Annotated in this window: 50 protein-coding genes, 3 pseudogenes and 1 riboswitch (1 of these 54 only partly in view); of the genes and pseudogenes, 26 read left to right on the top strand and 27 right to left on the bottom strand. The window is 71.0% G+C overall.

What is annotated here, in order from left to right; genetic code table 11:
* Positions 1 to 2,823: the 5' portion of a methionine synthase gene (gene metH / locus AB0M83_RS30055; RefSeq protein ID WP_364521817.1), read on the bottom strand. 810 nt of this gene lie to the left of the window's left edge; only the first 2,823 of its 3,633 coding nucleotides appear in the window; it begins with the start codon at positions 2,821 to 2,823; its stop codon lies beyond the left edge, outside the window.
* Positions 2,824 to 2,837: 14 nt separating this feature from the next.
* Positions 2,838 to 2,916, bottom strand: a riboswitch (S-adenosyl-L-homocysteine riboswitch).
* Between the two features lie 154 nt (positions 2,917 to 3,070).
* Between metH and AB0M83_RS30050 the strand changes: the two genes are divergently transcribed.
* The gene (locus AB0M83_RS30050; protein WP_364521815.1) at positions 3,071 to 3,931 is read left to right on the top strand and encodes a TIGR03619 family F420-dependent LLM class oxidoreductase; all 861 of its coding nucleotides are present in this window, start codon (positions 3,071 to 3,073) and stop codon (positions 3,929 to 3,931) included.
* A gap of 19 nt (positions 3,932 to 3,950) precedes the next feature.
* On the opposite strand, the gene AB0M83_RS30045 is transcribed toward AB0M83_RS30050, so the two are convergent.
* From AB0M83_RS30045 to AB0M83_RS30030, 4 genes and pseudogenes are all read right to left on the bottom strand, one after another.
* On the bottom strand, positions 3,951 to 4,292 hold the full coding sequence (locus AB0M83_RS30045) for a hypothetical protein (protein WP_364521813.1): 342 nt from the start codon (positions 4,290 to 4,292) through the stop codon (positions 3,951 to 3,953).
* A gap of 105 nt (positions 4,293 to 4,397) precedes the next feature.
* A pseudogene (locus tag AB0M83_RS30040) lies at positions 4,398 to 4,982 on the bottom strand (sterol carrier protein domain-containing protein); the annotation flags it as partial.
* A 48-nt stretch (positions 4,983 to 5,030) separates the two neighbouring features.
* The gene (locus AB0M83_RS30035) at positions 5,031 to 5,606 is read right to left on the bottom strand and encodes a GNAT family N-acetyltransferase (RefSeq protein WP_364521811.1); all 576 of its coding nucleotides are present in this window, start codon (positions 5,604 to 5,606) and stop codon (positions 5,031 to 5,033) included.
* Positions 5,607 to 5,736: 130 nt separating this feature from the next.
* Positions 5,737 to 7,122 carry a sugar porter family MFS transporter gene (locus AB0M83_RS30030; RefSeq protein ID WP_364521809.1) on the bottom strand — a complete coding sequence of 462 codons (1,386 nt, stop codon included), beginning with the start codon at positions 7,120 to 7,122 and terminating at the stop codon, positions 5,737 to 5,739.
* A gap of 364 nt (positions 7,123 to 7,486) precedes the next feature.
* Here AB0M83_RS30030 and AB0M83_RS30025 point away from each other — a divergent pair, with 364 nt between their 5' ends.
* A complete protein-coding gene (locus tag AB0M83_RS30025; RefSeq protein WP_364521807.1) occupies positions 7,487 to 10,195 on the top strand; it encodes a cellulose binding domain-containing protein in 2,709 nt (902 codons plus the stop codon).
* A gap of 478 nt (positions 10,196 to 10,673) precedes the next feature.
* Positions 10,674 to 11,825, top strand: coding sequence for a cellulose-binding domain-containing protein (locus AB0M83_RS30020; protein WP_364521805.1), 1,152 nt, complete (start codon positions 10,674 to 10,676; stop codon positions 11,823 to 11,825).
* Here the strand turns inward: AB0M83_RS30020 and mgrA are convergent.
* Both mgrA and AB0M83_RS30010 read right to left on the bottom strand, forming a co-directional pair.
* Positions 11,822 to 12,817 carry an L-glyceraldehyde 3-phosphate reductase gene (mgrA, locus tag AB0M83_RS30015; RefSeq protein ID WP_364521803.1) on the bottom strand — a complete coding sequence of 332 codons (996 nt, stop codon included), beginning with the start codon at positions 12,815 to 12,817 and terminating at the stop codon, positions 11,822 to 11,824. The two genes, AB0M83_RS30020 and mgrA, sit on opposite strands and share 4 nt — an antisense overlap.
* A 31-nt stretch (positions 12,818 to 12,848) precedes the next feature.
* Positions 12,849 to 14,042, bottom strand: coding sequence for an AGE family epimerase/isomerase (locus AB0M83_RS30010; RefSeq protein ID WP_364521801.1), 1,194 nt, complete (start codon positions 14,040 to 14,042; stop codon positions 12,849 to 12,851).
* Between the two features lie 166 nt (positions 14,043 to 14,208).
* On the opposite strand from AB0M83_RS30010, the gene AB0M83_RS30005 reads away from it, so the two are divergent.
* Positions 14,209 to 15,270: a lytic polysaccharide monooxygenase gene (locus AB0M83_RS30005; protein WP_364521799.1), complete on the top strand. Its 1,062-nt coding sequence runs from the start codon at positions 14,209 to 14,211 to the stop codon at positions 15,268 to 15,270.
* Positions 15,271 to 15,293: 23 nt separating this feature from the next.
* On the opposite strand, the gene AB0M83_RS30000 is transcribed toward AB0M83_RS30005, so the two are convergent.
* On the bottom strand, positions 15,294 to 16,499 hold the full coding sequence (locus AB0M83_RS30000) for a LacI family DNA-binding transcriptional regulator (protein WP_364521797.1): 1,206 nt from the start codon (positions 16,497 to 16,499) through the stop codon (positions 15,294 to 15,296).
* Between the two features lie 152 nt (positions 16,500 to 16,651).
* On the opposite strand from AB0M83_RS30000, the gene AB0M83_RS29995 reads away from it, so the two are divergent.
* Positions 16,652 to 17,923, top strand: coding sequence for an ABC transporter substrate-binding protein (locus AB0M83_RS29995; protein WP_364521795.1), 1,272 nt, complete (start codon positions 16,652 to 16,654; stop codon positions 17,921 to 17,923).
* A 130-nt stretch (positions 17,924 to 18,053) separates the two neighbouring features.
* Positions 18,054 to 18,578 carry a GNAT family N-acetyltransferase gene (locus AB0M83_RS29990; RefSeq protein ID WP_364521793.1) on the top strand — a complete coding sequence of 175 codons (525 nt, stop codon included), beginning with the start codon at positions 18,054 to 18,056 and terminating at the stop codon, positions 18,576 to 18,578.
* On the opposite strand, the gene AB0M83_RS29985 is transcribed toward AB0M83_RS29990, so the two are convergent.
* The 5 genes from AB0M83_RS29985 to AB0M83_RS29965 form a co-directional block, all read right to left on the bottom strand.
* Positions 18,575 to 19,336: a glycoside hydrolase gene (locus AB0M83_RS29985; protein ID WP_364521791.1), complete on the bottom strand. Its 762-nt coding sequence runs from the start codon at positions 19,334 to 19,336 to the stop codon at positions 18,575 to 18,577. The two genes, AB0M83_RS29990 and AB0M83_RS29985, sit on opposite strands and share 4 nt — an antisense overlap.
* Before the next feature lie 83 nt (positions 19,337 to 19,419).
* Positions 19,420 to 21,225: a glycoside hydrolase family 6 protein gene (locus AB0M83_RS29980; protein WP_364521789.1), complete on the bottom strand. Its 1,806-nt coding sequence runs from the start codon at positions 21,223 to 21,225 to the stop codon at positions 19,420 to 19,422.
* A gap of 30 nt (positions 21,226 to 21,255) precedes the next feature.
* Positions 21,256 to 22,803, bottom strand: a complete 1,548-nt coding sequence (locus AB0M83_RS29975; RefSeq protein WP_364521787.1) for a cellulase family glycosylhydrolase — start codon at positions 22,801 to 22,803, stop codon at positions 21,256 to 21,258.
* Positions 22,804 to 22,813: 10 nt separating this feature from the next.
* Positions 22,814 to 25,759: a glycoside hydrolase family 48 protein gene (locus AB0M83_RS29970; protein ID WP_364521785.1), complete on the bottom strand. Its 2,946-nt coding sequence runs from the start codon at positions 25,757 to 25,759 to the stop codon at positions 22,814 to 22,816.
* 448 nt (positions 25,760 to 26,207) lie between these two features.
* Positions 26,208 to 27,203, bottom strand: a complete 996-nt coding sequence (locus tag AB0M83_RS29965) for a LacI family DNA-binding transcriptional regulator (protein ID WP_364521840.1) — start codon at positions 27,201 to 27,203, stop codon at positions 26,208 to 26,210.
* A gap of 249 nt (positions 27,204 to 27,452) precedes the next feature.
* Here AB0M83_RS29965 and AB0M83_RS29960 point away from each other — a divergent pair, with 249 nt between their 5' ends.
* The 6 genes from AB0M83_RS29960 (at position 27,453) to AB0M83_RS29935 (ending at position 34,327) form a co-directional block, all read left to right on the top strand.
* The gene (locus tag AB0M83_RS29960) at positions 27,453 to 28,754 is read left to right on the top strand and encodes an extracellular solute-binding protein (RefSeq protein WP_364521783.1); all 1,302 of its coding nucleotides are present in this window, start codon (positions 27,453 to 27,455) and stop codon (positions 28,752 to 28,754) included.
* 4 nt (positions 28,755 to 28,758) lie between these two features.
* Positions 28,759 to 29,748 (top strand): sugar ABC transporter permease, encoded by a 990-nt coding sequence (locus tag AB0M83_RS29955; RefSeq protein WP_364521781.1) that lies wholly within the window; start codon positions 28,759 to 28,761, stop codon positions 29,746 to 29,748.
* On the top strand, positions 29,745 to 30,629 hold the full coding sequence (locus tag AB0M83_RS29950; protein ID WP_364521779.1) for a carbohydrate ABC transporter permease: 885 nt from the start codon (positions 29,745 to 29,747) through the stop codon (positions 30,627 to 30,629). Before AB0M83_RS29955 ends, AB0M83_RS29950 begins: the two co-directional genes overlap by 4 nt.
* Positions 30,630 to 30,631: 2 nt before the next feature.
* Positions 30,632 to 32,053, top strand: a complete 1,422-nt coding sequence (locus AB0M83_RS29945; RefSeq protein WP_364521777.1) for a GH1 family beta-glucosidase — start codon at positions 30,632 to 30,634, stop codon at positions 32,051 to 32,053.
* A gap of 123 nt (positions 32,054 to 32,176) precedes the next feature.
* A complete protein-coding gene (locus AB0M83_RS29940) occupies positions 32,177 to 33,943 on the top strand; it encodes an IlvD/Edd family dehydratase (RefSeq protein WP_364521775.1) in 1,767 nt (588 codons plus the stop codon).
* A gap of 75 nt (positions 33,944 to 34,018) precedes the next feature.
* Complete coding sequence (locus AB0M83_RS29935; RefSeq protein ID WP_364521773.1) at positions 34,019 to 34,327, top strand: DUF3040 domain-containing protein; 309 nt, start codon at positions 34,019 to 34,021, stop codon at positions 34,325 to 34,327.
* 19 nt (positions 34,328 to 34,346) lie between these two features.
* On the opposite strand, the pseudogene AB0M83_RS29930 reads toward AB0M83_RS29935, so the two are convergent.
* Positions 34,347 to 35,312: pseudogene (locus AB0M83_RS29930) on the bottom strand (malic enzyme-like NAD(P)-binding protein); the annotation flags it as partial.
* A 55-nt stretch (positions 35,313 to 35,367) separates the two neighbouring features.
* Here AB0M83_RS29930 and AB0M83_RS29925 point away from each other — a divergent pair.
* Positions 35,368 to 36,000 (top strand): UdgX family uracil-DNA binding protein, encoded by a 633-nt coding sequence (locus AB0M83_RS29925; RefSeq protein ID WP_364521772.1) that lies wholly within the window; start codon positions 35,368 to 35,370, stop codon positions 35,998 to 36,000.
* On the opposite strand, the gene ligD (AB0M83_RS29920) is transcribed toward AB0M83_RS29925, so the two are convergent.
* From ligD (AB0M83_RS29920) to AB0M83_RS29905, 4 genes are all read right to left on the bottom strand, one after another.
* Complete coding sequence (gene ligD / locus AB0M83_RS29920; protein WP_364521770.1) at positions 35,993 to 36,862, bottom strand: non-homologous end-joining DNA ligase; 870 nt, start codon at positions 36,860 to 36,862, stop codon at positions 35,993 to 35,995. The genes AB0M83_RS29925 and ligD (AB0M83_RS29920) overlap by 8 nt on opposite strands.
* Complete coding sequence (ligD, locus tag AB0M83_RS29915; RefSeq protein WP_364521838.1) at positions 36,859 to 37,803, bottom strand: non-homologous end-joining DNA ligase; 945 nt, start codon at positions 37,801 to 37,803, stop codon at positions 36,859 to 36,861. Before ligD (AB0M83_RS29915) ends, ligD (AB0M83_RS29920) begins: the two co-directional genes overlap by 4 nt.
* Positions 37,804 to 37,808: 5 nt before the next feature.
* Positions 37,809 to 38,750, bottom strand: coding sequence for a Ku protein (locus AB0M83_RS29910; RefSeq protein WP_364521768.1), 942 nt, complete (start codon positions 38,748 to 38,750; stop codon positions 37,809 to 37,811).
* Between the two features lie 126 nt (positions 38,751 to 38,876).
* Positions 38,877 to 39,074 (bottom strand): hypothetical protein, encoded by a 198-nt coding sequence (locus tag AB0M83_RS29905; protein WP_364521766.1) that lies wholly within the window; start codon positions 39,072 to 39,074, stop codon positions 38,877 to 38,879.
* Positions 39,075 to 39,265: 191 nt separating this feature from the next.
* On the opposite strand from AB0M83_RS29905, the gene AB0M83_RS29900 reads away from it, so the two are divergent.
* A complete protein-coding gene (locus tag AB0M83_RS29900; protein ID WP_364521764.1) occupies positions 39,266 to 39,475 on the top strand; it encodes a hypothetical protein in 210 nt (69 codons plus the stop codon).
* Between the two features lie 92 nt (positions 39,476 to 39,567).
* On the opposite strand, the gene AB0M83_RS29895 is transcribed toward AB0M83_RS29900, so the two are convergent.
* Positions 39,568 to 40,299 (bottom strand): GAF and ANTAR domain-containing protein, encoded by a 732-nt coding sequence (locus AB0M83_RS29895; protein ID WP_364521762.1) that lies wholly within the window; start codon positions 40,297 to 40,299, stop codon positions 39,568 to 39,570.
* Positions 40,300 to 40,600: 301 nt separating this feature from the next.
* On the opposite strand from AB0M83_RS29895, the pseudogene AB0M83_RS29890 reads away from it, so the two are divergent.
* Positions 40,601 to 40,918, top strand: a pseudogene (locus AB0M83_RS29890) (STAS domain-containing protein); the annotation flags it as partial.
* 65 nt (positions 40,919 to 40,983) lie between these two features.
* Here the strand turns inward: AB0M83_RS29890 and ctaD are convergent.
* Together ctaD and AB0M83_RS29880 are read right to left on the bottom strand one after the other, a co-directional pair.
* Entirely contained in the window at positions 40,984 to 42,756 is a 1,773-nt protein-coding gene (ctaD, locus tag AB0M83_RS29885) for a cytochrome c oxidase subunit I (protein WP_364521760.1), read from the bottom strand.
* Between the two features lie 84 nt (positions 42,757 to 42,840).
* Complete coding sequence (locus AB0M83_RS29880) at positions 42,841 to 43,803, bottom strand: TIGR03557 family F420-dependent LLM class oxidoreductase (RefSeq protein WP_364521758.1); 963 nt, start codon at positions 43,801 to 43,803, stop codon at positions 42,841 to 42,843.
* Positions 43,804 to 43,946: 143 nt separating this feature from the next.
* Between AB0M83_RS29880 and AB0M83_RS29875 the strand changes: the two genes are divergently transcribed.
* The 3 genes from AB0M83_RS29875 to AB0M83_RS29865 all read left to right on the top strand — a co-directional run bounded on the left by AB0M83_RS29875 (position 43,947) and on the right by AB0M83_RS29865 (position 45,576).
* On the top strand, positions 43,947 to 44,276 hold the full coding sequence (locus tag AB0M83_RS29875) for a plasmid stabilization protein (RefSeq protein WP_364521756.1): 330 nt from the start codon (positions 43,947 to 43,949) through the stop codon (positions 44,274 to 44,276).
* A 62-nt stretch (positions 44,277 to 44,338) separates the two neighbouring features.
* Entirely contained in the window at positions 44,339 to 44,788 is a 450-nt protein-coding gene (locus AB0M83_RS29870; protein ID WP_364521754.1) for an ATP-binding protein, read from the top strand.
* The gene (locus tag AB0M83_RS29865) at positions 44,785 to 45,576 is read left to right on the top strand and encodes a SigB/SigF/SigG family RNA polymerase sigma factor (RefSeq protein ID WP_364521752.1); all 792 of its coding nucleotides are present in this window, start codon (positions 44,785 to 44,787) and stop codon (positions 45,574 to 45,576) included. Before AB0M83_RS29870 ends, AB0M83_RS29865 begins: the two co-directional genes overlap by 4 nt.
* Positions 45,577 to 45,685: 109 nt before the next feature.
* Here AB0M83_RS29865 and AB0M83_RS29860 read toward each other — a convergent pair whose 3' ends face one another.
* Positions 45,686 to 47,203, bottom strand: coding sequence for a CYTH and CHAD domain-containing protein (locus tag AB0M83_RS29860; RefSeq protein WP_364521750.1), 1,518 nt, complete (start codon positions 47,201 to 47,203; stop codon positions 45,686 to 45,688).
* A 125-nt stretch (positions 47,204 to 47,328) separates the two neighbouring features.
* Here AB0M83_RS29860 and AB0M83_RS29855 point away from each other — a divergent pair, with 125 nt between their 5' ends.
* Both AB0M83_RS29855 and AB0M83_RS29850 read left to right on the top strand, forming a co-directional pair.
* On the top strand, positions 47,329 to 47,874 hold the full coding sequence (locus tag AB0M83_RS29855) for a hemerythrin domain-containing protein (RefSeq protein WP_364521748.1): 546 nt from the start codon (positions 47,329 to 47,331) through the stop codon (positions 47,872 to 47,874).
* Positions 47,875 to 47,906: 32 nt separating this feature from the next.
* Positions 47,907 to 48,704: a GAF and ANTAR domain-containing protein gene (locus AB0M83_RS29850; RefSeq protein WP_364521746.1), complete on the top strand. Its 798-nt coding sequence runs from the start codon at positions 47,907 to 47,909 to the stop codon at positions 48,702 to 48,704.
* 64 nt (positions 48,705 to 48,768) lie between these two features.
* On the opposite strand, the gene AB0M83_RS29845 is transcribed toward AB0M83_RS29850, so the two are convergent.
* The 3 genes from AB0M83_RS29845 to AB0M83_RS29835 form a co-directional block, all read right to left on the bottom strand.
* Positions 48,769 to 49,236, bottom strand: coding sequence for a hypothetical protein (locus AB0M83_RS29845; protein WP_364521744.1), 468 nt, complete (start codon positions 49,234 to 49,236; stop codon positions 48,769 to 48,771).
* A 74-nt stretch (positions 49,237 to 49,310) separates the two neighbouring features.
* A complete protein-coding gene (locus AB0M83_RS29840; protein ID WP_364521742.1) occupies positions 49,311 to 50,144 on the bottom strand; it encodes an aldo/keto reductase in 834 nt (277 codons plus the stop codon).
* Positions 50,145 to 50,236: 92 nt separating this feature from the next.
* Positions 50,237 to 50,698 carry an SRPBCC family protein gene (locus AB0M83_RS29835; RefSeq protein ID WP_364521740.1) on the bottom strand — a complete coding sequence of 154 codons (462 nt, stop codon included), beginning with the start codon at positions 50,696 to 50,698 and terminating at the stop codon, positions 50,237 to 50,239.
* 117 nt (positions 50,699 to 50,815) lie between these two features.
* Between AB0M83_RS29835 and AB0M83_RS29830 the strand changes: the two genes are divergently transcribed.
* The 3 genes from AB0M83_RS29830 to AB0M83_RS29820 are packed head-to-tail and all read left to right on the top strand — an operon-like array spanning position 50,816 to position 51,794.
* Positions 50,816 to 51,229: a phage holin family protein gene (locus AB0M83_RS29830; RefSeq protein ID WP_364521738.1), complete on the top strand. Its 414-nt coding sequence runs from the start codon at positions 50,816 to 50,818 to the stop codon at positions 51,227 to 51,229.
* Positions 51,226 to 51,534 (top strand): DUF3618 domain-containing protein, encoded by a 309-nt coding sequence (locus tag AB0M83_RS29825; RefSeq protein WP_364521736.1) that lies wholly within the window; start codon positions 51,226 to 51,228, stop codon positions 51,532 to 51,534. The genes AB0M83_RS29830 and AB0M83_RS29825 overlap by 4 nt, the downstream gene beginning before the upstream one ends.
* Positions 51,531 to 51,794: a DUF4235 domain-containing protein gene (locus tag AB0M83_RS29820; protein ID WP_364521734.1), complete on the top strand. Its 264-nt coding sequence runs from the start codon at positions 51,531 to 51,533 to the stop codon at positions 51,792 to 51,794. Before AB0M83_RS29825 ends, AB0M83_RS29820 begins: the two co-directional genes overlap by 4 nt.
* A 46-nt stretch (positions 51,795 to 51,840) precedes the next feature.
* Here the strand turns inward: AB0M83_RS29820 and AB0M83_RS29815 are convergent, their stop codons facing one another.
* Entirely contained in the window at positions 51,841 to 52,212 is a 372-nt protein-coding gene (locus AB0M83_RS29815) for an STAS domain-containing protein (RefSeq protein ID WP_364521732.1), read from the bottom strand.
* A 169-nt stretch (positions 52,213 to 52,381) separates the two neighbouring features.
* Here AB0M83_RS29815 and AB0M83_RS29810 point away from each other — a divergent pair, with 169 nt between their 5' ends.
* The 3 genes from AB0M83_RS29810 to AB0M83_RS29800 all read left to right on the top strand — a co-directional run bounded on the left by AB0M83_RS29810 (position 52,382) and on the right by AB0M83_RS29800 (position 55,391).
* On the top strand, positions 52,382 to 53,671 hold the full coding sequence (locus AB0M83_RS29810) for an NAD(P)/FAD-dependent oxidoreductase (RefSeq protein ID WP_364521730.1): 1,290 nt from the start codon (positions 52,382 to 52,384) through the stop codon (positions 53,669 to 53,671).
* A gap of 12 nt (positions 53,672 to 53,683) precedes the next feature.
* Positions 53,684 to 54,238 (top strand): hypothetical protein, encoded by a 555-nt coding sequence (locus tag AB0M83_RS29805; protein ID WP_364521728.1) that lies wholly within the window; start codon positions 53,684 to 53,686, stop codon positions 54,236 to 54,238.
* 61 nt (positions 54,239 to 54,299) lie between these two features.
* Entirely contained in the window at positions 54,300 to 55,391 is a 1,092-nt protein-coding gene (locus tag AB0M83_RS29800) for a Vms1/Ankzf1 family peptidyl-tRNA hydrolase (RefSeq protein ID WP_364521726.1), read from the top strand.
* 35 nt (positions 55,392 to 55,426) lie between these two features.
* Here AB0M83_RS29800 and AB0M83_RS29795 read toward each other — a convergent pair whose 3' ends face one another.
* Positions 55,427 to 55,621, bottom strand: coding sequence for a DUF2630 family protein (locus AB0M83_RS29795; protein ID WP_364521724.1), 195 nt, complete (start codon positions 55,619 to 55,621; stop codon positions 55,427 to 55,429).
* Positions 55,622 to 55,734: the final 113 nt, after the last annotated feature.

The raw sequence follows: 55,734 nt of genomic DNA, 5'->3' as shown, positions 1-55,734 counted from the left end.
CATCTCGCGCAGCTCGGTGATGCTCGGCTCGACGACGCGGCGGCCGGTGAACTCCGGGGTCGGCAGCTCGTCGAACGGCACCTTCTCCGGGTTCGCCCGCGCCTGCTCGAGGGTGAGCATCGGCCGGCGCTGCTTGTTCGCGTGCTGCTCGCGCAGCACCTCCTGGTCGGCGCGGTTCTTCTCCGACAGCGCGATCGACCGGTCCGGGTCCAGCAGGTCGGACACCACGCCGACCACCCGCGACGCGTCGAGGACGTGCACCGTCGCGTTGTCGTAGGCGGGCGCGATCTTCACCGCGGTGTGCTGGCGGGACGTCGTGGCGCCGCCGATCAGCAGCGGCATCTTCAGGCCCCGGCGCTGCATCTCGGTGGCGACGTTGACCATCTCGTCGAGCGACGGCGTGATCAGCCCGGACAGCCCGACCGCGTCGGCGCCCTCGGTGACCGCGGTGTCGAGGATCTTCGCCGCCGGCACCATCACGCCGAGGTCGATCACCTCGTAGTTGTTGCAGCCCAGCACCACGCCGACGATGTTCTTGCCGATGTCGTGGACGTCGCCCTTGACCGTGGCGAGCACGACCTTGCCCTGGCCGTTCGACACCGCGGCCCGGCCCGCCAGCCGGGCCTCCTCCTTCTCGGCCTCCATGAACGGCTCGAGGTAGGCCACGGACCGCTTCATCACGCGGGCGCTCTTGACCACCTGCGGCAGGAACATCTTGCCGGCGCCGAACAGGTCGCCGACGATCTTCATGCCGTCCATCAGCGGGCCTTCGATCACCTCGAGGGGCCGGGCCTTGAGCAGGCGCGCCTCTTCGGTGTCGGCTTCGATGTAGTCGACGATGCCGTGCACGAGCGCGTGCGACAGCCGCTCCTCGACCGTGCCTTCGCGCCACGAGAGGTCCACGACGCGCTTGGTGCCGCTGCCCTTGACGTTCTCGGCGAAGCTCACCAGCCGGTCGGTGGCGTCCTCGCGGCGGTCGAAGAGCACGTCCTCGACCAGTTCGAGCAGGTCCTTGGGGATGTCCTCGTAGACGGCCAGCTGGCCGGCGTTGACGATGCCCATGTCCAGCCCGGCCTGCACGGCGTAGAACAGGAACGCCGAGTGCATGGCCTCGCGCACGACGTCGTTGCCGCGGAAGGAGAACGAGAGGTTCGAGATGCCGCCGCTGGTCCGGGCGCCGGGACAGCGCTCCTTGATCCGGGGCAGCGCTTCGATGAACGCCTTCGCGTACCCGTTGTGCTCGGAGATGCCGGTGGCGACGGCCAGGACGTTCGGGTCGAAGATGATGTCCTCGCCCGCGAACCCGGCCTTCTGCGTCAGCAGGTCGTACGCGCGGCCGCAGATCGCCACCTTGCGGTCGGCGGTGTCGGCCTGGCCCTGCTCGTCGAAGGCCATCACGACGACGCCGGCACCGTAGTCGCGGATGGTGCGGGCCTGGGCGAGGAACGGCTCCTCGCCCTCCTTGAGGCTGATCGAGTTGACCACGCCCTTGCCCTGCAGGCAGCGCAGGCCGGCTTCGAGCACGCTCCACTTGGAGCTGTCGACCATCACCGGGATGCGGGCCACCTCGGGCTCGGTGGCGATGAGGTTGAGGAACGTCGTCATCGCCTGCTCGGACTCGAGCAGGTCGGCGTCCATGTTGACGTCGAGCAGGTTGGCCCCGCCGCGGACCTGCTCCAGCGCGACGTCGACGGCGCCCTGGTGGTCGCCGGACTCGATGAGCCGCCGGAACCGCTTGGACCCGGTGACGTTGGTGCGCTCGCCGATCATCACGAACCCGGTGTCGGCGCCGATGCCGAACGGCTCGAGCCCGCTGAACCGGGTGCGGACCGGCGGCGCGGGCACCTCGCGGGGCGTGACGCCCTTCGCGGCGGCGGCGATCTTCGCGATGTGCGCCGGGGTCGTGCCGCAGCAGCCGCCGACCAGGTTGACCAGGCCTTCACGGGCGAACCCGCCGATCAGCCCGGCGGTCTCCTCCGGCGTCTGGTCGTAGCCGCCGAAAGCGTTGGGCAGGCCGGCGTTCGGGTGGCAGGCGACGTAGGTGCCGGCGATCCGCGAGAGCTCCTCGACGTGCGGGCGCATCTCCTCGGCCCCGAGCGAGCAGTTGACCCCGACGACCAGCGGCTCGGCGTGCTCGATCGAGCTCCAGAACGCCTCGACGGTCTGGCCCGAGAGCGTCCGGCCGCTCAGGTCGACGATGGTGACCGAGATCCACAGCGGCAGGTGCGGCGCGACTTCGCGGGCCGCGGCGATGGCCGCCTTGCAGTTGAGCGTGTCGAAGATCGTCTCGATCATCAGCAGGTCGACGCCGCCTTCGGCGAGTCCGGCGATCTGCTCCGCGTACGCGGCCTTGACCTGCTCGAACGTCACCGCGCGGTACGCCGGGTCGTCCACCTTGGGCGAGAGGCTGAGCGTGACGTTCAGCGGGCCGATCGACCCGGCGACGAACTTGCCGCCCAGCTCGTCCGCGGCCTGGCGGGCCAGCTGCGCGCCGCGGACGTTCATCTCGTGGACGTGGGATTGCAGCCCGTAGTCGGCCTGGCCGATGCTGGTGGCGGTGAAGGTGTTCGTCGTGGTGATGTCCGCGCCGGCCGCGAGGTACTGGCGGTGCACGTCGAGGATGACGTCCGGGCGGGTGAGGTTCAGCAGGTCGGGGTCGCCGGTGACGTCGTGGGTGTGCTCGCCGAAGCGGTCGCCGCGGTAGTCGGCCGGGGTCAGCCCGGCGCCCTGCAGCATGGTGCCCCACGCGCCGTCGAGCACCGCCACCCGCTGCCCGAGCAGCTCGCGCAAGCGCCTGGTGGTGTCGGACTCGCTGGGGTTCATCGGCAGCCTCCCTCATCCGGGAGGCGCCCTTGGTTCGGTGGATCCGGCCGAGCGTGGCGGACCCCGTGGTCCGTTGCAGCGCCTCTCGACCTGTGGTCAAGGGTACTGGAAACCGGACGGCTCACACCATCCCGCCCCACCCGGTTCTCCCACCTGTTGGGACAGTGGACGTCCACAGTGGACTGAATACACGGAGTAACCAGGCATCGGTCTTGAAAACTGAAACACGTTCTAATACGCTCCCCGCGTGGACTACGGAATCGTGCTGTTCACCAGCGACCGAGGCATCACCCCGGCTTCCGCGGCGCGTGCCGCGGAAGCCGCGGGGTTCGCCACCTTCTACGTGCCGGAGCACACCCACATCCCGGTCAAGCGCGAGTCGCCGCACCCGCGCACGGGCGACGCGTCCCTGCCCGACGACCGCTACAGCCGCACCCTCGACCCGTGGGTGGCGCTGGCGACGGCGGCCGCGGTGACGTCGCGGATCCGGCTGTCCACGGCGGTGGCGCTCCCGGTGGAGAGCGACCCGATCACGCTCGCCAAGACGATCGCGAGCCTGGACCACCTCTCCGGCGGCCGCGTGACGCTCGGCGCGGGTTTCGGCTGGAACGTCGACGAGCTGACCGACCACGGCGTCCCGGGCAACCGCCGCCGCACGGCGCTGCGCGAGTACCTCGAAGCGATGAATGCACTGTGGACGTCCGAAGAAGCTTCCTACGACGGCGAGTTCGTCTCGTTCGGCCCGAGCTGGGCGTGGCCGAAGCCGGCCCAGGCCCACATCCCGGTCCTGCTCGGCGCGGGCCCGACGGAGAAGACGTTCCGCTGGATCGCCCGCCACGCGGACGGCTGGATCACGACCCCGGCGGACTCCGACCTCGACGGGCACGTGGCGCTGCTGAAGGAGACCTGGCTCGCCGAGGGCCGTTCAGGCGCGCCGCGGATCTGCGCACTCGGCGAACGGCCCGACCGGGACCGGTTGGCCCACCTGGATTCCCTCGGCGTGACCGAGACGATCTTCGGGTTGCCGGACCGGTCCCCGGAGGAGGTCGAGGCCTGGATCGGCCGGCTGGCCGGGAAGCTCGGGCTGGTCGCCGCCACCGCCCGCTGACGCTGCCCCGGAGCGACCTTCAGAACCAGTGCAGGCAGTGCGGCTCCCGCTCGGCGCGGAACAGCGCGTCGGCAAGCGATGCCGCGCCCGGGTGGTGCGCCCGGACGTGCCCCGCCCGCACCAGCGTGCTCGGGGCGGTGCCGCCGAACCTCCACTCACCCGCAAGCGTGCGGTCACCCTGCCGGACCGGTTGCCAGAGCAGGCCGAGGCTCGGACCGGTGGTCACCCCCGCCTTCCGAACGGGTCGGAACCAGTGCAGGCAGTGCGGCTCCCGCTCGGCGCGGAACAGCGCGTCGGCAAGCGATGCCGCGCCCGGGTGGTGCGCCCGGACCAGCGTGCTCGGGGCCGGTGCCGCGCGCAACGCGACGCACCTCCACTCGCCCGCAGGCGTGCGGTCACCCTGCCGGACCGGTCGCCGGAGCAGGCCGAGGCTCGGACCGGTGGTCACCCCCGCCTCGCGAACGGGTCAGAACCAGTGCAGGCAGTGCGGCTCCCGCTCCGCGCGGAACAGCACGTCGGCAAGCGATGCCGCGCCCGGGTGGTGCGCCCGGACGTGCCCCGCCCGGACCAGCGTGCTCGGGGTGGTTCCCCCCAGGTACAGCGACCCCAGGTCGCTCACGTCCAGGGACAGGTCGGGGTCGCGGTCCGTCGGGCCGCACTCGGCCTTGCCGTCGCGGATCGTCAGCAGGTAGCGGCCTCGCTCGCCGGCGAACGGGTCGGCGACCTCGAGGACCAGCTCGCCGTCGGTCGTCCAGCCGCGTGCGGTCAGCGCTCGCGGGATGTCCAGGATCCGCACCCAGAGCCAGTCCGTTTCGTCGCTCACCTGCGCCGCGCGGACGTCTTCGAGCTGCCAGCGCAGGGGGTGCCCCGGCGGGCACTGCCGGAACACGACCTCGGTGGCCAGGTCGTGGTCGAGCAGGAACCGGGCCAGGGCGGTGGCGACCGCGTCGTCGGCCGCGATCGTCTCGTCGACCGTCATCGCGCCCGCCCCTTCGAGCACGTAGGTCGCGTACCCGTCCGGGACGCCGGCGGCGTCGCGGTGGACGGCGACGTAGCGCCGCGCCGGGGCGACCGGCGGCCGGCCCGCGCCGCGGGCCCATCAGTGGTGCGGCCGGGACAGCGCACCCGGGCGGGTCCGGCGGTAGCGGTCGTAGACGTCTTCCAGGATGTCGGCGCAGTCGGCGCGCCGCAGCACCTCGATCGAACCGGGCACCGGACCGGCCGTCGCCCTCGGGGCGGCGAAAGCAGCTTGATGGCGCGGCACCGTCAGCCGGTGCGTGGTGGTCGCCGGGCCGTAGCCGAACCTGCGGTAGATCACCGCCTCGCTGGCCAGCAGCACGGAGAGGAACTCCCCGCGCGCCCGGGCGTCGGCGAAGTGCTGCCGCACCATCGCGGTGAGCGCGCCCTGGCGCCGGTGCGAGGGCAGGACACCGACGGCCGTCACGCCGGGGACCGGGACGACGGTTTCGCCGGGGAGGGTCAGCTCGAACGAGTACGCCGCGGCGGTGCCGACGGGGCGGCCCTCCGCCGTCACGGCGAACAGGGCGCGGTCCATTTCCAGGGCCGACCAGACCCGTTCCGCTTCGCCCGGAGGCTCCGGGAAGCGTCCGAACGCGGCGAAGAGCGTGTCGACGAAGACCTCGCGGTCCTGCTCGGTCGTGGGACGGATCTCCATCGGCGGTGCTGCTCCCCTGGCTCGTGGTCCGGTCACAGTGCAGCGCCGGACGCGGCGGGGCAAGCGATTTACGCGAAAGTGCGGCGGGGCCCGGACGCATCCGGGCCCCGCCGCCGAGACCCCCCCGGGGTCAGCTCTTGGCCGCGACCCCCTGCCGCGCCCGGAGGTCGAGCTCGATCTGTTCCAGCGAGCGCCCCTTGGTCTCCGGCACGAGCCACTTCGTCAGCACGAAGAGCACCACGTTGATGCCGGCGAACAGGAACATCGAACCGCCGATGCCGAGCGAACCCACGGCGGAGATGAGCGGGAACACCGCGCTCACGATGCCCGTCGCCGCCCAGAGGATGACACTGCTGACGCCCATGCCGGCCGCGCGGTACTTCAGCGGGAACACCTCGGCCATCATCACCCAGACGACCGCGCCCCAGCCGAGTTCGTAGCCGACCAGGTACAGCACCATCATCACCAGCATCAGGATGCCGCGCGTGCCGGTGTCGTGGACGTTCAGCACGACGAGCCCGGCGGCCACCAGCGTGATCACCATGATCACGTTGCCGATGAGCAGCAGGGGCTTGCGGCCCCAGCGGTCGACGACGAACACGACCCACGCGGTGAACAGGAACTTCGTGACACCCAGCAGCACGCCGGACAGCAGCGCGGCCTGCGTGGCGAAGCCGAGGCCGATCAGCATCGTCGGGAAGTAGGCGTTGATCGCGTTGACCCCGCTGAACTGCTGGCCGACCGCGAGCAGGATGGCGACGATCATCATCGGCCGCACGAAGCCGGAGAACAGGTCGCGGAAACGCGGCTTGCCCTCGGTGTCCATCTGGATGACCTCGCGGATGGTCGCGATCTCCTCGTCGAGGTTCACGGTGTTGCCGTGCGCGCTCTCCAGGACCCGCCGGGCTTCCGCTTCCCGGCCGTTCTTGAGCAGCCAGCGCGGCGTCTCCGGCAGGAACGCCAGCCCGGCGAGCAGGATCACGGCGGGCACGATCGCGCCGGCGAACATCCAGCGCCACGCGGAGATCGGGCCGAGCCAGTAGCTGACCAGGAACGCGATCAGGATGCCGAGCACGATGAAGATCTGGTTCAGCGCGCCCATCGCGCCCCGCAACCGGGCGGGAGCCAATTCGGACAAATACGTCGGCACGGTCGACGACGAAACGCCGATGCCGAGGCCGATCACCAGCCGCGAAATCACGAGCAGCGCGAACGTCGGCGAGAAGCTCGCCGCCAGCGTCCCCACGATGACGATCGCCGCGGCGACCATGATGGTGCGCCGCCTGCCGAGCGCTTCGTTGATGCGACTGGAAAGCAGCGCGCCCACGATGGCGCCGACCGACAGGCTGGCGGTGATCACGCCCTTGTCCCAGGCGGTCAGCGACCAGGCTTTCCCGATGAACGGGAGCACCCCGGAGATCACCCCGAGGTCGTAGCCGAACAAAATGCCGCCGAGCGCGCCGAAGAAGTACAAGGTGGTTCGGCCGATATGCCGCGCCGGGGCTGTCTGCGTCATTGCCGGGTCGCCTCTTTCGTAGGTCCAGTCCAGCCAGCGGGCACCACACTCACACGCCGGAAAAAGCCGGGCAAGACAGTCGTTGATAACGATTCAGAAACGTGATCGCCGTTCACATATGTGACACCCGACGGCGCACAACGTTGCTCCATCCACCACACCCTCCTTTCCGGTCGCTCATCGGTACACAATGGACACGCCGGGAACCGGCCGCCGGTTCATTCGATCCACTGTGGACACAGTCGGGCAAGCGAAATCGTCGAAGCCGTTTTCCCTGGTCCAGACCCCGACCGAGGGCCTTTACAACGCTCCGAGCGCCGGTCTACCTTCCCCTGGAAGCGCTCCCAGAATCCTGGAGGCAGACGTGCGCAGCTCATCACCCCGTTCCCTCAGACGACTGCTGGCGGGCACGCTCGCCTTCGTCGTGCCGGCCGCCGTCGCGGTCATCGTCGCCGGCGCGCCGGCGTCCCCCGCCGCCGTCGCGGCCACCACGTGGCGCAACGCGGAGATCGGCGGTGGCGGGTTCGTCCCCGGCATCGTCTTCAACCAGGCCGAACCCGGCCTCGCCTACGCCCGCACCGACATCGGCGGCGCGTACCGCTGGAACGCCGCCACCGGGCGCTGGATCCCGCTGCTGGACTCGGTCGGCTGGGCCGACTGGGGCCACAACGGCGTCGTCAGCCTGGCCACGGACCCGGTGGACCCGAACCGGGTCTACGTCGCGGCCGGGATGTACACCAACAGCTGGGACCCGAACAACGGCGCGGTCCTGCGCTCGGCCGACCGCGGCGCCACCTGGCAAGCGGCGGCGCTGCCGTTCAAGCTCGGCGGCAACATGCCCGGGCGCGGCATGGGCGAGCGGCTCGCGATCGACCCGAACCGCGACAGCGTCCTCTACCTCGGCGCCCCGAGCGGCAACGGGCTCTGGCGCAGCACCGACTCCGGCGTCACGTGGGCGAAGGTGACCGCCTTCCCCAACCCCGGCAACTACGCGCCCGATCCGAGCGACCCGACGGGCTACTCCAGCGACAACGAAGGCGTCACCTGGGTGACGTTCGACCCGTCGACCGGCACCCGCGGCAGCACCACGCAGACGATCTACGTCGGCGTCGCGGACAAGGCGAACACCGTCTACCGCAGCACCGACGGCGGCACGACGTGGGCACGGCTGGCCGGCCAGCCCACCGGGTTCCTGGCGCACAAGGGCGTCCTCGACCCGGTCGGCGGCTACCTCTACCTCGCCACCAGCGACACCGGCGGCCCCTACGACGGCGCGAAGGGCGACGTCTGGAAGTACGCGACGAAGACCGGTGCGTGGACGCGGATCAGCCCGATCGCCTCCGACAGCGCCGACGACTACTTCGGCTACAGCGGCCTGACGATCGACCGGCAGCACCCGGGCACGCTGATGGTCGCGACGCAGGTGTCGTGGTGGCCGGACGTCATCTTCTTCCGCAGCACCGACGGCGGCGCCACCTGGAGCCGGATCTGGGACTTCACGAGCTACCCGGACCGCTCGCTGCGGTACACCCAGGACATCTCGTCGGTGCCGTGGCTGACCTTCGGCGTCCAGGCCGCTCCCCCGGTGCCTTCGCCCAAGCTCGGCTGGATGACCGAGTCGGTGGAGATCGACCCGTTCGACTCCGACCACCTGCTCTACGGCACCGGCGCGACCATCTACGGCACTTCCGACCTGACGAAGTGGGACAGCGGCGGGAAGATCACGCTCAAGCCGGTCGTCGGCGGCCTCGAGGAGACCGCGGTGCTGGACCTGATCAGCCCGCCGTCGGGTGCGCCGCTGCTCTCCGGGCTCGGCGACATCGGCGGGTTCCGGCACGACAGCCTCGACGCCGTCCCGTCGACGATGTTCACCTCCCCGGTCTTCACGACCACGACCAGCCTCGACTACGCCGAGCTGAACCCGGCGACGATCGTCCGCACCGGCACGCTCGACCGGGCCGCCCGGCCGAACGACAACCGCGTCGCCTTCTCCACCGACGGCGGCAAGAACTGGTTCCAGGGCGCCGAACCGGGCGGCGGCGCGAGCGGCGGGACGGTGGCGGCGGCCGCCGACGGCAGCCGTTTCGTGTGGAGCCCGGACGGCACCGGCGTCAGCTATTCCGCGGGCTTCGGTTCGTCGTGGACGGCGTCGGCCGGCATCCCGGCGGGCGCAGTGGTCGAGGCCGACCGCGTGGACCCGAAGCGGTTCTACGGGTTCGCCGCCGGCCGGTTCTACGTCAGCACCGACGGCGGCGCGACGTTCACCGCGACCGCCGCCACCGGGCTGCCCGCCTCTTCGGTGCACTTCAAGGCGATGGCGGGCGTGACCGGCGACGTCTGGCTGGCCGGCGGCTCCGGCACGACGTACGGCCTTTGGCACTCGACCGACTCCGGAGCGTCCTTCACGAAACTGAACGGTGTCACCGAAGCCGACAACATCGGGTTCGGCAAGGCCGCTCCCGGCCGGACGTATGCGGCGTTATACGCCATCGCGAAGATCGGCGGGGTGCGCGGGATCTTCCGGTCGGACGACGCGGGTGGGTCGTGGACGCGGATCAACGACGACCGGCACCAGTACGGCAACATCGGGGCGGCGCTGACCGGGGATCCGCGGGTGTACGGGCGGGTGTACGTGGGCACGAACGGGCGAGGGGTGATCGTGGGCGAGTCCGGCGGTGACCAGCCGCCGCCCACGACGACGACCACCACCACGTCCGCTTCCCCGACGACCACCACGACTCCCGTGCCGTCTTCGTCGTGCACGGCGGCCTACGGCGTGACGAACCAGTGGCAGGGCGGCTTCCAGGCCGCGGTGAAGGTCGGGAACACGGGGACCGCGCCGGTGAGCGGGTGGACGGTCACCTGGTCCTTCGCCGACGGCCAGCGCGTGACGCAGGCGTGGAACGCGCAGGTGACGCAGACGGGGGCGGCGGTGTCGGCGGTCGACGCCGGGTGGAACAAGGCGATCCCGGCGGGCGGCAGCGCCGAGTTCGGCTTCACCGGTACCTCCGGCACCACCAACGGAAAACCCACCTCGATCGCGCTCAACGGCAGCGTCTGCGCGACCAGTTGAAAGCCGTGAAGGCCTCCTTACCGGCCATGAGAGCCGGTAAGGAGGCCTTCACGGCTTTTGGGCAGGGCGACGGGCGGACGGAGGCCGTGAGAGCGCTCCCAGCGGGATGAAGCGCCGGGGAAGCCCGGCGCGGTGGACCCCGTCGTGATCTTCGGCAAGGATTCGCGGAATCCACTCCAACGGCGGCATCCGGGCCCTCCGGCCGGTGGCGTACGGCCACCACAGGATGCTTTACCGCCCAACGGCTTCGTCCGTTCAGGAGCGTTCAGTTCACGCGGAGCCCCTCGGGCACATCCGAAAACGGACCACCGGATCGGCTCGCGTCCGGGTCGCGCTTTACAACGACGACACACGGGGGTTACCTTTCCGGCGGCTGGAAGCGCTCCCATGCCAGGTCGCCTCGTCAGAACGCGGCCACCACCCAGGGGCGCCGTGGCGTGAGCCGCGGCGCCCCTGTCCGCGTCCCTGGGAGGCCCCGATGCACAGGTTCGCCGCCGCCCTCGCCGCGGTCTGCCTCGCCGCCGCCGGCACGACCGCGGTCGTCGCGGCCGGGCCGGCCACGGCCGCGCCGGCCTGCCAGGTCGGCTACCGCGTCAACCAGTGGCAGACCGGGTTCACCGCCGAGATCACCGTGACGAACGGCGCCTCCGCGCTCACGTCCTGGGCGCTCACCTGGCACTACGCCGGGAACCAGTCCGTGACCTCGGGCTGGAACGCCACCGTCCGCCAGTCCGGCACGGCGGTCACCGCGGAGAGCCTGCCCTACAACGCCGCACTGCCCGCCGGCGGCACCGTCTCGTTCGGCGTGCAGGGCACCTACAGCGGGACCAACGCGGAGCCGACGGACTTCGCGCTCAACGGCGTCTCCTGCGGGGACACCACTCCCCCGGTGACCACGACGCCGACCACCCCGACGACCACCACGACACCGACGACCACGACACCGCCCGCCGGATGCGCGGACGCGGCGGTCTGCGACGACTTCGAGCAGCAGACCGGCACCGCCCCGGCCGGCCGGTGGACCGTCGGCGCGGCGAACTGCCAGGGCGCCGGCACGGTCACCGTCGACACCGCGGTCGCGCACTCCGGCAGCCGCTCGGTGAAGGTCGCCAGCCCGGGCGGCTACTGCAACCACGCCTTCTTCGGCGCGAGCGTGCCCGGCTCCGGCGTGCTGTACGGCCGGTTCTGGGTCCGCCACACGACCCCGCTGCCCGCTGCGCACGTCACGTTCATGGCCCTGCGCGACACCGCGGACGGCGGCCGTGACCTGCGGGCCGGTGGGCAGAACCAGGCCCTGCAGTGGAACCGCGAGTCCGACGACGCGACGCTGCCCGCGCAGAGCCCGGCCGGCGTCGCCCAGAGCGTCCCGCTGCCGACCGGCACGTGGTCCTGCTTCGAGTTCGCGATCGACGGCGCGGCCGGGCAGCTGCGGACGTGGCTCGGCGGCTCGGAGGTGCCCGGGCTCGTGGTCGACGGCGTGCCCACCCCCGACGTCGACCAGCAGTGGCTCGGCCGGGCCTGGCACCCGGCGGTGACCGACCTGCGGCTCGGCTGGGAGAGCTACGGCACCGACCCCGACACGCTCTGGTTCGACGACGTGGCCTGGGGCTCCGCGCGCATCGGCTGCTAGGCCGCGACGATCCGGTCGATCTCGGCCAGCTCGTCGTCGGTGAAGTCCAGGTTCGCGGTCGCCGCCACGGTGTTCTCGAGCTGGGCGACGCTGCTGGCCCCGATCAGCGCGGACGTGACGCGGCCGCGGCGCAGCACCCAGGCGATGGCCAGCTGGGCCAGCGTCTGCCCGCGCCTCTTCGCGACGTCGTTCAGCGCGCGGATCGTCGCCAGGGTCTGCTCGGTGAGCCGCTCGCGGGTGAGGAACGGGCTGGCGCCGGCCGCCCGCGAATCGGCGGGGACGCCGTCGAGGTAGCGGTCGGTCAACAGGCCCTGGCTCAGTGGCGAGTACGCGATCGAGCCGACGCCGTGCTCGTCGAGGACGTCCTGGAGGCCGTCTTCCACCCAGCGGTTCAGGATCGAGTACGACGGCTGGTGGATCAGCAGCGGCGTGCCCAGCTCCTTCAGCGCGGCGATCGCGGCTTCGGTCTGCTCCGGCGAGTAGTTGGAAATGCCCGCGTACAGCGCTTTCCCGGACCGGACCGCGGTGTCGAGGGCGCCCATGGTCTCCTCGATCGGCGTCTCCGGGTCCGGGCGGTGGGAGTAGAAGACGTCGAAGTGGTCCAGGCCGGTCCGCGCGAGGCTCTGGTCCAGGCTGGCCAGGAGGTTTTTGCGCGAGCCCCACTCGCCGTACGGGCCGTCCCACATCAGGTAGCCGGCCTTGGACGACACCAGGATCTCGTCGCGGTACGGGCGGAAGTCGGCGGCGTAGTGCCGGCCGAAGTTCGCCTCCGCCGCCCCGGGCGGCGGGCCGTAGTTGTTGGCCAGGTCGAAGTGCGTCACGCCGAGGTCGAACGCCCGGCGCAGCACCGCGCGCTGGACGTCGAGGGGCTTGTCGTCCCCGAAGTTGTGCCACAGGCCCAGCGACACGGCGGGCAGCTTCAGCCCGCTGTGCCCGGCCCGCCGGTACGGCATGCCCGCGTACCGGTCTTCGGCGGCGGCGTAAGGCGACATCGTTCTCCTTGTCAGCGGGGTCCGGCGCAGTCTAGCCGCGGGCGATCAGCGCGCCGGCGAACGACGCGGCGGGCGGCAACGCGGGCAGGAGCGTCGCCTGGTAGGCGTGGTAGACGTCCGGCTTGCCCGCCCAGACCGCCGCCGCGGGGCGGTTCTCCGGGTCCAGCTCGTGGTGCCACGAACCGAGTTCGCGGTCGGCGAAGCACGTGTCGGCGTGCTCGCACCACTCCCGGAACCGGTCGAGGTAGGCCGTTTCGCCGGTCTCCTGGTGCAGCGTCCAGGCCGCGGCGATCGCTTCGGCCACGACCCAGTGCAGGCGCGTGCGCACGACCGGCGTCCCGGCGAAGTCGGTGGTGTAGACGAATCCCGGGCGGCCGTCGACGGCCCAGCCGCGGTGGACCGCGGTCGCGAACAGCGCTTCCGCGTCCGGGACCAGCCAGGCCGGCGCACCCGCGCCGAGGGCGCGCTTGAGGTGCACGGCCAGCCGCGCCCATTCGAAGAGGTGACCGATGGTGGCGCCGAACGGCCGGAAGGGGTGGGCGGGCTCGTCGCGGTTGTGCTCGAGCTCGACGTGCCAGCCCGCGTCGTAGTGCTCCGGCAGCAGCCAGCCGTGCGCCCGGGCTTCGCCGTGCACCAGGTGGTCCACAATGGACAGCGCGCGCCCGGCCCAGACCCGGTCGCCGGTGACGTCGGCCGCGGCCAGGAACGCCTCGACCGTGTGCATGTTGGCGTTGGCCCCGCGGTAGGCCTCGAGCTCCGTCCAGCCGCGGTCCCAGACGTCGGCGACCCGGCCCGGGCCGGGTTCCCAGAACCGGCGTTCGACGACCTCGAGGGCCTCGGCCAGCAGCGGTTCCGCGCCCTCGGCGCCGGCGGCGACCGCGCTCGCGGCGGCCAGGACGACGAAGGCGTGCTCGTAGGCGCGCTTCTCTGACAACGTTGTCGTGGCATACCAGCCACCGTGCTCCGGGTCGCGAAGCAGGCCAGTCAGTGCCGAGACGCCGTGGGCGACCTGCTCACCGGTGTCGGAGCCCTGCAACGACGCCAGCGCGAAGACGTGCGTCATCCGGCAGGTGATCCACGTTTCGACGGGCCGGTCGAGGACCGGACGCCCGGTGTCGTCGAGCCAGGCGAATCCGCCGGCGGGGTGGGCGGCGTGGGCGGCGAAGCCGAGGAGGCGGGCGGGTTCGGCGCGCACCCAGGCCGGAACCGATGACGGACTGTCCACTCTCTGCCCTTCTCCACGGCCGGCCCGGTGATCGGCTCCCCCCGCCAAGGTAGGCCACGGCACCGCCGGTCGTCACCGCGGGATTCCGGAAGCGACCACCACCGCGTATCCTGATCGTGAGAGCGCTCCCAGTCTTCGACGCACGCTACCCGACGAAGGGACAGACGTGACCAGGAGACGAAGTACGATCCTCGCCGCCGTCACCGTGCTGCTGGCGAGCCTGACGGCGATCCTGCTGAACACCGGCACGGCCGAAGCACACGGCGCCATGATGAAACCGGGCAGCCGGACGTTCCTGTGCTGGCAGGACGGGCTCAGCTCGACCGGCCAGATCATCCCGCAGAACCCGGCCTGCGCGGCCGCGGTGACCACCAGCGGCGCCAACTCGCTGTACAACTGGTTCGCCGTGCTGCGGTCCGACGGCGCCGGCCGCACGCGCGGCTTCATCCCGGACGGGAAGCTGTGCTCCGGCGGCAACCCGGGCTACGCCGGGTTCGACCAGGTCGGCGACTGGCCGCTGACCCACCTCACCGCCGGCTCCACGTTCGACTTCTCGTACAACGCGTGGGCCGCGCACCCGGGCTGGTTCTACACGTACGTGACGAAGGACGGCTGGGACCCGTCGAAGCCGCTGACGTGGGACTCGCTGGAGGACCAGCCGTTCCTGACGGTGGACCACCCGCCGGTGACCGGCCAGGTCGGCACGGTGGACGGGCAGTACAAGTGGAGCGGCGCGCTGCCGGCGAACAAGTCCGGGCGCCACATCATCTACTCGGTGTGGAAGCGCTCCGACAGCGCCGAGACGTTCTACGGCTGCTCCGACGTCACGTTCGACGGCGGGCACGGCGAGGTGACGGGCGTCCACGAGCCGGGCAGCCCGACGACCACGCCGACGACGCCGACGACCACGCCGCCCCCGGACGGCTCGTGCATGGCGATGTACGAGGTCACGAACACGTGGAACGGCGGCTACCAGGCGACGGTGACGGTGATGAACCACGGCACCGCGGCCTACCGCGGCTGGCAGGCGGGCTGGACGTTGCCGGCGGGCCAGACGATCGGCAGCGTCTGGAACGGCACGCTGAGCCAGTCCGGCTCGACGGTGACGGTCCGCAACGCCGACTGGAACGGTGCCGTCGCCCCCGACGGGACGACCACGTTCGGGCTGGTGGTGAACGCGTCGGGGAGCAACCCGGCCCAGCCGTCGCTCACCTGCCAAGGCACCTGAGGGGCCGGCAGCACCGGCCCCGGTCAGCGGGCGGGGCCGGTGCTGCCGCGGGTGATCAGGCGCGGCCGGGAGGCCCAGCCGTCGCCGACCTCGTCGCCGGCGATCAGGTCCCGCAGCATCGACGCGGCGAGCGCGCCGAGCTCCGCCAGGGGGCGCCGGATCGCGGTGAGAGCCGGGCGGACGAGGCGGCAGAGCGCGGAATCGTCCCAGGAGACGACGGAGAGATCACCGGGCACGGCCAGCCCGAGCTCCCGGGCGGCGACGAGCGCGGCGACGGCGAGGGAATCGGTGTCGCAGAGGAGGGCGGTGGGCGGGGGGCACGCGGTCAGGACGTGCCGGACCGCGTCCGCCGAGGGTTCGATGCGGGCCATGACGGGATGGGCGCTGGGTTTTCCCCACCGGAAAGCCGGGGTCACGGCGGAAATACCGGCACGACTCGCGAGCCCCGCGGCCCGGATTCCGGAATCGGCGACCGGATCCACGCCGAAAAGCCCGCCCCGTTCACGCCGGCCGGCCGGCCGCAAGCCATCGGCCGGCGAATCGTCGGCGCCGGCGGCCGGCAGCTCGACCGGACCGCCGCCTCCACTCCGGCGGTCCGTGAGAGCGCCCGCCGCACCGGTGGCCCCCGCACCCGTCAACCCCAGCCGCCGGGCTTCGGCCGTGAACGCTTCTTCCCTCTCCTCCTCTTCCGCGAACGCCGCCGGCCCCACTATCCGGACCACGTGCCGGTGTCCCAGCGCCGCCAGGTACTCGAGTACCTCGGCCGCCGCCGCGGTGTCGTCCACCCGGACCGACGGCACGCCCGGCAGCCCGCCCGGGCCGCCGAGGACCACCGCCGGGAGGCCGATCCGGACCAGCTCCGCCGCGCAGTCCGGGCCCATCAGCAGCACGCCGTCCACCTTGCGCTCCGCGCGCCAGCGCCGGTAGACCGCCAGCGCCGCGTCGTGACTGGTGGCGACCTGCACCACGAGCTCCGGCGAGAACCCGTCGAGCAGGGCCGGGACGACCACTTCGGACGGTCCGTCGAGGACCAGCCCGATCGCCCCGGCGCGGCCGCCGGAGAGGGCGCGCGCCGTGCTGCTCGGCGACCACCCCAGCTCCCTGGCGATCCGCGTGATCCGGCGCCGGGTCGCCTCCGAAACGCCCGGACGCCCGTTGAGCGCGTAGGACACCGCACCCTTCGACACGCCGGCCTCCCGTGCGATGTCGGTGATCGTCGGACGCTTCATCGCAGTCCTTCCTCACGCGAAAGTTTCGAGCACGCAAGCGTGTCCGCACGGACACCCGCCGTCGCGCACCTTGACACCCGGTGGTCCCGGAAACAACACTCCGACCGGGAGCGCTCCCAATCACGAGGGAGTGAGCCCTGGAGGGGGAGCGCATGAGGCTGATCCGAAGACGGCTGGCTTTCGCCGTCGCTGTCGTCCTGCTCGTCTTCACCGGCGGCTGTGGCCCGAGCACGCCCGAGCACATCACGCTCACCCTGGCGACGTTCGGCGAGTTCGGCTACGACGACCTGATCCCCGGGTACGAGTTCACCCACCCCGGGATCGACGTCCGCCAGGTGCGGACCGACCAGGGCGGCCCCTACCACCAGGACCTGCTGGGCAAGCTGCAGAGCGGGCAGGGCCTCGCCGACATCCAGGCCGTCGAGGAGGGTCACCTCTCCGACGTCCTCGCGCAGTCCGCGAAGTTCGCCGATCTGGGCGAGATCGGCCCGGCCGACGTGAAACCGGGCCGGTGGCTCGAGTGGAAGTACGAGGCCGGCCGCAGCAAGGACGGCAAGCTCATCGGCTACGGCACGGACATCGGACCGCTGGCGATGTGCTACCGCAAGGACCTCCTCGAGGCGGCCGGGCTGCCGACCGACCCGGGTTCGGTCAAGACGATGTTCGCGAGCTGGGACAGCTACTTCAAGGCCGGCGAGAAGTACGTCAAGCGCTCGAAGGGCAAAGCCTGGTTCGACTCCGCGGCGCAGAGCTTCAACGCCATGGTCAACCAGCTGCCGGTCGGCTACCTCGACCGCGAAGACCATTCGACGCTCGAGTCGAACACCGCGCTCCGGAGCGCCTGGGACCAGGTCACCACCGCCGTGAAGCAGGGGCAGTCGGCCGGGCTCACCGCCTTCGCCGAGGACGGCAACGACGGCCTGCGCCTCGGCGCCTTCGCGACGAAGGTCTGTCCTTCGTGGATGCTCGGCGTCATCGAGCAGCAGGCCGGGCTCGGCAACGCCGGCAAGTGGGCGATCACCGACGCGTTCCCGGACGGCGGCGGCAACTGGGGCGGCTCCTACCTCACCGTGCCGGCCGCGAGCGAGCACCAGAAGGAGGCCGCCGCGCTCGCCGCCTGGCTGACCGCGCCGGAGCAGCAGCTGCACGCGTTCCGGGTGAGCGGCAACTTCCCCAGCCAGGTCGACGCCTTCACCTCGCCCGACCTGCTCAGCGAGATGAACGGCTACTTCGGCGGCGCGCTGGCCGGGCAGGTCTTCGTCGCGCAGGCCCAGAAGGTCGGGAAACCGCAGTACAAGGGCCCGGGCGACGGCAAGATCCAGGAGACGGTGGTCGCGCCCGCGCTCAAGGCGGTCGAGGGCGGGGCCGACCCGGCCGCCGTCTGGCAGCAGGTGCTGATCGGGGTGCACCAGGTGGTGCCCTGATCCTTCGGCGGTCCGGGGCGGATTTTCTTCGGGGACGGACACCCGGTGAGCTCCTGTCGACGGTTCGGACACAGTGGACCGGCGGAGAAACCGGGTCGCGTTCCCCTCCCCCGTCCGGCACCCTGGCCCGGTGACGACTCCCGACCTCACGCCGCTCGCCGGCCATTCCGTGCGCCACCCCGGCCCGGACGACCACCTGCCCGTCCTCGCCGTCCTCGACTCCTGGTGGGGCGGGCTCGGCGGCGACGAAGGCTCCCGCCAGCGGGCCCTGCTCCTCCCGAAGCTGATGTTCCAGCACTTCACCGGCAGCAGCTTCCTGGTGACCGGCGACGACCGGATCGTCGCGTTCCTGATCGGGTTCCTCTCGCCGTCCCGGCCGGCGGAAAGCTACGTCCACTTCGTCGGCGTCGACCCCGCCGAACGCGGCAAGGGCCTCGGCGCCGCCCTGTACGAACGCTTCTTCGCCTACAGCCGCGCGAACGGGCGCAGCACCGTCCGCGCCATCACGTCGCCGGTGAACAAGGGTTCACACGCCTTCCACACCCGGATGGGCTTCGTGACCGAGCCGGGACCGAAGGAGTTCGACGGGCTGCCGGTCCAGCCCGACTACGACGGGCCGGGGCTGGACCGGCTGTCCTTCCGGAAGGACCTCTAGCCCGACACGCTGAACGAGCGCACGCCCAGCCCGGTCTGGCCCTGCCACGGCTCGAACCCGAACTGGACGCTCGTCAGGTACCAGGAGTCGCTGATCTTCCCGCGGTTCACGCCGTCCCGGGTGAAGTCGGACAGGTTCACGTCGAGGCTGTCCGTGCCGGAGTTCCGGACGTAGGAGATCACGTTCCAGCCGATGTTGCCGAACCAGACGGTCCACGTCGCGCCGGCGAGCTGCACGGTGCCGATCACGCTGCCGACCGGCTGCGGGGCACCCCGGTGGTTGCCCCAGATCATCACTTCGGCGCCGGTGTTCTGGCCCGACGGGTTCGGCGACGGGTCGTACCAGACGTCGTAGGCGGCGTCCCACTGTCCCGCTTGGACGGTCGTGTAGTTCACCTGGGACCGCAGCGACCCGAGCGACCGGACCTGGCGGGGCAGGCCGCTGTTGCTGCTGCAGTTGCCGTAGTGGCAGCCCGCGTAGACGGACGGGTAGCTGCCCGGGGCACCGTTGGTCGGCCGGTTGTGCGACGCCGTCGTGATGGTGAAGCCGGTGGTGGACACCGAAAGGCACTGGGTCGTGTCGTCGCCCCAGTTGTTGTTCTGCACGATGTACTTGCCGCCCTGGATGCGCAGCGAGCCGTACTTGTCGCACAGTTGCGTGTCCGCGGCCGCCGGGGGCGCGGCGACCAGGACACCGCCGGACAGCAGCACGGTCGCGGCTCCGAACGACGCCAGTGTGGCCCGTAGCCGGTTCTTCATGGGAGCTCCTCTGCTCGAAGGGACGGGGGTGGAGACCCGGGCCGGACGGCGGCTGCGCGGCACCGCCCGGCCCGGGAGCCTTGCTACTGCACCGGCGGGTAGGCGTTCTGGACCAGTTCCTCGAACTGGGCCTGGAACCACTTGCCGGACAGCGGCGAGTTCGGCAGGGCGCCGGTCAGGTTGCCGCCGTTGGCCTGCTCGCTGCCGTGGTAGGCCGGGTCGCACATCCCGTCGAAGCCCTTGCCTTCGTCGTTCGGGATCTGCTGGCTCGCGCCGTCGGACTCACCCGGCGGCTTGATCCAGACGTAGGCGTCGAAGTGCGCCGCGGGCGACACGGTCGGCCGCACGCCGAGCCCGGCCCCGCTCTGGTTGCACCAGTTGCCGCGGTGCAGCCGCCGGTCGATCCGGCCGGAGTTCACGTAGCTGTCCACTGTGGACCCCGAGGCGCCACTGGGCCGCGCCGAGCCGCCCCAGCCGTTGCGGGAGGTGTCGATCAGCATGCCGATGCCGCTCGGCAGGCCCGCGGAGACGAACGCGTTGTACATCGCCGTGGCGAACGGGACCTCGGCGAAGTACGGGTTCCACTGGTAGAACGTGGCCGACCGGAGGGGCTGGCCGCCGACGTTGAGGTTCGAGTCCGGCAGGTTCGGCTCGGTCAGCGGGGTGTAGTTCGCCGTGTCGCTGATGAACCCGTCGATGCTGTTCACCCCGGCGGTCGTGCCCTGCAGCGTCTGCTTGACCAGGTTGACGAACGGGCCGAAGTTGCTGTCCCAGCCCAGCCACGCCGAGTGCGCGATGTCCAGGTAGTTGTAGACGTTGGAGATCGCGTGCAGCTTGTTCAGCGCGTACTGGATGCCCTGGGTGTACGCCCCGGTCGACTGCGCTTCGGCGCACTTGGCCGTCGCGGTGTTGGTGATCAGGTTGGGCAGCGAGTCCGGTTCGACGACCGCCACGACCCGCAGCGGCGCGTACTTCGAGTCCGACAGGATCGAGGCGATCGGGTCGATGTACTCGCTCTTGTACCGGGCCAGGCCGCCCGAGCCCGCCTGCAGCTCGCCGTTGGACGCCAGCGCCGCGCAGTCGCGGTTCGGCAGGTCGTAGACGACGATCTGGATCGTCACCGGCGTGCCGCCGCTCTGCTGGGCCAGCGCCGCGTCGAGGTGCCCGCGCAGGCCGCGGGCGCTCGAGGTGCCCTCGATCGCCGCGATCCGGTCGAGCCACACGGCCGTGGACGTGTTGGCCACCTTGGCCATCTGCGCGCCGAGCGTGCCGCCCTTGGCCGCGGCCGCCGCGGTCACCGAGGCCGACCAGTCCGGGTTCACGTACCCCTTCGCGCCGGCGTACGGGTTGTCCACGTGAGTGCCCGGCTGCGGCGTGGTCGTGGTCGTCGGGGTGGTGGTGGTGGTGGTGGGTGTCGTCGGGGTGGTCGGCGTCGTGGGCGTGGTCGTGGTGGTCGTGCCGCCGTCGCAGTGGACACCGTTGAGCGAGAACGACGCCGGGATGTCGTTCGTGCCGGAGAACGAGCCGTTGAAGCCGAAGCTCGCCGACGCGTTCGACCCGAGCGCGCCGCCCCACGACGGGTTCTTCGCGCTCACGTGCTTGCCGCTCTGGCTGAACGTGGCGCTCCAGCCCTGCTGCACCTGCTGGTTGCCGGCGAAGTCCCACTGGACGTCCCAGCTCGTGACGGCGTCGCCGAGGTTGGTCACCGCGACGTTCGCGGTGAACCCGGTGTCCCACTGGTTGACGGTGTAGGTCACCTTGCAGCCGGAAGCGGCGGTCGCCGGGCTGCCGCCGGCCACCAGCAGCCCCGCGACGACCGCGGCGGCCGTCACCGAGGAAGCCGCGGCGAGCCGCACCTTCCTCCTCGGGTTCCAGAATTCACTCTTCATCGAGTGTGCTCCTTCGTGTTCGTGGACGGGTCAGGTGGTGCACGCGGTCGTGCCGACCGCGAAGCCGCCGGGCGAGCCGGTCGAGGCGCCGGTCGCCTGGAATCCGATCGACGTCGAAGCGCCGCCGGCCAGGTCGGGCGCCCACGACGGCGCCTTGGCCGTCGCCTGCTGCCCGGACTGGGTGATCGTGGCGCCCCACCCGCCGGTGATCTGCGTCCCGGACGGCACGGTCCAGCCGAGCGCCCAGGTCTTCAGCGGCGTGGTGCCGGTGTTCTTGAGGGTCACGGAGGCGACGTAACCGCCCTGCCACGTGTTGTCGACGTGGTAGGTGACCCCGCAGCTCACCGCGGGCGGCGGATCGGTCGTGCCGCCGCCCGAGCCCGTCGGCGGGATCAGGTACGGCTGCAGGATCGCCTGCTTGGCCTGGTTGACCGTGGTCCAGTCGTCGTTGAGGATGCCGCCGGTGTCACCCGAGTTCGGGTTCCACGACCAGTACGTGAAGCTCATCCCGGTCGGGCCGGTGCCCGAATACTTCATCAGCTCCTGCAGCCAGGTCTTGTCGCGCGGGTCGGCGAGGGTGCTGCCGAACTCGCCGAGCAGCACCGGCGCGATGTGCTCCTTGTGCAGGTAGCCGAAGAAGTGGTCCCACAGCGCCGGCAGGTTCGCCGGGAACGACGGGTCGGAGAACCAGGGCTGCGCGAACACCGAGGTGGCGTACTCGTGCGCCGAGTAGACGAGCTTGTCCGGCTTGGACAGCCGCACCGGGAACTGGCGGGCGCCGGAGAGGTTGCCGCCCCACCAGCCGCACTGCGGGTCGCCGGTGCCGCTGACGCAGTCGACGCCCTCGACGATGACCAGCCAGTCCGGGTTGGCGGCGAGCACGGCGTTGCCGCCGCGTTCGGCGGCCAGGCGCCAGTCGGTCGCGGTGTCGCCGCAGCCCCAGCACGCGCCGCCGCCACCCTGGATGGAGTGCGGCTCGTTGTGCAGGTCGGCACCGATCACCGTGGTGTTGCCCTTGTAGTGCTGGGCGAGCATCGTCCAGTCGGACAGCCAGCGGCTTTCGGGGTAGGCGCTGGTGTACCAGAGCGGGGACTGCGCGCCGGAGTCCGGCCGGTGCCGGTCGAGGATCACGCGCATGCCCTTGGTCCCGGCGTACCCGATGATCTTGTCGAGCACCTGGAGCCCGGAAAGCCCTTGCAGGTCCGGGTTCTGGACGGCGTCGATGCTGGTCGGCTTGACGCCGGAGTCGAAGAGCTGGTTGGAGTACGGCAGCCGCAGCGTGTTGTAGCCGAGGCTCGCCATCTGGTCGAGCATGTCCTTGTAGTTGCGGCTCCACAGGCCGTGCGGCGAGTAGTTGCCGGTCTCGGCGCCGAACCAGTTGACGCCGGTCATCCGGACCGGGGTCCCGGTCGCGTCGACGAGCTGGGACCCGTTCGCGTGCCAGAAACCGGTCCCGGTTCCGGCCAGGGCGGCACTTTCACGGGAAAGTGCCGGAGCGGGGGCCGCGGCGGCCGGGGACGCCGTGAGTACGGCGCCCCCGACCAGTGCGGCGACCGCGAGGGAGAGCAGTCGCTTCATCGAGTGCCTTTCAGCCGAACAGGGCGACGTGCGCGGCGAACGCCGTGGCGATCTCCGACTGCGCCCAGAACCGGTGGTAGGTGAACGTCGGTGCGGCGCCACCGTCCAGGTAGGACTGGACCTTCGGCCATTGCGGGTCGCTCTTGTAGAACGAGCGGATCGACTCGAACGTCGAGCTGGAGTTGATCGCGTCGCCGTTCGGCATCGTGCCCGTCCAGCCCGTGGGCACGTACAGTCCCTGGTCCGTGGTGGCGTTGTAGGCGTCGTCGAACCGGTTGTAGTCCGTCCGGGTCTCCGGCACCGCGATGCCCTTGGTGTCGGCGTTCGCCGAGAGCGCCGTGAGCAGCTGCTCCCCGACCGACTTGGCCTGGGCGTTGCTCGACCCCGACGCGTAGTAGAGCAGCGTCTTGGCGAGCGAGGCCGCGACCCCGACGTCGTTGTTGTAGTTCTTCACGGTGACGTGCAGGCCGGTGTTCGAGCCCGGACTGGTGGCGCTCCAGGTGTCCGGCGCGCCGCTCCACGTCAGGTCGGCCGGGATCTGGAAGCTGCCGCCGGCCCCGACCGTGGTGCTCGCGATCGCCCACGGGACCCACTTGTCGAGGATCTTCTTCGCCCGGGCGTCGCCGGTCGCCTGGTAGTACTCGGCGATCCGTTCCATGCCCCAGGTCTGGAAGCCGAACCACTGGTTGCTCGGCGGGTCGTGCCAGACCGGCTGCTGGTCGTAGAACATCCCGTAGAACGTCGGCGTGCCGGACGGCGGGGTGCCGTACTGGCCTTCCCAGCTGTTGGTCGCGCCGCCGGCGAGCCCGCCTTCGGACGACTGCAGCCACTGCAGGAACTCCAGCTGCCGGCCGAGGCTGGTCGCCCAGTCGCTCGCGCCGGTCGCCGACGTCACCTTCAGGCCCGGATCCGTCGACAAGGCGTACGCCGCCAAGGGATTCTGGTAACCCTGGTGCGCCGCACCGTCCCCGATGCGCCACGCCCACGCGCTGGACGAGTCCATCGAGCCGCCCCAGGCGTAGTACCAGGAGACGAGGTAGTGCTCGCTGTCCTTTCCGGTGCCGGCGGCGCAGCTCGACGCGCCGACGCAGTTGCCGATCTTCTTGAAGTACTTGTCGAACAGCGAGTACCGCAGGTAGTCGCCCATCTTCGAGGCCTTCTTGACGGTGGCCGCGATGTCCGAGCTCTTGCCCTGCGCGGCGGCCCACTTCTCGGCCTGGAAAGCCACCTGCACGGCGCGGGCGTCCGCGTCGGGTGCGTTGGTGTACTTCCACTGCTTCGCGTAGGACGTGTCGCCGGTGAACAGGTCGAGGTAGCCGTTCTTGCCGCCGAACTTCAGGACGTCGCAGCTGGGCTGGGTGATCGTCTCCCAGACCGACTCCTGCGAACCGCGCTGGAAGGTGTTGATGAACGCCGGCGCGGTGTTCGTGCCGTCCTCGCAGTGGCCGAACTTGTAGATGTTGTCGACGTCGAGCAGCCAGTGCATGCCGTAGACGTCCGCCGAGCCGTAGGCCGCCTTGAGTTCCGCCGCGATCGGGTCGGCACCGACGGACACGCCGGACTGCAGCTGCGACGGGTACTGCTTCGGGCTCGGGTATTCGGCCGCGTAGGTCGCCGGCTTGCTCGCGTTGTAGCCCGAGTTGCCCGGCTGGTCGGCCGCCGACGGGATCGCGTACGTCTCGATCGACGTCCACGCCTGGTTGAACGGTGCCCAGTCCCCGGTGATCCGCCCGTAGGACGCTTCCAGCCACAGGTAGTAGCTGAACGCCTCCGAAGTCGTCTCGTGGCCGTGGTCCGGCGCCTCGACGATCAGGGTCTCGATCGAGTGGTAGGGCACCAGGATGTTGCCGAACTTGCGGAAGTAGCCGTTGTTCGGGTCCTTGATCTTGTTGTACTGGGTCAGGAACGCGAGCTGGTAGTCCGAAGTGGACGACGAGATCTCGTTCACCGTCACCGTCGCCGCGGTGTACCCGCTGCTGCTGGCGGTGAAGGTCGCGCTGCCCAGCGCTCCCCCGTTGTCGGCGCTCTGCACGGTGACGTTCTGCGGGGTGCTCCAGTTCGCCGTCGTGAAGGTGAGGCTCGTGGGGCTCGCCGTCAGGTCGGTGCTGCCCGCCGTCCTGGCCAGGGCGACGGTGACCGGGCCGGTGGGCGCGCCGGCGAGGGAGACGGCGAACGTGCCCGTCCCGCCCTGCTTGACCTGCGCGGTCGCCGGAGCCGCGACGATCGTGGGTCCGGAAAGGACCTTCACGCTCACCGGGCTGGACGTCGTCGACGCGTTCTTGTTGTCGTACGCCTTGGCCGTGATCGAGTACGTCCCGGCCGGGACGTTCGCCCAGCTGCCTTCGAACGGCGCAGCCGTGTCGGTGGCCAGGAGGGTGTCCCCGGCGTAGAACTCGACCTTGCCGACCGTGCCGTCGCTGTCGGCGGCGGTGGCGGCGAGCGGGACGGTGGCCGGGGCGTAGTAGGTGCCGGTCGACGCCGGTGAGGTCAGGCTGACGGTGGGGGCCTTGTTGGCGCCGGTGCAGGCGGTGCCGTTGACGGAGAAGTCGGTGGGTGGGCGGTTGGCGGAGCCCTTGGATCCGTTGAAGCCGAAGCTGGTGCTCGCCCCGGTGTCGAGGTGGCCGTTGTAGGAGAGGTTCGTGGCGGTGACCGCGGTGCCGGTCTGGGCGAAGGTGGCGCTCCAGCCCTGCTGGACCTTCTGGCCGTCGAGGAACGTCCAGCCGACCTTCCAGCTGTCGAGGGCCGCGCCGTCATTGCGCAGCGAGACGCTGGCGGTGAACCCGGAGTCCCAGTCGTTGGTGGTGTAGGTGACGGAACAGGCGACGTCGGCGGCGAGCGCCGAAGGTGGGGCGACCAGCCCGGCGGTGAGCGCGACCACGGCCGAAGCCAGGGCCAGCGCGCGGCCGCGTAACCAGCGCGTTCGGCGCACACGGCGCCATCGGGGAGAGGAACGCATGGCTGCGGAACTCCTTTGTCCGTAGGGAGCCAGCGATCTGGGAGCGCTTCCAGGCGCAGACGGTAGCCAGCCGGAAACGTGGATGTAAAGAATCGAGTCAGAAGGACACCTCGGACGAAGACGTCACATCGGCGCGCCCGGCGCACGACGGCTCACTGAACGCTCCTGAACAGCCGCGGCCGATGGTCGCCCCATCACTCGAACGGCCCAGCGAGTTGGTCACGCCGAGTGCTGAGGAAACGCCGTTTAGCGCCAAAGGCGTGCACCTCAGCCGGGACCGCTCCCAGCCACCGCCGCCCGCGACCGTGTCGACCCTTCAATCACGCGAGCCGACCCTCCAGGCACACGAGCCGACCCTCCAGGCACGCGAGTTCGCCGGCCGGGTCCGGGCGCGGTCGACACGCGTGATCAGGACGTCGACACGCGTGATCGGAGGGTCGACACGGGGTCAGCTCGAGGCGCGGACCGCCAGGGAGGTCGGGAGGATCTGCTGGCGGGGCTTGAGGTTCTGGTCGTCGAGCAGCTGCATCAGCGTCTCGACCATCGCGTGGACCTGCTCGCGCGGGTCCTGGTGGACCGAGGTCAGGGGCGGGTCCATCGCCGGGGCCAGCGTCGCGTTGTCGTCGAAGCTGACCACCGCGACGTCCTCGGGGATGCGGCGGCCCGCCGAGTCGAGGGTGCGCAGCGCGCCCACCGCCATCATGTCGCTCGCGACGAACACCGCGTCGAGGTCCGGGTGGCGGGCCAGCAGCGCGGCCATCGCGTTCGCGCCGCCGGACAGCGTGAAGTCGGCCTCTTCGGCCAGGTCGGCGGGGTCGAGCCCGGCGTCCAGGAGGGTCTTGCGCCAGCCGGCGAGCCGATCGATCGGGGCACCCTGGTCCTGCGGCCCGGCGATGGTGCCGATCCGCCGCCGCCCGGACGCGACCAGGTGCTCGACCGCGAGCCGGGCGCCGCCCTCGTTGTCGAAGTCGACGACGTGCACGCCGCGGCGGATGCCGGCCGCCTGGCCGCCGAACACCACCGGGATGCGCAGCAGCCGCAGCGCCTTGGGCAGCGGGTCGGCCCGGTGCGGCGCGAACACCAGCGCGCCGTCGACGTGCCCGCCTTCGAGGAACCGCACGGTCCGGCTCAGGTCCTCGCGGGTGTCGCTGAAGATCAGCACCATCTGCCGGCCGATGTCGGCCAGCTCCCGGTAGCCGGCGCGCATGACGGCGGTCCGGTACGGGTCGTCGAGCAGCCGCGCCTCCGGCTCCGACAGCACCACCGCGATGGCGCCGGTGCGGCGGGTGACCAGCGAACGGGCCGCCTGGTTCGGGGAATAGCCCAGGTCACGGGCCGCGGCGTGGACCTTCTCGCGCGCCGCCGCGCTGACGTACGCGTCGTCGTTCAGCGCGCGCGACGCCGTCGACCGCGACACGCCGGCGAACGCCGCGACGTCCTCCAGCGTCGGCCGCTCTTCATCCCCTGCTCGAGGCCCCACGGTACCGCCCTCGCTCACCACAACCACCCGGACTTCGACAGCTTAACGGTCACGCAGGGCGATGTCCGGGAGCGCTCCTCGCAGGAAACACTCCGGTTACGACCCCTTGACACCGGTGAAGGGCCCCAGCAGACTCTGCGACACCTGGGAGCGCTCCCAGATCGGCTCCCAGTAGTGAGAGCGCTCATTCCCGTCAACAAGGTGGTTGGACACGTGAGAACGATCCGGAACGGCCTGGTCCTCGCACTGGGCATCACGATGACGGCGCTCGGCGCCACGGCCTGCGGCAGCGGCGGTGAAGCGACCCCGCCGGCAGCGGGTCCGAACGAGCACGTCGACCTGACGCTGGCGACGTTCACCGAGTTCGGGTACGAGGCCCTCATCCCGGAGTACGAGCGGCTGCACCCCAACATCAAGATCACCCACCGCAAGACCGGCCAGGGCGGCCCCTACCACGAGGAACTCGTCACCAAGATGGCCGCGGGCTCGGGCCTCGCCGACGTGACGGCGCTCGAAGAGGGCCACCTGTCCGACTTCCTCGACAAGGGCTCGAAGTTCAACGACCTGAGCAAGATCGGCCCGGCCGACGCCTCCCCCGACCGCTGGCTGAACTGGAAGTACGAAGCCGCCAAGACCAAGGACGGCAAGCTCATCGGCTACGGGACCGACATCGGCCCGCTCGCCATGTGCTACCGCAAGGACATGTTCAAGGCCGCCGGCCTGCCGGACGACCCCGAAGCGGTCAAGCCGCTGTTCGCCACCTGGGACAGCTACTTCTCCGCCGGCGCGGACTTCGTGCAGAAGAGCAAGGGCAAGGCCTGGTTCGACTCGGCCGCGCAGAACTTCAACGCCATGGTCAACCAGCTCCCCCAGGGCTACATCGGCACCGACGACAAGCTGGCCGTCGAGGGCAACCAGGGCATCAAGGACGCCTGGACCAAGGTCACCGACGCCGTCGCCAAGGGCGAGTCGGCCAAGCTGACCGCGTTCAGCAACGAGTGGAACACCGGCTTCAAGCAGGGCGCGTTCGCCACGAAGGTGTGCCCCGCCTGGATGCTCGGCGTGATCAAGGAGCAGGCCGGCCCGGAGAACGCCGGCAAGTGGGCCGTCACCGCGGCCTTCCCCGGCGGCGGCGGCAACTGGGGCGGCTCGTACCTGACCGTCCCGACGCAGTCGAAGCACCCGAAGGAAGCCGCCGAGCTCGCGGCCTGGCTGACCGCCCCGGAGCAGCAGATCAAGGCGTTCCAGGCCAAGGGCACCTTCCCGAGCCAGGTCAAGGCGCTGACCGACCCCGCGCTCCTGAGCAAGACCGACGACTACTTCGGCAACACGAAGGTCGGCGAACTGTTCGCCGAGCAGGCCAAGAAGGTCCAGAAGCCGCAGTACAAGGGCCCGGGCGACGGCCAGATCCAGGAGAACGCGTCCAGCCCGGCCCTGCAGGCGGTCGAGCAGGGCAAGTCGGCGGCCGACGGCTGGAACCAGATGGTCGAAGCCGCGAAGAAGATCACGCGCTGAGCAGATGACCGTCATCGACAAGATCGCGCCGGAAGGGAGTAAGGCCGGGGAGCGAGTGTCTCCCCGGCCCACCTTCCGTCACCGGTTGAGCCGGTGGGACGTCAAGGTCTCGCCGTACCTCTACATCGCGCCGTTCTTCATCCTGTTCGGGATCGTCGGGCTGTTCCCGCTGCTCTACACCGCGTACGTTTCGCTGTTCAAGTGGGAAGCCGGCAGCGACGACCCCGACTTCATCGGCCTCGACAACTTCAAGGAGCTCTTCGCCGACGCGCAGTTCTGGAACGCGCTGACGAACACGATCAGCATCTTCCTGCTTTCCAGCGTCCCGCAGCTCATCATCGCGATGCTGCTGGCGGCGCTGCTCGGGGCCCGGCTGCGCGGCGCGACGGGCTGGCGGGTCGGCATCCTGCTGCCGTACGCGGCCAGCCTCGTCGCCATCGGCATCATCTTCGCCAACCTCTTCGGCCCGAAGTACGGGCTGATCAACGGCGTGCTGCAGACCATCGGGCTGGACCCGGTCGACTGGCAGGCCAACCGGTTCGGCAGCCACGTCGCGATCGCGATCATGGTGAACTGGCGCTGGACGGGCTACAACGCCCTGATCGTGCTGGCGGCCATGCAGGCCATCCCCAAGGAGCTGCACGAGGCGGCGCTGATCGACGGCGCGGGCACGTGGCGCCGCTTCTTCAACGTCACGCTGCCGCTGCTGAAACCGACGCTGATCTTCGTCACGATCACTTCGACGATCGGCGGCCTGCAGATCTTCACCGAGCCGAAGCTGTTCGACGCCATGCCCGGGTCGAACAACGGCGGCTCCACCAACCAGTTCCAGACCGTGACGCTGTACCTCTACCAGACGGCCTTCCAGAACGCCGATCTCGGCTACGCCTCGGCGATCGCCTGGGTGCTGTTCCTGATCATCGTGCTCATCGCGCTGGTGAACTTCTTCCTCACCGGCCGGATCGCCCGCACCCCGGCGGTGAAGAAGAAATGACCACCCTCCAGAGTGACATCAGCGATGACGTCCGGAAGCCGGGATTCCGGCAGAAGGTCGCCACGCTCGGCAAGCCGCGCAAGGCGACCTACATCGTCCTGGCGATCTTCGTCCTCGGCTCGCTGTTCCCGTTCTACTGGTCGTTCCTCGTGGCCAGCCGCGACAACGGGATGCTCACCGAGCGCATCCCGCCGTTCGTGCCCGGCGGCAACTTCTTCGCCAACGCCGCGCGGGTGTTCGACACCGTGCCGTTCTGGAAGGCGCTGGGCAACAGCGTCCTCGTCTCGGGCACGGTGACCCTGACGACGGTGCTGTTCTCCTCGCTGGCCGGGTTCGCCTTCGCGAAACTGCGCTTCCGGGGACGCGACAAGCTGTTCGTGTTCATCGTCGTCACGCTCGCGGTGCCCACCCAGCTCGGCATCATCCCGCTGTTCATCGCGATGTCCGAACTGGGCTGGACCGGCACCCTGACGGCGGTGATCGTGCCCAACCTGGTCACCGCGTTCGGCGTGTTCTGGATGCGGCAGTACACAGTGGACGCCCTGCCGTACGAGCTGATCGAGGCCGCGCGCGTGGACGGCTGCAGCATGATCCGGATCTTCTGGAACATCTGCCTGCCCGCGGTGCGCCCGGCCGCGGCGATCCTCGCGATGTTCACGTTCATGATGTCCTGGAACGACTTCCTGTGGCCGCTGGTGGTCCTGGACGCGGGCAACCCGACCGTCCAGGTCGCGCTGGAGAAGCTCCAGAGCGGCTATTACGTCGACTATTCGCTGGTGCTGGCCGGCACGACCCTGGCCACCATCCCGATCCTCATCGTCTTCGTCCTCCTCGGCCGCCAGATCGTGGCCGGGATCATGCAAGGTGCCGTGAAAGGGTGAACATGTCCGTACATCCCGACAGCGTTCGGGCGACAGAGGACCGGGAAAGCGCCGCGTTGATGTTCCCGCCCGGCTTCGTCTGGGGCGCCGCCACCGCCGCGTTCCAGGTCGAAGGAGCCACCACGGCCGACGGCCGCACCGACTCGGTCTGGGACGTCTTCGCCCGCCGCCCGGGCGCGGTCGTGGGCGGCGACACCGGCGACCCGGCCGCCGACCACTACCGCCGGTACTCCGAGGACGTCGGCCTGATGCGCCGGCTCGGCCTCGGCGCCTACCGCTTCTCGCTGGCCTGGCCGCGGGTGCGCCCGGACGGCGGTGCCCCGAACGCCGCCGGGCTCGCCTTCTACGACCGGCTGGTCGACTGCCTGCTCGAGGCCGGGATCCAGCCGTGGGCGACGCTCTACCACTGGGACCTGCCCCAGACGCTGGAGGAGCAGGGCGGCTGGACGAACCGGGACACCGCGTACCGGTTCGCCGAGTACACCGAGACGGTGCTGGAACGCCTCGGTGACCGCGTCGCCAGCTGGTCGACGCTGAACGAGCCGTGGTGCGCGGCGATGCTCGGCTACGCGGGCGGCATCCACGCGCCCGGCCGCTCCGACCACCGGGCCGCCGTCGCCGCCACGCACCACCTGCTGCTGGGGCACGGGCTGGCGATGGACATCATCCGCCGGCACGCGCCGGGCACCCCGGCCGGGATCACGCTGAACCTCTACCCGGTCGTGCCGCACGACCCGGCGAACGTCTCCGACGTCTCCGCGGCCCGGCGGATCGACGGCCTGCAGAACCGGCTGTTCCTCGACCCGGTGCTGCGCGGCGGCTACCCCGACGACCTGGTCACCGACCTCGAGCCGTTCGGGCTGGCCGACGTCGTCGAGCCCGAGGACAGCGCGATCATCGCGGCGCACGTCGACTGGCTGGGCGTGAACTACTACCGCGACTACCGCGTCGCGGGGCGTCCGGTGCCGGGCAGCGAGCCGGCGGGCCCCGAGTGGGTCGGCGCGGGCGACGTCCACTTCGTCCCGGATCCGGCGGCGCCCCGCACGGACTCCGGCTGGGAGGTCCAGCCGGCCGGGCTGACCGAGTCGCTGCTGCAGGTCCACCGCGGCTACCGCCGGGTGCCGCTGTACATCACGGAGAACGGCGCGGCCTACCCGGACGTCGTCTCCGACGGCGGTGACATCGTCGACACCGACCGCGTGGCGTTCCTGGACTCCCACCTCCGGGCGGCGCACGACGCGCTGGCGGCGGGCGTCGACCTGCGCGGGTACTTCTACTGGTCGCTGCTCGACAACTTCGAGTGGGCCGAGGGGTACGCGAAGCGGTTCGGGCTGGTCCACGTCGACTACGAGACCCAGGTCCGGACGCCGAAGCGCAGCGCCCACTGGTACTCCCGGGTGATCGGGTTGAACGGCCTGGGCTGACCCACCGGCGAAGTCCGTGGATGGCGCATCGAGGGACGTGAAGTCCGTCGATGCGCCATTCACGGCTTTCCGGCGAGCCGCAGGGGGATGCGCTCCGGCCGTGCCGTTGACAGACTGGCCGGTATGGGACTGCGCAGCGAAGCTTGGTTCAACAACCCCGCCGACCCCGGGATGACCGCCCTCTACCTCGAGCGGTACATGAACTGGGGCCTCACCCGGGAGGAGCTGCAGTCCGGCCGGCCGATCATCGGCATCGCGCAGACCGGCTCCGACCTGTCCCCCTGCAACCGGCACCACCTGCAGCTCGCCGACCGCACCCGGGAAGGCATCCGGGAGGCCGGCGGGATCGCCATCGAGTTCCCGGTGCACCCCATCCAGGAGACCGGCAAGCGCCCGACCGCCGCCCTGGACCGGAACCTCGCCTACCTCGGCCTGGTCGAGACGCTCTACGGCTACCCCATCGACGGCGTCGTCCTCACCACCGGCTGCGACAAGACCACCCCGGCGTGCCTGATGGCCGCCGCGACGGTCGACCTCCCGGCCATCGTGCTGTCCGGCGGTCCCATGCTCAACGGCTGGTACAACGGCGAGCGCACCGGGTCCGGGACGATCATCTGGAAGGCCCGTGAGCTCCTCGCCGCCGGGGAGATCGACGACGCGGGGTTCATGGAGCTCGTCGCGTCGTCCGCGCCGTCGCCCGGGCACTGCAACACCATGGGCACCGCCTCGACGATGAACGCGCTCGCCGAAGCGCTCGGGATGAGCCTGCCCGGCTGCGCGGCGATCCCGGCGCCGCACCGCGACCGGGCGCGGATGGCCTACCGCACCGGGCTGCGGATCGTCGAGATGGTGCGCGAGGACCTCAAACCCTCCGACATCCTGACGCGCGAAGCGTTCGAGAACGCCATCGTGGTGAGCTCGGCGATCGGCGGTTCGACCAACGCGCCCATCCACATCGGCGCGATCGCCCGGCACGTCGGCGTCGACCTGCCCCTCGACGACTGGCAGCGGCTCGGCCACCACGTCCCGCTGCTGGTCGACCTCCAGCCGGCCGGGAAGTACCTCGGTGAGGAGTTCCACCGCGCGGGCGGCGTCCCGGCCGTGGTGCACGAGCTGATGCGGCACGGGCTCGTCCACGAGGACGCGCGCACGGTCAACGGCCGCACGCTCGGCGACAACTGCCGCGACGCCGAGGCCGGCGACCGGGACGTCATCCGCACGTTCGATACGGCCCTCACCGAAGACGCCGGGTTCCTGGTCTTCAAGGGCAACCTCTTCGACGCGGCGATCATGAAGTCGAGCGTGATCTCGCCGGAGTTCCGGCGCCGCTACCTCGGCGGCGGCGTCTACGAGGGCACGGCGATCGTCTTCGACGGTCCCGAGGACTACCACGCCCGCATCGACGACCCGGACCTCGGCGCCGACGAGCACTCGCTGCTCGTCATGCGCGGCACCGGGCCGCTCGGCTACCCGGGCGCGGCGGAGGTGGTCAACATGCGGCCGCCGGCGGCGCTGATCAAGCAGGGGATCCGCGAACTGCCGTGCCTCGGCGACGGCCGCCAGTCCGGCACGTCCGGGTCCCCCTCGATCCTCAACGCCTCTCCCGAAGCCGCGGCGGGCGGCGGGCTCGCCGTGCTGCGGACCGGCGACCGGGTCCGCATCGACCTCGCCGCCGGCACCGCGGACGTGCTCATCCCGGACGAAGAGCTCGCGCTGCGGCACAAGGAGCTGGCAGAGTCGGGCGGGTACCCGGTCCCCGACGCGCAGACGCCGTGGCAGGAGATCCAGCGGTCGATGGTCGACCAGCTCTGCGACGGCATGGTCCTGCGCCCGGCGGTGGCGTACCAGCGGATCGCGAAGACGAAGGGCATCCCCCGCGACAACCACTGACTTTCACGAAAAAGTGTCGCTTCGAAGGGGCGCGGAGCGGGTACCACTCAGACAGCCGAGGCGAGGAGGCCCATCATGCTGCCGGATCGCGAACGCCACGCGCTGCACGAGATCGAGCGGGAACTGCAGGCGAGTGACCCCGCGTTCGCGGCCGCCTTCGCCGGCCGCACCCTGCGCGAAGCCCAGCGGTGGAACCTGCTGCTCGTGCTGTGCGACATCACCGCGGTGGTCATGCTGGTCGTCGGCCTCTTCGCCCGCGACGCCGGGCTCGTGCTCTGGGGCACGGTCGGCGCCGGCGCGCTCGTCGCGTGGCACATCGCCCGTGCCGAGACGACCCGCAAGCCCGCGCCCGACGGCACCTCCCCGGCCACCGGCCCGCACTGAGCCCAGGGTCCACAAAGGACTATTCGGCCGCCTTCGCCGCGCCGGCGACCGCGTCCGCCACCGCCGGCACCAGAGCCTCGTCGAACACGCTCGGCACGATGTGGCCCGCGTCCAGGTCGTCCCCCACCACGTCCGCCAGGGCGCGCGACGCCGCCGGCAGCATCTCGCCGGTGACCCGCGGCGCGCCCGAGTCGAGCAGGCCGCGGAACATCCCCGGGAACGCCGGCACGTTGTTGATCTGGTTGGGGAAGTCGCTGCGGCCGGTGGCGACGATCTCCGCGTGCTCGCGCGCGGCGTCGGGGTCGGCCTCCGGATCCGGGTTGGCCAGGGCGAACACGATCGCGCGATCGGCCATCGCGGCGATGTCGCCCGGGCTGAGGAGTCCGCCCGCGCTGACGCCGACGAACACGTCCGCGCCGCGCACCGCGTCCTGCACGCTTCCGGTGGCTCCGGCGGAGTTGGTGTTCTCCGCCAGCCACCCCTTCTCCCCCGTCAGATCCCGGCCCGGGTGCAGCACGCCTTCGCTGTCGCAGACGACGATCCCGTCGGAGCGGTAGCCGGCGCGCAGCAGCAGCCGCGCGATCGCGCTGCCGGCCGCGCCGGCGCCGGCGATGACGACGGACGTCTTCCCGGGCTCGCGGCCGGTCAGCTTCAGCGCGTTGTGCAGGGCGCCGAGCACGACGACCGCCGTACCGTGCTGGTCGTCGTGGAAGACCGGGATGTCGAGCTCGTCGTGCAGCCGCCGTTCGATCGTGAAGCACCGCGGCGCGGCGATGTCCTCGAGGTTGATCGCGCCGAACGACGTCGCGAGGTCCTTGACGGTGCGGACGAGGTCGTTGGGTTCGCGGCTGACCGGGCAGATCGGCCACGCGTCGACGTCGGCGAACCGCTTGAGCAGCGCCGCCTTGCCCTCCATCACCGGCAGCGCGGCGGCCGGCCCCCGGTCACCGAGCCCGAGCAGGGCCGACCCGTCGGAGACGATGGCCGCGCGGGCCGGCACCGTGGTTTACCCGGCCGGGGAACGGGGAACTTCCCCGCTCATGCCGCAGACGCACGGAGCGGAGCCGCCGGACAGCACCGATCTCGACACGTTGCGGTCGGCCGCGGCCGGCTGCCGCGGATGCGCCCTGTACCAGGACGCGACGCAGACCGTTTTCGGCGAGGGGACGAAGAAGGCGAAGGTCCTGGTCGTCGGCGAGCAGCCGGGTGACAAGGAAGACCTCGCGGGCGAGCCGTTCGTCGGCCCCGCCGGGCGGCTCCTGGACCGGGCCTTCGAAGAAGCCGGGTTCGACCGGAAGGCGCTGTACGTCACCAACGCGGTCAAGCACTTCAAGTTCAAGCGCGACGAACGCGGGAAGCGGCGCATCCACCAGAAGCCCGGCCGCACCGAGGTGGTCGCCTGCCGGCCGTGGCTGCTGGCCGAGCTGCGCGCGGTGCGCCCGGAGCTGGTGCTGCTGCTGGGCGCGACGGCCGCGCAGTCGCTGCTGGGCCCGAAGTTCCGGCTGACGGCCCACCGCGGCGAACCCGTCGAAGCGCCCGAAGACGTGGCCGAACTGGTGCCGTCGGCGGTCGCGACCGTGCACCCGTCGGCCGTCCTGCGCGCCCCGGACCGCGACGAGGCCTACGCGGCCTTCGTCGCGGACCTGAAGGCGGCGGGCAAGACTCTCAAGTGAGCTGCTTCAGCGCCGCTTCCGCCGACCCCGCGTGCTCGTCCAGATTGCGCCACGGGTCGTCCTTGCGCGCCAAGCGCTGCTTCTCCTTGGCGAGGCTCCAGCCGTCCGGCTCGGCTTTGCCCAGCTCGCGCCAGTCCAGCGGGGTCGCGGCCGCCGCGCCGGGGCGGGCGCGCAGCGAGTACGGCGCGACGAACGTCTGCGCGTATCCGTTGCGGTTGGCGTCCAGGAAGATCCGGTCGCCGCGCTTGTCCTTGCGCTGGGCCGTCGTCAGGCGGTCCGGGTCGTCCGCGGCGACGGCGTCGGCCAGCGCGCGGGACAGCTCGAGCACGGCTTCGGTGTCCGACTTCGCGTCGAGGGGCGCGAGCACGTGGAAGCCGCGGCCGCCGGTCGCCTGGACGAACGGCGTCAGGCCGACCCGCTCGTAGTGGTCGCGGATCCGCCGCGCGACCGCGCGCAGCTCGGCGACCGGCGTGCCGTCCGGCGGGTCGAGGTCCAGCACCAGCCGGTCGGGCCGCTCCGGTGCGTCGGCCGTGGCCAGCCAGACGTGGAACTCCAGGGTGCCCTGCCGCGCCAGGTAGTCCAGCGCCCCGGCGTCGTCGCAGACCACGTAGTCGTCCGTGCCGCCACCCCGCCGGGGGACGCTCTCGACGCGGATCGAGTCCGGGAAGTGCTCCCCCGGGTGCTTCTGGAACCAGCCCTGCCCGTCGATGCCGTCGGGGAACCGCCGCAGGGTGAGCGGGCGGCCGCGCAGGTGCGGCACCATCACCTCGGCGACTGTCCGGTAGTACTCGACGACGTCGCCCTTGGTCAGCCCGTCGGCGGGGTAGTACACCTTGTCCGCATGGGAAATCTCGTCGCTCACGCCCGCTCCCGCACCACGTCCGCCGCCTTCTTGTCCTCGCGCAGCCCGGCGAACCGAGGGTGCCGCAGCCGCCCGTCGCGCGTCCATTCGGAGAAGTCGATCTGCGCGACCAGGTCCGGCCGGACCCAGTGCGCGCCGGGTTCCTTCACCGCCCCGGCGAACGGCGACCGCTTCGTCTCGCGCTCGCGCAACTGTGCGTGCAGGGACGACAGCAGTCGTTCGTCGAACCCGGTACCGACCTTGCCGGCGTACTTCAGGCCGCCGTCCTCGTGGTAGCCGAGCAGAAGCGCGCCGAAGCCGTGCCGGGCGCCCTGCGGATCGGTGAAGCCGCCGATGACGAGCTCCTGCCCCTGCGCGCACTTGAACTTCAGCCAGTCGGGTGACCGCCCGTGGTGGTACGGCGCGTCGGCCCGCTTCGCGATGACGCCCTCCCAGCCCCGCCGGCAGGCTTCCGCGTAGAACTTCTCGCCCTCGGTGTTGCGGTGCGCCGACAGCCGGAGCGGGTCTTCGAAGTCGAACGCGTCGCGCAGCAACGCCTTCCGCTGCCGCAGCGGGAGCCCGGTCGTGTCCTGGTCGTCGTAGTACAGCAGGTCGAACAGGTAGTAGTAGACACGCACGCCGGTCGCCCGCGCGCGGTCCGGATCGCTGACGTGGATCCGGGGCTGCAGCGCGGCGAAGCTGGTGTTGCCGCCGTCGAACGCCACGATTTCGCCGTCGGCCACGAACCGCGGCCCGCCCTGGGCCGCGAGGGCTTCGACGAGCTCGGGGTAGGCGTTGTCCATCACCTTGTGGTTGCGCGAGTAGAGCGTCGGCGTGCCCGAGTCGCGCACGCAGATCGCCCGGACGCCGTCCAGCTTCCGCTCGTAGATCCAGTCCTCGTCGGAGAACCGGCGGCCGGTGAGCGTGGCCAGGGTCGGTTCGCGCCAGCCGGGTCCGGTCACTTCGGTCACGAGGCCTTCAGCGCCTTCTCCAGCTCGGCGCGCGTCATCTTCGACCGGCCCTTCACGCCCTGCTCGCGGGCCAGCTTGTCCAGGTCGGACTTGGACAGCTCCGCGAGGTCGGGCTCCTTCTTCTTCGCCGCCTTCTTCTCGGGCTTCTTGCCGCCGCCGCCCTTGCGGTTCTTCACACTGCGCGACAACGCCTCGAACAGGTCGACGACGTCGGCCGACTGCTCCGGCTCCTCTTCGTGGGCGATCTCCTTGCCCTGCTTCTTGGCCTTGATCAGGTCCTCGACGCGCTCGGAGTACTCGTCGCGGTAATCGTCCGGCTTCCACGGCGCGGTCATCTCGTCGACGAGCGAGAGCGCCATGTCGAGTTCCTTGGGCCGCGGCTTCGGGAGGCTGGGCAGGCCGCCCATGACGTCCTTCGGCTTCCGCAGGTCGGCGACGAAGTGCAGGGTGTTGAGCACCATGACGTCCTCGCCGGCGCGGACCGCACACAGGTATTCCTTGCCGCGCAACACGAACTTCGCGACCCCGGCCTTCTCGCTGCGGTCCATCGCCTGCAGCAGCAGGCCGTACGCCTTGGCGAAATCCTCCTTCGCCGGCTTGAGCCAGTACGTGCGGTCGTAGAACCACGGGTCGATCTCGTCGAGCTCGACGAACTGCTCGATGTCGATCCGCCGGGACCGCTCGGGAGCGATTTCGTCCAGCTCGTCGGGCTCGACGAGCACGTGGTCGCCGCCGCCGAGGTCGTAACCCTTGACGATCTCGTCCTGGGTGACCTCGTCGCCGGTCCGCTCGTTGACCTTGCGGTTGCGGATCCGGTCCGACGTCCCGCGTTCGAACTGGTGGAAGTGGATCGTGTGGTCCGCCACCGCCGGGTACAGCTCCACCGGAACGGTGACCAGCCCCAGGCTCAGCGCGCCGCTCCACACCGGTCTGGCCATGTCTCGACCTCCTCACCGGCAGCGATACCCGCGTGGCCGGGCCGCGAAACGCGGCGTGGTGGCGGAGGGTGACGTGCCGGAGCCCGCCGGACCGGGGGTCTCGGCGGGCTCCGGGTGCGTCGTGCGTCAGGCGACCTCGCTGCTGCGTCCGCTGACCCGGTGCAGACCCAGCATGTCGAGCAGCTGCGCGCAGTCTTCGGAGTCTTTCGCGTTCGCCGCGACGGCCAAGGCCGCCTTGCGCCGGGTCGCGGCCTGCCCCGGCGTGTCCCCACCTTCCAGCAGCAGGTCCGCCACCGGTCGCAGGTCGTTCCGCTTGTCTCGCATGTTCGCTCCCCTCCGGCAATCCCCGGGTCAACCCTTTCCGCCGGCCGGTTACCCGGCCTCACCCCACCCAACACAAGAGGCACCGACCGGGTTCCCGGAGACCGCCGACGCTAGGCCGAACGAGTGAATTCACCGGTCTCCGGCCGGGAACCCGGCAAGGTGGTGAGACCCACGTCACACCAGGAGGCCGGATGGGCACCCAGCTCCGCATCAGCCGTGAGGACGGGTCGCTGCCCTGCGAAGTCTGCGGCTTCCCCACGATGCACGTGGCCCAGGTCGTGGGTGACGACGGGACCGTGCTCGGCCGCACCCTGGTCTGCACGACGTGCCAGCGCAGCAGGCACCGGCCCGACCCGGTGGCGGAAACGGACGCACCCCCGGACGAGGTCCCGGCCGGCTAGCCGTACCCAGAGGGTCGGCTCACGAGCCGACCGTCCAGGTACGCGAGCCGACTGTCCAGGTACGCGAACCGACCGCCTGGGTACGCGGGACGTCACGCGGTCGTGGTCGCGACCGCCTCCACGAACTCCGCCGCCACCTCGTGCAGCTTGCGGTTGCCGTCCTGGGACCGCTTCACCAGCCGCTGGAACGCCTCCTCCGCGGTGATCCGGTGCGCGGCCATCAGGATCCCCTTGGCCTGGTCGATGACCGCGCGCGTCTCGAGCGCCCGGTTCAGCTGGTCGATCAGCTCGCGGGCGGCGAAGTACCGGCGCGCGCTGCGCAGGCCGAACACCACCGTCGCCGTGTACAGCTCGAGGATCTTCGTGCCCAGCTCGCTGAAGCCGTGCTCGCCGAAACCGAAGAGGTTGACCGCACCGGCCATGTCGCCGTCCACGGTCAGCGGCGCGGCCAGGAAGCTCGCCACCCCCAGCTGTTCGGCCTTCGACACGAACTGCGGCCACACGTCGCCGACGGCGCCGACACCCACGCGCACCGGCTGCCCGGTCTCGGCCGCGCGCAGGCACGGGCCGTCCCCGATCCGGTACTGCTCGCGATCGAAGTTCACCGCCCGCTGGTCGGTGCTGGCCACCGTCTCCGGCACGCCTTCGCGCACCAGCGTGATGCTCGCCATGTCGGCCCCCGGCACCACCTGCACCACGTGGTCGCAGATCGCCTGCAGCATCTGACCGAGATCGAGCTCCGAGTCCAGCATGGAGGTGAGCGATTCCATCGCTACCGTGACTTCGTCCAACCGCGCGGTGAGCCGCTCATCGCCGCCCGTCATCCTGGTGACGCCCCTCTTCTCGGTTCTCAGGGCGCTCTCAACCAGGGAGGACCCGGGCGCGCGCCACTAGTGGGCCGCTAGCGCTTTAACGGGTCCAACGCGAGATTACTGCATCCCGTTCACCGCAGGCACAAGCGGTCACCGCCGTCGCGCGCCACACGCCCGTTCGGAGTAACGGCGGTTGCGGGCGGCTCTCACCCGGTTAGGCTCGGGTATCGGTTCAGCACAGCAGCCGGCTCGGAACACCCCGAGCGCGGCGCCCCGGCTCCGCGCGGTACCAGGACGGCGGCGAACCGGCGTGATGATCCCCCGACCTCGAAATCCTGCCCTGCGGCTGCGCACGGCGTGGCCCGCCCCGCACGCGGTGCTGATCACCGCCCGCGGCGCTCTCGACACCGCGACGGCCGGTCACCTGGCCGCTCTGCTCGCGGACCGCCTGTGGGCGACCCCGGAGCGGCTGACCCTCGATCTATCCGAAGTGGACTTCCTCGGCGTGGCGGGTGTCCGCGTGCTGCTGCACGCGGCGCTGCAGGCCGAACAGAACGGCACGGACCTGCAGGTGATCACCGGGACGAACCCGATGGTCCGCCGGGCCCTGCGGGTCACGGAGGCCGACCGGCGCCTGACGCTCTCCGCTGCGGCCCCGGAGCACGCACCGCCTGAGCGGCCACCGGCACGGCGGGGTCAGCGCGACGAACCCGCCGTGCCCGCGTGCCCCTCCCGCGACGCGGGCGGCTTCCCGCCTCGGTCCAGCACCCGGGCCTGGGCCCGCTTGGAGCGGACGTACCGCTCCTCCTTCATCTGCTCGACGACCTCCGGGTGGTGCAGCTCGAACGCGGGCCGCTCCGACCGGATCCGCGGCAGGTCCAGGAAGTTGTGCCGCGGCGGCGGGCACGTCGTCGCCCATTCGAGGCTGTTGCCGAAGCCCCACGGGTCGTCGACCAGGACCTGCTCGCCGTAGCGGTAGCTCTTCACCACGTTCCAGATGAACGGCAGCGTCGACGCGCCCAGGATGAACGCGCCGATCGTCGAGATCGTGTTCAGCGTCGTGAAGCCGTCCGTGGACAGGTAGTCCGCGTACCGGCGCGGCATCCCCATGTCACCCAGCCAGTGCTGGATCAGGAACGTCGTGTGGAAGCCGATGAACGTCGTCCAGAAGTGCCATTTGCCGAGGCGCTCGTCGAGCAGCCGGCCGGTCATCTTCGGGAACCAGAAGTAGATCCCGGCGAACGTCGCGAACACGATCGTGCCGAACAGCACGTAGTGGAAGTGCGCGACGACGAAGTAGGAGTCGGTGACGTGGAAGTCCAGCGGCGGCGACGCCAGGATCACGCCGGTGAGGCCGCCGAACAGGAAGGTCACCATGAAGCCGATCGACCACAGCATCGGCGTCTCGAAGCTCAGGTGCCCCTTCCACATCGTGCCGATCCAGTTGAAGAACTTGATCCCGGTCGGCACGGCGATCAGGAAGGTCATGATCGAGAAGAACGGCAGCAGCACCGCGCCGGTGGCGAACATGTGGTGCGCCCACACCACCGCCGAGAGCCCGGTGATCCCGACGGTCGCGAACACCATCAGCCGGTAGCCGTACAGCGGCTTCCGGCTGAACACCGGCACGATCTCGGTGACGATCCCGAAGTACGGCAGCGCCACGATGTAGACCTCGGGGTGGCCGAAGAACCAGAACAGGTGCTGGAACATGATCGCCCCGCCGTTCTCGGGGTCGAACACGTGCGCCCCCAGCCGGCGATCCGCCTCCAGGCCGAACAGCGCGGCCGTGAGGATCGGGAACGCCAGCAGGATCAGGACGGCGGTGAACAGGATGTTCCAGGTGAAGATCGGCATCCGCCACAACGTCATCCCGGGCGCGCGCAGGCACACGATCGTGGTGACCATGTTGACCGCGCCGAGGATGGTCCCGAGCCCGGACACGATCAGGCCCATGATCCACAGGTCGCCGCCGACGCCCGGCGAGTGGATGGCGTTGGACAGCGGCGTGTACGCCGTCCAGCCGAAGTCGGGCGCGCCGCCCGGGGTCAGGAACGAGCTGATCACGATCAGCCCGCCGAACAGGTAGAGCCAGTAGGCGAACCCGTTGAGCCGCGGGAACGCGACGTCCGGCGCGCCGATCTGCAGCGGCAGGATGTAGTTCGCGAACCCGAAGAGGTTCGGGGTCGCGTACAGCAGCAGCATGATCGTGCCGTGCATGGTGAACATCTGGTTGTACTGCTCCGGCGACAGGAACTGCAGCCCGGGCCGGGCCAGCTCCCCGCGCATCAGCAGCGCCATCGCGCCGCCCGCCATGAAGAAGGCGAACGACGTCGTCAGGTACAGCAGCCCGATCTGCTTCGGGTCGGTGGTGCGCAGCAGCGCGAGCAGCGTGCCGCCCTTCGGCCCGCGCCGCGCCACCGCCAGAGGCACCGCCTGCAGGCTCGGTGCCGGCTTCACCTCCGTCATCCGCACCTCCCGCCGCTGGGAAAGTCCTGTACTCCGCGTCCTACTCCTGCTGACGGAGATCCGCGTTAGCCCGAACGGGTGGAGCTACGCCCGCAACGCCGGGAGCAGCTCCTTTTCGGCGAAGTCCAGGAAGCCCTCCTGCTGGTCCCCGCCGATCTGGACGAGCGCCACGTCGGTGAAGCCCGCCTTCTCGAACTCGCGCACGCCCTCGACGATCGCTTCGACGTCCGGGCCGCACGGGATCGACCCGGCGACGTCGTCCTCGCGGACGAACTGCGTCGCACCGGCGAACCCGGCCGGCCCCGGCAGCTCGGAGTTGACCTTCCAGCCCCCGGCGAACCAGCGGAACTGCTCGTGGGCGCGCTTCACCGCGGCCTCGCGGTCGGTGCCCCACGACACCGGCATCTGCCCGATCTTGCGGGTCGGCGGGCCGGGCTTCGTCGCGTCCCACTCGCTCGAGAGCTCCGCCTTCGGTTCGACGGCGATCATCGCGTCCGCGACCGGGGCGAACCGCTTGATCGACTGCGAACCGGACACCGCGACGCCGATCGGCGTCCGCCTCTCCGGCAGGTCCCACAGCTTCGCCGAGTCGACGCGGAAGTGCTTGCCTTCGTAGTCGAAGTACCCGCCGTCGAAGAGGCCGCCGATGATCTGCAGGGCCTCGGCGAGCATGTCGTGCCGGACGTTCGCCGGCGGCCAGCCGCGGCCGACGACGTGTTCGTTGAGGTTCTCGCCCGCCCCGAGCCCCAGCGTGAACCGGCCGCCCGACAGCGCCTGCACGGTCGCCGCCTTCTGCGCGACCACCGCCGGGTGGTAGCGCATGGTCGGGCACGTCACGTAGGTCATCAGCTCGACCCGTTCGGTGGTCTGCGTGACCGCGCCCAGCACACTCCAGGCGTACGGCGCGTGGCCCTGTTCAACGAGCCACGGCGAATAGTGGTCGCTCATGACCTCGAAGTCGAAGCCGGCGTGTTCCGCACCGGCGGCGAACCGGACCAGTTCGTTCGGCCCGGCCTGCTCGGTCATCAGCGTGTAGCCGATCCGCATCGGCGCCTCCTCTCGGTTTCGACCCGCTTACCCGCTCGACGGCGTGGGTAACCGGGTGTCCGATACTGCTGTCGTCGCCGGTGAGGGGACGTTTACCCGATGATCGACCGGGTATTCGGTCCGTGAGTACGAAGGGAGCTGTCATGCCTCAGTCGTGGAGCAAGAAGCGCGAACGCCAGTACGAGCACGTCAAGGACTCGGCCGAGGACCGCGGAGCCGGCACCAAACGGGCGAAGGAGATCGCCGCCCGCACGGTGAACAAGAACCGCGCGCAGTCGGGCGAGTCCCGGCAGGCCAGCAAGACGTCCCTGAAGGACAAGTCGCCCCAGCAGCGCGGCGGCGAGCGTTCCGGCAACCGCAAGGGTCCCGGCGGCCCGACCAAGGACCAGCTCTACAACGAGGCCAAGAAGCGGAACATCAACGGTCGCTCGACAATGAGCAAGAAAGAGCTCGAACGGGCGCTCGGCCGGTGACCGAACCGGAAACCCCTGACCACGAAGTGTCGTCATTAGCCCGGATGGGTAGTACCTCACGTATGGAAGAAACACGAAGCGGTGGCTCGCACGGCGCCAAGCCGACGCTGGAAGAGCTGCTCGAGGAACTGGTGGAGCTGCGCCTGCCCGCCATGGCTGAGCAGATCCCCCTCGTCCGCATGCTCACCCACGGCGTGGTCTCACGCGCGGACTTCGGGCTGGACGCCATCGCCGACGCCAAGATGGCCGTCGACGAGGCCTGTGCCCAGCTCGTCCAGCTGGCCGAGCTGGGCACTCAGCTGCACTGCCGGTTCCGGCAGGGCGCCGACGGCCTGCACGTGACCATCTCGACGCGGTCGAACGACCCGCGGCCCCCGAGCGACCGCACCTTCGGCTGGCACGTGCTGACCACGCTCAGCCGCTCGGTGACCGCGCACTGTGACGTGCTGCCCGGAGGAGGCGCGGGCATCGTCACGATCGAACTGGTGCTCAACCCGGGAACGAGCGCGTGAGCGGCGAGCGGAAAACCCTCCTGCACCGCCCGGACGAATATGCCCACTGCGAGCCGCTGTTCGAGGAACTGGGCACCCTCGGCCCCGACGACCCGCGGCGCGACGTCGTCCGCAGCAAGCTGGTGACCGAGCTGCTGCCGCTCGCCGAGCACATCGCCACCCGCTTCTCGGGTCGGGGCGAGCCGCGCGAGGACCTGGTCCAGGTGGCCCGGATCGGCCTGATCAACGCGGTCGACCGGTTCGACCCCGCCCGCGGCCACGACTTCCTGTCCTTCGCGGTGCCGACGATCATGGGCGAGGTGCGGCGCCACTTCCGGGACACCGGCTGGTCGGTGCGGGTCCCGCGGCGGCTCAAGGAGCTGCACCTGTCCCTGAGCCAGGGTTCGGCGGTGCTGTCCCAGCGCCTGGGCCGCGCGCCCACCCCGACCGAGCTCGCGGAGCACCTGAACCTGGACGTCGACGAAGTCCGCGAAGGGCTGCTGGCCGGCAACGCCTACCAGGCCCTTTCCGTCGACAAGCCGGTGCACGACGACGCCGAGGCGCTGTCGCTGGCGGACACCATGGGCGAACCCGACCACGAGATGGCGATGGTCGAGAACCACGAGGCCCTCCAGCCGCTGCTCCAAGAGCTGCCGAAGCGGGAGCGCGCGATCCTCGTGATGCGGTTCTTCGGCGGGCTGACCCAGACCCAGATCGCCGACCGCGTCGGTATCTCCCAGATGCACGTCTCCCGGCTGCTGTCGCAAACGCTGGAGCAGCTCCGCGGGAAGCTCACCGGCGAAGGCTGAGTCCCGCCCCGTTCCCGCCCCCTCGCCGACGTCTTGAATGAGTCATCCAGGTCTTCGGAGGCCCTGAACGACTCATTCAAGACGTTTCAGCGTGGGCCGGCAGCGCGGGTCAGCGGAGCCAGCCCGGCCGTCCGCCCTTGCGGAGCCGCCGCCACTCGCCCGCGAAGCGCTCGCGCAGCCGCTCCGCCCGCTCGGCGTCGCGCTCGTACAGCATCCCGAACGTGAACGTGTTCTGCCCCTCGCCGTGCCCGGCGATGGTGAGGTGGTGCAGGACGTCGCGGCCGACCGCGGTGTCCTGGTGCTCCCCCAGCGTGCTCTGGACGGCCTTGACGTTCTTGCGCCACTGCCGCAGCTTCTTGCCGTAGACCGGCTTGACGGTGTCGGCGGCGTACCGGGCCCGCTTCGCTTTCTTGCGGACCTCGTGCAGGGCCTTCTCGAGTTCGTGGCCGTCCAGACCGCGAGCCGCCGCTTCGGCCCGGCGCAGCTTCCTCTCGGCCTTGCGCACCGGCTTGCGCAGGGCGGCCTTCGCGGGCTTGCGCGCCCGGCCGGTCAGCGACGGCTCCTCCACCACGGCGTCCAGCGCGCGCAGCAGGTTCCGGTACCGCTTGCCGTCCAGCGCCGTCATCGCCCGGGTGCGGCCTTCCTCGGCTTCACGGGCGAAGTAGCGGGTGAGGTACTGGCGCAGCGGCCCGAACACCAGCTCGGACGGAACGTCGTCGAGCTGCTCGCGCAGCCGCTGCTCGGTCACTTCCGCGTCGCGGGCCGGCGCCAGCTGCTGCCCGAGCCACTTCAGCTCGGCCGCCAGTGGCGCGGTGGCGTCCTTGTCCACAATGGACCCGAACGTGCGCAGCGCGCTGCGCAGCTTCCGGGTCGCGACGCGCATTTGGTGCACGGAGTCCTCGACGTCCAGGCGCACCCCGACGTCCGCTCGGCGCAGCTGGGCGTAGTGCTCGCGCAGCGACGCCAGCACGACGTCCCCCGCCGTCGGCTTCTTGCGGCCGCGCGGCGGCGCCGGAACGCGGTCGCCGATCAGGCGCCGCAGCTTCGACGGCCACGGCGAGGCCGAGGCGCCGGCTTCGGCAAGCGCCCGGTCGAACTCCTCGAGCCGGCCCGGTTCGGTCGCGGGGTCGAGCTCCAGCTCCAGCTCGCGCCACTCGTCGAGCCGCGCGCTCTCGCCGCCGGCTTCCCCCGTCACGTGGTCGTCGGTGAGGGTCGCGACGGTCCGGCCGTCGCCGTCGGCCAGCCGGTGGGCGAACCGGTCGGTGCGCAGGTGCGCGATCGGCACCAGCTTCTCCCCCAGCGTGTAGGCGCGCACGAGCCGGCGCAGCCGGCCGGGGACCTTGTTCGGGTCACCGCCGAGCGGCAGCTGGATCTCCTGCCGCTCGTCGGCGGAGACGGGCAGCTTGAGGTGCCAGCCGGCGTCGTGCCCGCCGACGCGGCGCCGCACCGTGATGCCGCTCCTGGCCAGGCGGTAGGTCCCGGTGTCGTAATAGGACGCATCGAGAACCTGCTCGACGGGGTCGTCCTGGGTCTCGACGCCCGCGACGCCGACGAGCCGCGGCACCCCGCTGCCGGCCACGATCTCGTACTTGCGCTCGCGCTCGATCACCGACGACGGCGCTGCCATGGTCATCCTCCTCGGGGGCCGGTTGTCCTGACGAATACCCTCCCCGCGCCTGTCCGACACGGGATTCGACGGCCGGGCAGCGGGTATCCCTTACGGGAAAATCCGAGTCCGGACCAGGAGCGTGCATGAACGGCAGCCAGCCCGCAACCGACCTGACCACCGTGCTCGCCGGCGACCACCGCGAGCTGGACCGGCTGTGCACCGAGATCGAGCTCGGCCAGGGCAGTCCCGAGAACCGCAAGGACCTCGCCGACCACCTGACCGCGGAGCTCGTCCGCCACGCCGTCGCCGAGGAGTCCTTCATCGACGGCGAAGGCGACCTCGCGGAGGCGGAGGGCCTGATGCGTGAGCTGGAGGGCGTGGGACCGCAGGAGACGCGGTTCGAGCGCCTGCTGGGCGGGCTGATCCGCACCGTGCGCCGCCACGTCCACGACGAAGGCCCGGCGGCGGTGCGTCAGGTCCGGCTCACCTGCTCACCCGAGCGGCGGGCCGAGCTGGGCAAGGAGGTCCTGGCGGTCCGGGACGCCGCGGCGACGCTGCCCCACCCGGACCTGTCCGACCGGATGCCGCAGGCCGACCAGCTGTGGCCGGGTCCGGGTTTCGTCGACCGGGCGCGGGCCGCGCTGCGCGAGGCGGCCGGCTCGCGCGGTGGAGCACCGGCATCGGGTTGAATGGGGGCCCACCCCCGAGACGACGGAGACGCATGAGCATCGGCGAGGACGAGTGGGCCCGGGAGCGGGCCGGGTTCGGCCGGGACGGTGCCCAGCCGGCCGGCCCGCTGGCCGGCCAGTTCGCCGAGCTCACGCGCGCGCTCCTGGACGTGACCCCGACCGTCGGCGGCGTGCTCAGGCTGGTCGTCGGCGCCGCGAGCGCGCTCGTGCCGGACGCCGACCTCGTCAGTGTCACCCTGCGGGAACCCGACGGCAGCTACCACACGCCGGTCGAGACCGATCCGGTCGCGGTGCTGCTCGACCAGGTGCAGTACGACCACGGCGAAGGTCCGTGCGTCGAGTCGGCCCGCCCCGACGGCCCGGCCATCGCCTGGTCCCAGGACGTCGCGAACGACCCGCGCTGGCCGTCGTTCGGCCCGGCCGCGGCCGCCCACGGCTACCACTCGGTGCTGGCGACGGCCCTGCTTCCGGACGCCCACCCGCCCCGGCATTCGGGTGCGCTCAACATCTACTCGAGCCGGCCGGGCGCGTTCGACGGCCACGCGATCGACCTGGCGCTCCTGCTGGCGACGCACGCGTCCCTGGCGCTGGCACACACGGAGGCCGTGGCGGCGACCGAACTGGAGACGGCGCACCTGCGCCGCGCGGTCGAGAGCCGGGACGTGATCGGCCAGGCGAAGGGCATTCTCATGCAACGCCGGGGCATCACCGCCGACGAAGCGTTCGACGTGCTGCGCCGCGCGTCCCAGGACCTCAACGTCAAGCTGGCCGACCTGGCCCGGACGCTCGCCACCCGGCACACCGAAGTCGACCTGCCGGCGGATCGCTGACCCCGCGGCACGGACGAGGGCGGCACCTCCGACCGGGAAGTGCCGCCCTCGAACCGGATTCCGCTTACGAAGCCGAGTACGGGGACCGGTTCTCCAGCGACGGGCTGACGTCCGGGTACGCGCCCGGCTGACCCGGCACCGGGTTCACCGTCGGGCCCTGCGGCTCGGGGTCCCGCCGCTGCCGGCCGCCGCGCTGCACGACTGCCTCCACTTCCTGCTCGCCACGGATGCGGGACAGGGCCGCGAGCGTGATCGCGTGCGCCACGGCGAGGATCAGCAGCAGCACGCCGAGCCGCCCGACGACACCCGGCAGGTCGCTGTCACCCATGTTGATGGTCGAGATGAGCGCCAGCACGCCCAGCGTCGCCAGGTGGAACAACACCGTGACCAGCCGGGTCATCGAGGCGCCGGCCGCCGGGTCGCCGTAGGAGTTCTCCAGGTAGCGGCGGCCGCTGCGATAGATGATCTGCCCGTCGATCAGGACCAGCACCACGCCGATCGCGAGGAACGACAGGTAGGCGTTCGTGGTCATGCCGGGACGCTCCTTCTCCTGGGGGGACCTCTTCGGGTGAAGTACCCGGCCGGTCGCGGAGGGAAACGCCGCGGTCACCCCGTGAAGGTGTCCGGGTCCGGACCGGTGCGGCGGCCGGCGTCCAGCTTGCCGATCGCCGTCATGTCCTCGTCGTCGAGCTCGAAGCCGAACACGTCGATGTTCTGCTTGATCCGCTCCGGCGAAGACGACTTGGGGAAGACGATGGTGCCGAGCTGGATGTGCCACCTCAGCACCACCTGCGCGGCCGTCCGGCCATGCTTTTCGGCCAGGTCCGTCAGCACGGGGTCGTCGAGGACCTCCGCCTGGGCCAGGGGACTCCACGCCTCGGTGGCGATGCCGTGCTCCTGGTGGTAGGCGCGCAGCTCGGTCTGCTGCAACGCCGGGTGCAGCTCGATCTGGTTGACCGCGGGCACCACGGAAGTCTCTTCGGCGAGGCGGTCGAGGTGAGCGGGCCGGAAGTTCGAGACGCCGATGGCACGGGCCTTGCCCGCCCGCAGGATGTCTTCGAAGCCCAGCCAGGTCCGGACGTAGTTGTCCTTGTGCGGCAACGGCCAGTGGATCAGGTACAGGTCGACGTACTCGAACCCCAGGCGCCGCAGGCTGCCCTCCAGGGCCGTGATCGCGTTGTCGTGGCCGTGCGCGTCGTTGGCCAGCTTGGTCGTGACGAACACGTCTTCCCGCGCGACGCCCGACTCCGCGATGCCGGCGCCGACGCCCTCTTCGTTCCGGTACATCTGCGCCGTGTCGAGGTGGCGGTAGCCGGCCTCCAGCGCGGTCCGCACGGTCCGGGCCGTCTCCTCGGGCGGGATCTGGAACACACCGAACCCGAACTGCGGGATCCGCACGCCGTTGTTCAGCTCCACGGCCGGGACTGGGTTGGTCGTCATGCGTGCGGCCTACCCGAGGCCCCCGGACGCGAAACACGGCGGGGCGGTGTCCGCCCCGCCGTGTCACCCGATCGTGTGACGCTGGTGTATCGCTAGCTCCCCGGGCGGTCCACGTCACCGCGCCACGCGCCGGTCTCGCCGCCGCGCTGCTCGATGAACTCCTTGAACCGCTTCAGGTCGCCCTTCACGCGGCGGTCGAGGACACCGAGCTTGTCCGCCACGTTTTCGGCGAAGCCCTCGGGGTCGATGTCCATCTGGGCGGTCACCCGGGTGTGCGCGTCGTCGAGCCGGTGGAAGGTGATCACGCCGGCGTGGTCCGGACCGGAGTCGGACGTCCAGGCGACCCGCTCGTCGGGGTGCTGCTCGGTGATCGTCGCGTCGAACTCGCGCGTCACGCCACCGAACCGGGTCACCCAGTGGGTGTGGGTGGCGTCGACCTGGCGGATCTCTTCGACGCCCTCCATGAACCGCGGGAACTCCTCGAACTGCGTCCACTGGTTGTAGGCGGTCGAAACGGGGACTTCCACGTCCACGATTTCGGTGATCGTGCTCATGCACTCTCCTCCTCTTCGGGGTCGGGTGATCCGGCTACCCGGTGCCGCACCGGTCAAACCCGGCGCGGTTGACGCTGGGCGGATCGGGTACACGGCGTACAGACAAGGAGGTGTTCCGTGATCGAAGAAGTGAACAAGAAGCCGGCGGCCGACCGCTCGGTCGGCGAGCTGGTGACGGACCTGACCGACGAAGTCAAACGGCTCGTCCGGGACGAGATGCGGCTGGCCGTGTTCGAACTGCAGCGCAAGGGCAAGAAGATGGGCGTCGGCGCCGGGCTGTTCGGTGCGGCAGGCGTGTTCGCGCTGCTCGGCGCCGGCACGCTGGTCGCGGCCGCCGTGCTCGCGCTCGCGCTGGTGGTGCCCGGCTGGCTGGCCGCGGTGATCGTCGCGGTCGCGCTGTTCCTGGTCGCCGGCGTCGCAGCGCTGGTCGGCAAGAAGGAAGTCACCCAAGGCGTGCCACCGGTGCCCGAAGAAGCCATCAGCGGCGTCCGGCAGGACGTGGACACCGTGAAGCAGGGAGTGCACTCATGAGCGGGGACTTCCCGAAGAACGCCGAAGAGGCGCGGCTCGACCGGGACACCACGCGGGAGGAACTGAGCGAGACCCTGGAAGCGCTCGGGCAGAAGCTCGACGTGAAGAGCCGGGTCAAGGAGAACGTCGACGAGAAGCTCGACCAGGCGACCGCGAAGGTCGCCGACGTGACGAACGAGCCGACCGCGGTCAAGTTCCGCCAGGGCGCCGAGGTCGTGCGGAGCAACCCGGTGCCGATCTTCGCCGGCGTGCTGGGCCTGCTGATCGTGATCCGGCTGATCCTGCGACGGAGGAACGACTCGTGAACAAGGTTTTGTACAAGCCGCTGAGCTGGGTCGTCGGCGCCCTCGGGGGCATTCTCGCCGGCCAGGCGTTCAAGCAGGTCTGGAAGCGCGTGTCCGGCGACGAAGACGCGCCCGACGCCACCGACCGCGACTACACCTGGCGGCAGGTGATCATCGCGGCGGCGGTGCAGGGCGCGATCTTCGCCGCGGTCAAGGCCGCGACCGAACGCGCGGGGGCCATCGGGTACGAGAAGGCCACCGGCGACTGGCCGGACGACTGACCACAAGCATCCACAGTGGACGGCGGGAGGCGGGACCGCCGGGCGGTCACGCCTCCCGGCCGGGCTCGGGCACCGGGGTCAGCTCGGCGAGCGCGGCACCGACCCGGGGGTGGATCTCCAGCAGGACGTCCGCGCCGGTGGCCTCCAGCGAGCGGGTGACGGCGTGGCCGCCGGGGACGACGGCGAGCTCGGCCCGGGTGTTCGCCTCGAGCAGCGACCGGACACCGGCGCAGCTGAGGAAGGCGACCCGGGTGAGGTCGACGACCAGCCGCTCGCCCGCGGCGAGGGCTTCGTCGAGAATTTCGACAGTGGCCGCGTCGATGTCCCCGACCAGGGTGACCACGCGGATCCCGCCCGGTCGCTCGGTGGTGGTGAAGGTCAGGCCGGACGGTTCGTCGATCGTGCGAAAGCAGTACATGGCGCTCCCTAACGCAGCGTGCAGGGGCGCTGACCGGAGCACTTGATTCTGAACAACAGCCAACCCCTCTGACCGTACGCCACTGGGCCACCAGGTCAACCCTGCGGGGTTTCCCCGCTCTGACCTCGGGTAATCGCCGGAGACGGAAATCCGGCCCGGAAGGAGATCCATGCGAGTCGTGATCGTCGGCGGTGGTTTCGCCGGTTACCACGCGGCGAAGAGCCTCCGGAAGAGTGCCGGTGAGGACGTCGAAGTGGTCGTGCTCAACCCCACCGACTACTTCCTCTACCTGCCCCTGCTGCCCGAAGTGGCGGCCGGCATCCTCGACCCGCGCCGCGTGACGGTCTCGATCCCCGAGACGCTGCCCGGCGTCCGCCTCGTGCTCGGCGTCGCGACCGGAGTCGACTTCGACACCCGGCACGTCACCTACACGGACCCGGAGGACCAGGAACACCGGATCGGCTACGACCGGCTGGTGCTCGCCGCGGGCAGCGTCAACAAGCTCCTGCCCATCCCCGGTGTCCCGGAGTACGCGCACGGGTTCCGCGGGGTGCCCGAAGCGCTGTACCTGCGTGACCACATCACCCGCCAGATCGAGCTGGCCGCCGCGGCCGAGGACCCCGCCGAACGCGACGCGCGCTGCACGTTCGTCGTCGTCGGCGCCGGCTACACCGGGACCGAGGTCGCCGCGCAGGGCCCCGCGTTCACCGATGCCCTCGCCGCGCGCCACCCCGAACTGGCCGGGCAGAGGATCCGCTGGCTGCTGCTCGACGTCGCCGAGCGGGTGCTGCCCGAGCTCGGCAAGCGCCTGGGCAAGACCGCCGACGATGTGCTGCGCGCCCGCGGGGTCGAGGTGCTGATGAAAACCTCCGTCGACCACGCCGACGCCAAGGGCGTCACGCTGACGAACGGCGAACCGGTGCCGACCCGCACCCTCGTCTGGTGCGTCGGTGTGCGGCCGGACCCGCTGGTGGCCGACCTCGGGCTCGAGACGGCCAAGGGCCGGCTCTGCGTCACCGAGCAGCTGAACGTGCCCGGCCGTGACGACGTCTTCGCCTGCGGGGACGCGGCCGCGGTGCCCGACCTCACCCGCCCCGGTCAGTACACGGCGATGACCGCGCAGCACGCCGAGCGGCAGGGGAAGCTCGCCGGGCGCAACGTCGCGGCGTCGCTGGGGTACGGCCGCCCCGGCACCTACCGCCACCACGACCTCGGCTTCGTCGTCGACCTCGGTGCCGGCGCCGCCGCGGCGAACCCGTTGCACATCCCGCTTTCCGGGTTGCCGGCGAAGGTCGTGACCCGCGCTTACCACCTCATGGCGATGCCCGGCAACCGCGTGCGCACGGCCGTCGACTGGGTTCTGGACCGGCTGACCGGCCGCCAGACCGTCCAGCTGGGACTCGTCCGTTCCGGCTCGGTGCCGCTCGACACCGACTCCCCCGAACTCCCCCGTCGCTGAAGGGAACCACCCATGTCCGTCGAATCCGAACCCGCTCGCTCCGAGGGCCCGTCGGTGGTCACCGCCGGCGACCCGGCCGGGCCCAAGATCATCGTGCTCGACCCGGCCGGTGCCGCCCGGCACGACGAGCTGCCGGCGACCTGGCGGCCACTGGCCGAGCAGCGCGGGATCTTCTGGTGCCGGATTCCCGCCGGCGGTGCGCTGACCGAGGCCGACGACCTGGTGGGCGACCACGGGCCCGGCGACCCCGAGATCGCCGTCGTGGCGAGCGGTCCGTTCGCGGCGGATGCCCTGCAGCTCGTCGAGCGGCACCTGGGCGCGGCCGCGCACCTGCTGCTGGTGGATCCGGCCTCGGACGCCTTCCTCCCGTCCGGCGACGCCGCGGAGGCGAACGAAAAGTGGCTGGCCGAGCGCGACGAGGTCGTGGCCAAGGTGCGCGAAGCGGGCACGGACGTGCGGCTGATCGCCTCGACCACCGAGGGGCCGGAGGACCGCGTGCCCCCGCCGCTGCCGCTGGGTCACCCGGACGTGGTGGCGGGGGTCCGGTCCGCGCTCGGCGACGTTTAGCCCCCGACACGCGCGGTAACCGCTGCCTGCTCCCGTCCACGAGCGCCGAGAGAAGTCCACTGTGGACACATCCGCGTTGCGCGATCTCACCACGGTTTCCGGGCCGTTCGTCTCCGTGCACTTCGACTTTTCGCACGACACCGAAGACGCCGCCAAGCAGCTCGAGCTCCGGCTGAAGGAGATCGAGGCCGCACTGAGCGATCAGCGCGCCGACGCCGAGACGGTGGACGCCGTCCTGAGGGCGATCCGCGAGAGCGAGCCGCCCGTCGGCAAGGCCGGCCGCAGCATCGTCGCCGCGCACGGCTCGGTGCTGCTCGGCCGGCGCCTGGCCGCACCGCCGCCGCGGCAGATCGTCCGGTTCTCGCCGCTGCCCTACCTGCTTCCGCTCGCGACGCACACCGAGGAGAACCCGAGGTACGTGCTCGTCGTGGCCGACCGGGTCGGCGCCGAGATCACCGAGTACGCCGGCGGCGAACCGCGCACCACGACGGTCGAGGGCGAAGATCACCCGGTGCACAAGGTCCGCGGCGGCGGCACGGCGCACCACAACCTCCAGAACGCCGCCGAGGAGACGGCCCGCCGCAACCTGGTGACCATCGCCGACCACGTGGCGAAGGCGGTCGAGCGGTGCGGCGCGCGGCTGGCCGTCCTGGCCGGCGAGAAGCAGGCCCGCACGGCGCTCCACCAGACGTTGCCGGAGCCGGTCCGCCGGATCGCCGCGGAGGTCGACGCGGGCAGCCGGGCCGGCGGCTCGGCGCGCGAGGAGCTGGACCGGCAGGTCCACGAGCTACTGGCCAACCGCCACCTCGCGGCGCTGGACGACCTGGCCGACCGGTTCCGCGCGGGCACGGGCCGCGAAGGCGGCCTGGCGGTGAGCGGCCTGGAGGCGGTGACGAACGCGCTCGCCGAGGCGAACGTCGAGACGCTGCTGGTGGGCTCGCCCGGCGAGGCGTCGGTCTTCGGCGGCCCGGACCCGGCGCAGGTCGCCGTGGGCAAAGCCGGCTTGCAGGCGCTCGGCGTGTCGCAGCCGGAACAGCGCCGGGCGGACGAGGCGATCCCGTTCGCGGCGGTCGCCACGGGCGCGGAGGTCGTGGTGCTGGACGAGCGCGTCGACCTTTGGGAAGGCTTCGGCGCCCTGCTGCGGCACTCCTGATCGCACCGGCGGGGACAGCTGGGCGTCAGTCGTCGTCAGTCGTCGTCGAAGACCGACAGGGCTTGGCGCCGGTGCAGCAGGTCGACGGCCGCGTCGAGCTGACGTTCGAGGTCCTTGAGGCGGAGCCGCTCGTCGGCGGTCAGCCCGCCGTGGTGGAGGGCGCCCTTGCGCAGCCGGTGCTCCTCGTCGATCAGGTCGGCGATGCGGTCGGTGATTTCGTGGCCTGCCATGGAAATCCCCTCCTGTCCGCTCGCGAGCATACGCCCGCGCGGGGTCCGCGACCGGGTGATCCACGTCGCCCGGTCGCGGGGGGCGCGCGGGTGCGGGCGCCCGTTGGGTTTTG

Origin of the sequence: Amycolatopsis sp. NPDC051106, from assembly GCF_040682775.1 — a bacterium.
Taxonomy (GTDB): Bacteria; Actinomycetota; Actinomycetes; order Mycobacteriales; family Pseudonocardiaceae; genus Amycolatopsis.
This window is presented reverse-complemented; position numbering and strand designations above follow the sequence as displayed.

Excerpts from the sequence above, each read along its gene's own strand:
- AB0M83_RS30035 (WP_364521811.1), bottom strand. The coding sequence starts at position 5,606 with ATGGAGATCCGTCCCACGACCGAGCAGGACCGCGAGGTCTTCGTCGAC.
- AB0M83_RS30030 (WP_364521809.1), bottom strand. The coding sequence starts at position 7,122 with ATGACGCAGACAGCCCCGGCGCGGCATATCGGCCGAACCACCTTGTAC.
- AB0M83_RS30020 (WP_364521805.1), top strand. The coding sequence starts at position 10,674 with ATGCACAGGTTCGCCGCCGCCCTCGCCGCGGTCTGCCTCGCCGCCGCC.
- mgrA (WP_364521803.1), bottom strand. The coding sequence starts at position 12,817 with ATGTCGCCTTACGCCGCCGCCGAAGACCGGTACGCGGGCATGCCGTAC.
- AB0M83_RS30000 (WP_364521797.1), bottom strand. The coding sequence starts at position 16,499 with ATGAAGCGTCCGACGATCACCGACATCGCACGGGAGGCCGGCGTGTCG.
- AB0M83_RS29995 (WP_364521795.1), top strand. The coding sequence starts at position 16,652 with ATGAGGCTGATCCGAAGACGGCTGGCTTTCGCCGTCGCTGTCGTCCTG.
- AB0M83_RS29985 (WP_364521791.1), bottom strand. The coding sequence starts at position 19,336 with ATGAAGAACCGGCTACGGGCCACACTGGCGTCGTTCGGAGCCGCGACC.
- AB0M83_RS29980 (WP_364521789.1), bottom strand. The coding sequence starts at position 21,225 with ATGAAGAGTGAATTCTGGAACCCGAGGAGGAAGGTGCGGCTCGCCGCG.
- AB0M83_RS29975 (WP_364521787.1), bottom strand. The coding sequence starts at position 22,803 with ATGAAGCGACTGCTCTCCCTCGCGGTCGCCGCACTGGTCGGGGGCGCC.
- AB0M83_RS29970 (WP_364521785.1), bottom strand. The coding sequence starts at position 25,759 with ATGCGTTCCTCTCCCCGATGGCGCCGTGTGCGCCGAACGCGCTGGTTA.
- AB0M83_RS29955 (WP_364521781.1), top strand. The coding sequence starts at position 28,759 with ATGACCGTCATCGACAAGATCGCGCCGGAAGGGAGTAAGGCCGGGGAG.
- AB0M83_RS29950 (WP_364521779.1), top strand. The coding sequence starts at position 29,745 with ATGACCACCCTCCAGAGTGACATCAGCGATGACGTCCGGAAGCCGGGA.
- AB0M83_RS29945 (WP_364521777.1), top strand. The coding sequence starts at position 30,632 with ATGTCCGTACATCCCGACAGCGTTCGGGCGACAGAGGACCGGGAAAGC.
- AB0M83_RS29940 (WP_364521775.1), top strand. The coding sequence starts at position 32,177 with ATGGGACTGCGCAGCGAAGCTTGGTTCAACAACCCCGCCGACCCCGGG.
- AB0M83_RS29935 (WP_364521773.1), top strand. The coding sequence starts at position 34,019 with ATGCTGCCGGATCGCGAACGCCACGCGCTGCACGAGATCGAGCGGGAA.
- AB0M83_RS29925 (WP_364521772.1), top strand. The coding sequence starts at position 35,368 with ATGCCGCAGACGCACGGAGCGGAGCCGCCGGACAGCACCGATCTCGAC.
- AB0M83_RS29910 (WP_364521768.1), bottom strand. The coding sequence starts at position 38,750 with ATGGCCAGACCGGTGTGGAGCGGCGCGCTGAGCCTGGGGCTGGTCACC.
- AB0M83_RS29905 (WP_364521766.1), bottom strand. The coding sequence starts at position 39,074 with ATGCGAGACAAGCGGAACGACCTGCGACCGGTGGCGGACCTGCTGCTG.
- AB0M83_RS29900 (WP_364521764.1), top strand. The coding sequence starts at position 39,266 with ATGGGCACCCAGCTCCGCATCAGCCGTGAGGACGGGTCGCTGCCCTGC.
- AB0M83_RS29895 (WP_364521762.1), bottom strand. The coding sequence starts at position 40,299 with ATGACGGGCGGCGATGAGCGGCTCACCGCGCGGTTGGACGAAGTCACG.
- ctaD (WP_364521760.1), bottom strand. The coding sequence starts at position 42,756 with ATGACGGAGGTGAAGCCGGCACCGAGCCTGCAGGCGGTGCCTCTGGCG.
- AB0M83_RS29880 (WP_364521758.1), bottom strand. The coding sequence starts at position 43,803 with ATGCGGATCGGCTACACGCTGATGACCGAGCAGGCCGGGCCGAACGAA.
- AB0M83_RS29875 (WP_364521756.1), top strand. The coding sequence starts at position 43,947 with ATGCCTCAGTCGTGGAGCAAGAAGCGCGAACGCCAGTACGAGCACGTC.
- AB0M83_RS29870 (WP_364521754.1), top strand. The coding sequence starts at position 44,339 with ATGGAAGAAACACGAAGCGGTGGCTCGCACGGCGCCAAGCCGACGCTG.
- AB0M83_RS29860 (WP_364521750.1), bottom strand. The coding sequence starts at position 47,203 with ATGGCAGCGCCGTCGTCGGTGATCGAGCGCGAGCGCAAGTACGAGATC.
- AB0M83_RS29855 (WP_364521748.1), top strand. The coding sequence starts at position 47,329 with ATGAACGGCAGCCAGCCCGCAACCGACCTGACCACCGTGCTCGCCGGC.
- AB0M83_RS29850 (WP_364521746.1), top strand. The coding sequence starts at position 47,907 with ATGAGCATCGGCGAGGACGAGTGGGCCCGGGAGCGGGCCGGGTTCGGC.
- AB0M83_RS29845 (WP_364521744.1), bottom strand. The coding sequence starts at position 49,236 with ATGACCACGAACGCCTACCTGTCGTTCCTCGCGATCGGCGTGGTGCTG.
- AB0M83_RS29840 (WP_364521742.1), bottom strand. The coding sequence starts at position 50,144 with ATGACGACCAACCCAGTCCCGGCCGTGGAGCTGAACAACGGCGTGCGG.
- AB0M83_RS29835 (WP_364521740.1), bottom strand. The coding sequence starts at position 50,698 with ATGAGCACGATCACCGAAATCGTGGACGTGGAAGTCCCCGTTTCGACC.
- AB0M83_RS29825 (WP_364521736.1), top strand. The coding sequence starts at position 51,226 with ATGAGCGGGGACTTCCCGAAGAACGCCGAAGAGGCGCGGCTCGACCGG.
- AB0M83_RS29815 (WP_364521732.1), bottom strand. The coding sequence starts at position 52,212 with ATGTACTGCTTTCGCACGATCGACGAACCGTCCGGCCTGACCTTCACC.
- AB0M83_RS29810 (WP_364521730.1), top strand. The coding sequence starts at position 52,382 with ATGCGAGTCGTGATCGTCGGCGGTGGTTTCGCCGGTTACCACGCGGCG.
- AB0M83_RS29805 (WP_364521728.1), top strand. The coding sequence starts at position 53,684 with ATGTCCGTCGAATCCGAACCCGCTCGCTCCGAGGGCCCGTCGGTGGTC.
- AB0M83_RS29795 (WP_364521724.1), bottom strand. The coding sequence starts at position 55,621 with ATGGCAGGCCACGAAATCACCGACCGCATCGCCGACCTGATCGACGAG.